We start from the raw sequence: 57,261 nt of genomic DNA, 5'->3' as shown, positions 1-57,261 counted from the left end.
GCGCAGGCATCGCGCAGCAGCTCCGGACGCAGTTGCACCTGCAGGAACTCGTCGGCGCCGCCCTGGTCGACCAGCAGCGGCAGGCGTTCACACGCGGTGCGGACGAGTTCGCATGCATCCCACTGTTTCCAGAGTTCGCGATCCGGGCCGAGATAGGCATCGAATGCCTTCTCGCCCCACGGCACGCGCGACGGTGCGACGATCGGCGAGAACGCCGAGACACTGCGATAACGACCCGGGTTGCGCAACGCGATGACCAGCGCGCCGTGGCCGCCCATCGAATGGCCGCTGATGCCGCGCGCGGTGGTGGTCGGGAAGTGCGCGTCGACCAGCGCCGGCAATTCGCTCACCACGTAATCGTGCATGCGGTAGTGGCGCGCCCATGGCTCGCGGGCGGCGTTGAGGTAGAAGCCCGCACCCTGGCCGAGGTCGTAACCGTCGTCGTCGGCCACGCCGTCGCCACGCGGACTGGTGTCGGGCGCGACCAGGACCAGGCCATGTTCGGCGGCGTAGCGCTGGGCGCCGGCCTTCTGGATGAAGTTCTGCTCGCTGCAGGTCAGGCCGGACAGCCAATACAGCACCGGGCACGGGCCGCGCGCAGCCTGCGACGGCAGGTAGATGGCGAACTTCATCGTGCAGTCGAGCGTGCTCGACGCGTGTTGCCAGACTTCCTGTTGGCCACCGAAGCAGGCGTGTTGTTCGATGCGTTGCATGTCGACCTCGCGCAGATGTTGCTTCTTGTAGGAGCGGCTTCAGCCGCGATCTGAAATCGTGTCGGTTGATCACTCCTGATCGCGGCTGAAGCCGCTCCTACAACCGCCCGATTGTTGTCGGCAGGAGCGTCCTCAGTATCGGATCACGGTCCTGATCGACTTGCCTTCGTGCATCAACTCGAACGCCTCGTTGATCCGCTCCAGCGGGAGCTCATGGGTAATGAACGGGTCGAGGTCGATCTCGCCGCGCATCGCCTGCTCGACCATGCCGGGCAGCTGGCTGCGACCCTTCACTCCGCCGAACGCGCTGCCGCGCCAGACCCGTCCGGTGACCAACTGGAACGGCCGGGTGCGGATCTCCTGGCCCGCACCGGCGACACCGATGATCACCGACTCGCCCCAGCCCTTGTGGCAGCACTCCAGCGCCGCGCGCATGACGTCGACGTTGCCGATGCACTCGAAGCTGAACTCGACGCCGCCGTCGGTCATCTCGACGATCACGTCCTGGATCGGCTTTTCGAAGTCCTTCGGGTTGACGCAATCGGTCGCGCCCATCGACTTCGCCAAGTCGAACTTGCCCGGATTGGTGTCGATCGCGATGATCCGCCCGGCCTTCGCCTGCACCGCGCCCTGGATCACCGCCAGCCCGATCCCGCCAAGGCCGAACACCGCAACCGAGTCGCCGGGCTGCACCTTCGCCGTGTTGTGCACGGCCCCGATCCCGGTGGTGACGCCGCAACCGAGCAGGCACACCTTCTCCAGCGGTGCTTCGGGATTGACCTTGGCGACCGAGACCTCGGCGACCACGGTGTACTCGCTGAAGGTGCTGCAGCCCATGTAGTGGTAGACCGGCTCGCCGTTGTAGGAGAACCGCGTGGTGCCGTCGGGCATCAGGCCGCGGCCCTGGGTCGCGCGTACCGACGAGCACAGGTTGGTCTTGCCCGACTTGCAGAACTTGCACACGCCGCATTCGGCCGTGTACAGCGGGATCACGTGGTCGCCCGGCTTGACGCTGGTGACGCCCTCGCCGACCTCGACCACCACGCCGCCGCCCTCGTGGCCGAGCACGGCCGGGAAGATGCCTTCCGGATCGTCGCCCGACAGGGTGAACGCGTCGGTGTGGCAGACGCCGGTGGCGTCGATGCGGACCAGCACCTCGCCGGCGCGCGGCGGCTCGACGTCGATCTCGACGACCTGCAACGGTTGGCCGGCAGCGAAGGCGACGGCGGCGCGGGATTTCATGGCGGGGACTCCGGAATGCGGGGATGGCTCAATGATAGGCCGACGACACGGGGAGCGCCTTTCCGTACGCGCCGGGCCGCCATTCTGTAGGAGCGGCTTCAGCCGCGATCCGGAGTCGGCGCGGGCGAACGATTTTCCGATCGCGGCTGAAGCCGCTCCTGCAACGGCCCGGATGCCCGCGATGCGCACGGAAGCAGCCGAATGCCCGCACCGCCGTCGATACTTGAATAGGCGCTCGACGTTGCGTGGAACCGCAATCAGCTCAGCCGGTGTTCTGGATGCCCGCGGCGATGCCGTTGACGGTCGCCATCAGCACCTGCAGCAATGCGTCGTCCTCGCGGTCGCCGGCGCGCCAGCGCGCCAGCAGGTCGACCTGCAGCAGGCTGATCGGGTCGATGTACGGGTTGCGCAGGCGGATCGACTGGCCCAGGCGCGGGTCGTGGGCGAGCAATTCGGATTCGTCCTTGATCGCGAGCACGGCGTCGTGAGTGCGCTCGAACTCTCCCTTGATGCCAGGATGCAGGCGCGCATGCAGGTCACCTTCGGGCAGTTGCACGGCAAGCCGGGAATAGCGCTCGAAGATGCCGAGGTCGGATTTCGCCAGCACCATCTCGACATCGTCGACCAGTGTGCCGAAGAACGGCCAGTCGCGCGCCATCTCGGCCAGGACATCGCGGCCGTGGATGTCGAGGGCACGTTGCAGCGCACTGCCGACGCCGTACCACGCGGTCAGGCCGGAGCGGTTCTGCGCCCACGAGAACACCCACGGGATCGCGCGCAACGATTCGACGCCACCCTTGTTGCCGCGCTTGCTTGGCCGCGAGCCGATCCGCAGCCGTTCGATCACGTCGATCGGGGTGGCGGCGCGGAAATAGGCGGGGAAATCCGGATGCTCGTGGATCAGCGCGCGGTAGCTCGCGCGTGCATCGAGCGCGAGCTGCGCGGCGATCTCGCGCCAGTGCGCTTCGCGCGGTTCCGGCGGCCGTGGCCGCAACGTCGCGCGCAGCACCGCCCCGGTGGTCTGTTCGAGGTTGCGCAGCGCCAATGCGCGGATGCCGTACTTGCGGTGGATCACCTCGCCCTGCTCGGTCAGTCGCAGATAGCCGTCGACCGAACCGCGCGGCGCGGCGATCACCGCGCGCTCGGTCTTGCCGCCGCCGCGACTGACCGAGCCGCCGCGGCCATGGAAGAACGCGATCCGCACGCCGCTGTCGCGCGCCAGTTCGGTCAATGCGATCTGGGTGCGTTGCAAGGCCCAGCGCGAGGCGACGATGCCGCCGTCCTTGGCGCTGTCGGAATAGCCGAGCATCACCACCTGGCGGTTGCCGCGCGCCGCCAGGTGCTGGCGGTAGACCGGATCGGCGAACAGCTCGCGCAGGGTGTCGGGCGCGGCGTCGAGGTCGTCGACGGTCTCGAACAGCGGCGCCACGTCGAGCGGCACTTCGCCGTTCTCGATGCACCCGGCGATGCGTGCCAGCGCCAGCACCGCCAGCGCGTCGGCGGCGCTGCGGCTCATGCTGATGATGTAGGGGCCGAACACGCGGTCGCCGTAGCGCGGGCGCAGTTCGGCGACGGTTCGGAACACATCCAGGGTCGACAGCGCGGTTTCGTCGTCGGGGTTGGCGACATTTGCACGACCTTCGATCAAGCCGTGCAGGCGCGCGGCACGGTCACCGGCATCGCGCGACTCCCACTGGGGATCATCGAGCAGCGCCGCGAGCGCGGCATCGTGCACCGCCGAATCCTGGCGCAGGTCGAGGCTGGCGAGGTGGAAGCCGAAACTGCGCGCGCGTCGCTGCAGCCGGCGCACCGCGAAGCCGCCCGCGTGCTCGCCGCGATGCGCGCGCAGGCTGTCGGCGATCAATGCGATGTCGGCCTCGAACGCCGCCGCGTCGGGATAGGCCGCGGGCTCGTCGTGGCGGGTCGCCCACAGCCGCTCGACCATCAGGGTGACCAGGTTTCGGTACGGCATGTCGGCGTGGCGCGGGTGCAGCCGTTCAGCTGCGCGCGGCAGCAGTTCGCGGTACCCGTCGACGCGTGCCAGCACCGCGGCTTCGACCTCGACCCGGGCCTGCGACTGGCTCAGCAGTTCGCCGAGCGCATCGAGGTCGCGCCGGTATGCGTCCAGCACCAGCGCGCGCTGGCCGGCGAGGGTCGCGGCAATGGTGGCCGCACCGACGTTCGGGTTGCCGTCCATGTCGCCGCCGACCCAGCTGCCGAAACCGAGCACGTCGGGCAAGGCCAGCGACGCATCGGGGTAGTGCTCGCGCAACGCCTCGTCGAACGCCTCGTGGAATACCGGCAACACCCGGTACAACACCTCCGACAGGTAGAAGCCGACGTGCTCGAACTCGTCGGCGACGCTGGGCTTGGCGGTCGGCGCCTCGGCGGTCTGCCAGCTCGCGGTCAGTGCCAGGCGGATGCGTTCGCGGTCGGCGCGGCGCTCGGCCGGGGTGCGGCCGCGGTCGATGTCGGCGACCAGCGCGGCGACGATCTGGCGCTCCTTGTGCAGCAGCACCCGGCGCACGGCCTCGGTCGGGTGGGCGGTGAACACCGGCTCGATCCGCAGCCGCGGCAGCAGCGCGGCGAGTTCGTCGGCGGTCACGCCCTGCCGCGCGAGCGTACCGATCACGTCGCGTAGGCCACCGGGTTGGGCACCGTCACCGGCGCGCTCGTGTTCGCGGCGGCGGCGGATGCGATGCACGCGCTCGGCCAGGTTGACCGCCTGGAAGTAGGTCGAAAATGCCCGGACCAGGTCGCTGGCGTGCTGCAGGTCGGTGCCCGCGGCCGAGGCCGCCATCGCGTCGGCCAGCTCGTCGACCGGCGCGGCGTTCTCGCGGCGGCCGATCGCGGCCCGGCGCAGGCGTTCGACCTCGGCGAGGAAGGCCGGGCTGCGTTGCTCGGCGAGGATCTCGCCGACCAGCGTACCGAGCGTCTTGACGTCCTCGCGCAGCAGCGCGTCGGTGGCACCGAACTCGACGGTGCGCAGGGGTTCGTCCAGGGTATCGGGCAGGTTCGTCATGCCGCCTACGGTAACGCAGGGCCGCGTGGAGACAGACAGAACGCCCCGGTCGACGGGGGCCCTTTGTAGGAGCGGCTTCAGCCGCGATCGGATAGCTGGTCGCCCGCGTCGATTTCAGATCGCGGCTGAAGCCGCTCCTACGCCCAGGGAAGTCCCCATGGGGACAAGGCACCCGGACTACGGCACCTAGTACGCGAACTCCTTGAACACCGGGTCGACGCTGCCACCCCACGGGCCGTGGAACAGTTCGAGCTTGCGTTCGGCCGGGGTGATTCCGGCCTCGACCAGTTCCATCAGCGGGCCGAGGAAGATGCTCTCGTCACTGCCGTTCTCGTTGACCCGCGCACGGCGGGCCAGCCCATGTGCGGAGATCTGCACCGCGCGCCGGGCCAGGTCGAGCACGGTGCCGTTGCGGAACGGCAACTTGAACGCCTGCTTCGGCACGCCGTCGCGCAGCGCATGGATCTCGGCGAGGCTGAAATCCTTGACCAGGTCCCACGCCGCGTCGAGCGCGGTGTCGTCGTACAGCAACCCGGTCCAGAACGCCGGCAACGCGCAGATGCGGTTCCACGGGCCGGAATCGGCGCCGCGCATCTCCAGGTACTTCTTGAGCCGCACTTCGGGGAACGCGGTGGTGCTGTGGTCGGCCCAGTCCTGCAGCGTCGGGGTGTGCCCCGGGTACGCGGGCAGCTTGCCCGCCAGATAGTCGCGGAACGACTGCCCGGACGCGTCGATGTAGGCGCCATCGCGGTAGACGAAGTACATCGGCACGTCGAGCAGGTAGTCGACGTAGCGCTCGTAGCCGAAGCCGTCCTCGAACACGAAGTCGAGCAGGCCGGTGCGATCCGGGTCGGTGTCGGTCCAGATCTGCGAGCGGTAGCTGAGGAACCCGTTGGGCTTGCCCTCGGTGAATGGCGAGTCGGCGAACAGCGCGGTCGCGATCGATTGCAACGCCAGCGAGACCCGGAACTTCTTCACCATGTCGGCTTCGGAGGCGACATCGAGGTTGACCTGCACGGTCGAGGTGCGGGTCATCATGTCGAGGCCAAGCGTGCCGACCTTCGGCATGTACTCGCGCATGATCTTGTACCGGCCCTTGGGCATCCACGGCATTTCGTCGCGGCGCCATTTGGGCTGGAACCCCATGCCGAGGAAACCAAGGCCCATCGGCTCGGCCACGCTGCGCACCTCGCGCAGGTGGGTGGCGGCTTCGCGGCAGGTTTCATGCAGGGATTGGAGCGGGGCACCTGACAGCTCCAGCTGGCCGGCCGGCTCCAGCGATACCGAGGCGCCGTCACGGGTCAGCGCGATGACGCGGCCATGCTCCTCGACGGGGGCCCAGCCGAACTGGACCAGGCCCTTGAGCAATGCCTCGATGCCGCGCTCGCCTTCGAACGTGGGCGGACGCAGGTCATCGGTACGGAAACCGAACTTCTCGTGCTCGGTGCCGATCTTCCAGTCGTCGCGGGCGCGCGCGCCGGACACCAGGAAGTCGAGCAGCTGCGCGCGACCTGCGGCTCCGGCTTCGATCGGGACATCCTTGACGTGGCTGGGACCGGACACGTGCACCTCGCTGGACGGGGGAGCCGGCGATGCGGCGTGCTGCCGACATTCGCAGGAATCAGCGCAGTGTAACGAGAGGGATGGCGAGCGAATGTCGCCGAACCGCAACGCTCCAGCCCATCCCCGGGACAATCGCGCTTGTAGGAGCGGCTTCAGCCGCGATCGGACAATCGTTCGTCCGTACCGACTCCGGATCGCGGCTGAAGCCGCTCCTACGCCCCGGAGGAAGTCCCCTTCGGGGTCAGTTGCAGCCAGCCGCCGATCACCGCGCGGGCCTCGTCGACGCCCTGCTTGGACTCGCCCGAGAACAGCTGCACGCTGACCGCGTCGCCGTACTCGGCCTGCATGTCCTTGCGCACCGCCAGCATCGCATTGCCCTGCGCGCCGCGGCCGAGCTTGTCGGCCTTGGTCAGGATCGCGTGCGCCGGCAGCCCGCGGCTGACCGCGTAGCCGAGCATCTGCCGGTCGTAATCCTTCAGCGGATGGCGGATGTCCATCACCACCACCAGTCCCTTCAGCGCCTCGCGGGTACGGAAATAGCGATCGAGGAACGCCTGCCAATGCGCCTGCAGGTCCTTCGGGACCTTGGCGTAACCGTAGCCGGGCAGGTCGACCAGGAAGCGGTCGGTGGTCGGCGGGATGTCGAAGAACACCAGTTGCTGGGTCCGTCCGGGGGTCTTGGAGACCCGTGCCAGCGCGTTCTGCTGGCAGATCGCGTTGAGCGCGCTGGACTTGCCGGCGTTGGAGCGGCCGGCGAACGCGACCTCGAAACCGCCGTCGGGCGGCAGTTGCTGCGGATTGTGCGCCGCCAGCATGTACTGGGCGCGGGCAAGGGGATTGGCCATGCCGCTAGGATCGCACGGCGGGGTCCCGGCGTGGCCGCGGAGCGCTCCGCCGCATCCATCCGGCGTCCTCGCGTTGACCCGCCTGCGCCCCGCGACGATAATTCTGCGGTTCCGACGGCCGTTTGCGGGCCGTCACTTCAGTGTTTTCCGGAGCCAATCCCAATGAGCCACGCCCGCGTCCTCGGCTTTGCCGGCCTTGTTGCCCTTGCGGCAGCCGCCGTTGCCTATGCCCAGACCACGGTCACCCCGATCCCCGATGCCGAGCCGGTGCAGACCGCGCCGCTGGAGGACGTGGCTGCGACGACGACCTGGGGCGATGCCGCCAAGGGCGCGACGCTGGCCGGCACCTGCGCCGCCTGCCACGGCCTCGACGGCAATCCGACGGACCCGCAGTACCCGCGTATCGCCGGCCAGAGCGAGCGCTACATCGCGCACCAGATCGCACTGTTCAAGAGTGGCGAGCGCAACACCGGCATGAGCGCGGTGATGAAGCCGTTCGCCGACATGCTCAGTGCACAGGACGCCCGCGACGTCGGCGCGTACTACGCCACCCAGACCTCCGGCGCCGGCGTGGCCGACGACGCGGTGGTCGCCGACGGTCCCTACAAGGACATGAAATTCTTCGAGATCGGCGAGCAGCTGTTCATGGCCGGCGACGCCGAGCGCGGCATCCCGGCGTGCATGGCGTGCCACGGCCCCGATGGCGCCGGTAACCCCGGCCCGGCCTATCCGCACGTGGCCGGCCAGCAGGCCGCCTACACCCAGCGGCGTCTGGAGGAGTACCGCGCCGGTACCACCACCCAGCGCGAACCGCACCTGTTCAACATCATGGCGACGGTCGCCAGCGAACTGACCGACCAGGAAATCGGCGCGCTGGCAAGCTACCTGCAGGGCCTGCACCCGAGCGCGAACGACGTGGCCATCGCCGGCATGGCGCCGGCGGCGGTGACCTCGAGCGGCCCCGGCACCACGCCTAGCGTGGTTCCAGGCGCGGGCGAGGCCAGCACCGGTGCTGCCGATGCAGTTGCCGCCCCCGTCGACAGTGACAGCCCGGCCGAAGCCGCGACCCCGGCGGCCGTACCGGGTGAAGCCACCGCCGATCCCGAAGGCGAAGGTTGATCCAAACAGGTACGCCGGCCGGGCGTCCTCACGCCTGGCGCAACGGAACTCGCGGCATCTCGCGCGGTCCCAGTCCAGACTCCTGTTGTTCATTGCGCCGACCGTAACCTGCGGTCGGCGTTTTTTATGCCCGCCCCAAAAGGGAGCCCCCCGATGAAACCCGCATTGCCCCGCCTCGCGCTGCACGCCGTCCTGTCGCTGTTTGCGCTGATGCCGCTGTCGGCGCTCGCCGCCTTGCCCGGTCAAGCCCCGGTGGTGGGCACCGACTATGTCGAAATCGTCGATGGCCAGCCCTTCGCGCCACAGCCGGGCAAGATCGAGGTGGTCGAGGTATTCGGCTACACCTGCATCCACTGCGCCCATTTCGAGCCGCTGGTGAGCAAGTGGAAGGCCGGGCTGCCGGCGGACGTTTCGTTCGTGCCGGTGCCGGCGCCGTTCGGTGGCTACTGGATCCCGTATGCGCAGGCATTCCATGCAGCGCAAGCGCAGGGCCTGCTCGGCAAGACCCATGGCGCGATGTTCGACGCGCTGCACCAGACCCACAGCCTGCCGATCAGCAACGCCACGCCGGCCGAGATCGCCGGCTTCTACGCCGCCCATGGGGCCGACACCGAGCAGTTCATCGCCGACATGGCCAGCGAGGCGACCGAGGCCAAGCTGCAGCATGCGCGCGAGTTCTTGCGCCGCAGCGGGGTCCAGGGCACGCCGACCCTGATCGTGGCCGGCAGGTATCGGGTGCTGGGCGACAGTTTCGAGGAGCTGCTGGACACCGCCGCGGCGCTGGTGGAGATGGAACGCACCCGCCTGAAGCGCGCCGCGGCGAAGTGAGCGCGCTGCACATCCGCATGCGGGCACGACCGGTATCCTTGCCGGAGCCGCGGCGTTGCCGCCACCCCGATTCCCTGATGGAGATCCGCCCATGATTCCGCGCCCGGCCATGTTGTACCGCCTCGGCCTGACCCTCGCGGCCGCGCTTGCCCTGGCCGCCTGCTCGCAGGAAGCGCCCGCGCCGGCCAACCCCGGCAGCACGACCGCCCCCGCCAGCAATGCCTCGACGCCAACCAACGCGCCGGCCGCGAGCGGAGCCACGGCCCGCACGCCCGGCGCGGTCGTGCCGCCGGTCGGCGCGGCCCCGGTCGCCGGTACCGATTACGTCGTGATCCCCGGCGGCACCCCGTTCAAGGCCGGCAACGACAAGATCGAGGTGGTCGAAGTGTTCGGCTACACCTGCCCGCACTGCGCCACGTTCGAACCGCTGGTCAGTGCGTGGTCCACCGGGCTGCCGGCCGACGTCGAGTTCGTCCCGATGGCGGCGCCGTTCGGCGGCTACTGGATGCCGTATGCCAAGGCGTTCTTCACGGCGCAGGCGATGGGCGTGGCCGCACAGAGCCACGAGGCGGTGTTCCGCGCGATCCACGTCGACCGCAGCCTGCCGGTGCAGCCGTTGCCGACCGATGAGCAACTGGGCCAGTTCTACGCGCAGTTCGGCGTCGACCCGAAACAGTTCACGAGCACCATGTCGAGCTTCGCGATCAACGCCAAACTCAGCCAGGCACGTCAGTTCATCGAGCGCAGCTTCGTCAATGACACCCCGAGCACGCCGACCCTGATCATCAATGGCAAGTACCGCATCAAGACCGCGGCGTTCGATGAGCAGTTGCGCATTGCCGACCACCTGATCGCGATGGAGCGGGCCGCGATGCCCGCGGATGCCGCACCGGCCGCGGGAGCAGGCGAATGAGCCGTCACGCCGTTCGCCTGCGCGGCATCGGGCTGGCATTCGCAGCCGCCTTCGCACTGGCCGCGTGTGCGCCTGAAGCGCCGGCACCCACCAATACCGCAACGCCAGCGACACCCGCGGCGGGCAACGCGGCCGCACCGGCCGCCACATCGAGCCCCGCGTCACCTTCGGCACCGGCCGCGGCCGCGGCAGCGAACACCCCGGCACCGGAACGCGTGCCCGGTCCGATCGTGCCACCCGTCGGCCCGGCGCCGGTGGCCGGCACGGACTACGTCGCGATCGCAGGTGGCGCGCCGTACCGGTCGAACCCCGGCAGGATCGAAGTCGTCGAAGTATTCGGCTACGTGTGCCCGGCGTGCGCCGCGTTCCAGCCGCTCGCCAACGACTGGAAGGCCAAGCGGCCGGCCGATGTCGACTTCACCTACGTGCCGGCGCCATTCGGACCCGACTGGATTCCGTACGCGAAGGGCTTCTACGTGGCGGAGTCCGAAGGCCTGGTCGAGCAGAGCCACGACGACCTGATCCACGCCATCCACGTGCAGCAGAGCATGCCGGGGGAAGGCGACAGGCCGAAGGAAGCGGACGTCGCCGGGTTCTACGCCGCCTACGGTGCGGACCCGAAGGCGTTCCTCGCCAAGATGAACAGCTTCGCCAACAACGCCCAGGTCAATCGCGGCAAGCAGTTCATGATCCGCAGCGGCGTGCAGTCGACGCCGACCCTGGTGGTCAACGGCAAGTACCGGGTCCAGGGCAAGTCGTTCGAGGACATGCTGCGCATCACCGACCACCTGGTCGCGATGGAGCGCGCGGCGATGGCGCCCGCGCCTGCGGCGACCCCGTCGCCGGGCAACGACGGCGCCGTCGACTGACCGACGACCGATGGATGCCCCCGGCCACGACCGCTCCGGTGCCCAGGCCCCTCCGTCGGGCAGCCAGCGCCTGCGCCTGCTCAGCGCCAACATCCAGGCCGGTTCCAGCACGCGCGGCTACCACGACTACGTCGCGCGCAGCTGGTCGCACGTGCTGCCGGCCGGCAACAAGCGCGGCAGCCTCGACCAGATCGCCCAGCTCGCCGGCGAGTACGACATCGTCGGCCTCAACGAGAGCGACCCGGGCAGCCTGCGCTCGGGCTTCACCAACCAGACCCACTACCTGGCCCAGCGGGGTGGCTTCGACTACTGGAGCCACCAGCCCAACCGCCGCGTCGGCAACGTCGCCTCCAGCGCCAACGGCCTGCTCAGCCGGCTGGAACCGCGCGAGGTCGTCGACCATTCGCTGCCGGGCCGCATCAGTGGCCGCGGGGTGCTGCTGGCGCGGTTCGGCGATGGCGACGACGGCCTTACGGTTGCGATCGTGCACCTTTCGCTGGGCGCCGCCTCGCGGGTGGCGCAACTGGGTTTCATCGCCGAGCTGCTGCACGACCATCCGCACGCGGTGCTGATGGGCGACTTCAACTGCCCGATCGAGCGCCCCGAAATGCAGGCGCTGTTCCGCACCACCCGGCTGCAACCGCCCGACTGCGTGGTCAACACCTTCCCGAGCTGGCGCCCGCAGCGCGCGATCGACCACATCCTGATCGGCGACGGCCTGCGTTGTTCCGGCGCCTGCGCGATGCCGGCGGCACGCTCCGACCACCTGGCGATCTCACTGGAGCTGGACGTGCCGCGCCGCGCTCTTCTGTAAGAGCGGCTTCAGCCGCGATCATGGAGTCGGATGAGCGACCGGGTCTCCGATCGCGGCTGAAGCCGCTCCTACAAAAGCGAACGGCCGGTAATTCCACCGGCCGCTGCTTTCCCGCTTCGGGACTCAGAACCGCAGGTTCGCCCGCACGTAGTAATAGCGCCCGCCCGGGATGTCGTAGGTCGACGCGTCGTAGCCGTTGAGCGAGCACGACAGGCACAGCGGCGGATCCTTGTCGAGCACGTTGTTGACGCCACCGGTCAGCTGCAGGCCCTTGAACCAGTCGAACTCGTAGCCCAGCTGCAGGTCGTGGTAGGTGATCGCGTCGAGCGTGTTGGTGCCGGCCCAGATGTCGTTGCCGTCGTCGTCCTGGCCGACCACCGCGCCGTCGCTGCAGACCGCGAACGAAGCGGCGTCGCCGCAATCCTCGGTCAACTCGCTGATGTGGCGGACCACCCAGGCCGCGCTCCAGTTGCCACGATCCCAGTCGAGCGCCGCGGTCGAGGTCCAGTCCGGGATCGCGCTGTCGGTGACCTCGATCCCCACGGTGCGCGGCTGCACCTGGCCGGCGCCGCCGATCGCCTCGTAGCGGGTCACGAAGGTGTTCTGCCAGCTCAGCTTGAACCGGCCCGCCGCGGTCTCCGGCAGGGTCCAGAACACGTCGGCGTCCCAGCCGTCGGTCTTGATCGAACCCAGGTTCGTCAAGCGGTTGCCGAAGGCGTTGATGCTGCCGACCGAGGTGCGGGTGATGCCGTCGCAGTACAGCGGGTCCAGCGTCTCCACGCACAGGTCGAGTTGGGTCTGGGCGTCGATGGCCTGCACCGCACCCTCGATGCTGTGCCGGTAGAAAGTCAGTTCCAGGTCGAGCCGGTCCGACCACGACGCGTTGGCGCCGAAGCCCGGGCTGTACACCATGCCCGCGGTGAAGCTGTTGGCGGTCTCCGGCTGCAATTGGTCATTGCCGCCGGTGGTGACCGAGATCTGCGAGTTGGTCTGGACCGCGCCCGGCGGCACCCCGAGCGCCGCGCAGTTGGCCGCATCGCCGGTCGCCGGGCTGCCGTCGACGCCGACCAGGCAGGGGTCGTCGATCTGCAGGTCGGCGCGGCTGGCCGAACCGTACAGCTCGCCGATCGACGGCGCACGGAAGCCTTCCGCATACGTCGCGCGCAACAGCAGTTCGTCGGCGACCTGCCAGCGCAGGCCGTACTTCGGGGTGAACTGGCTGCCGAAGGTCGAATAGTCGGAGTAACGTCCAGCCAGGCTGAGATCGAGGCTCTTGCCGAACGCGCCCTGCTCGATCAGCGGCACGTTGAATTCGACATAGGCCTCGTTGACGTCGTACTCGCCCGAGGTCGGAAGCGACGGCACGCCGTTGTAGAAACCGGCGACGGTCAGCGGGTCGGGGTTGTAGGAACCCTCGTACTTGCGGTGCTCGATGCCGGCGGCGGCCGACAACGGACCGGCCCACAAGTCGAACAGGTCGCCGGACACGTTGGCGGTGAACTGGCTTAGTTCCTGTTCGCTGCGGTCGTGCACCACCGGCTGGATCCATGCCAGCATTTCCGGGGTCAGCGTGCCGGGGCCGCCGAACACGTTCAGCGGCACGCAGCCCTGCACCGCGGCGCAGGCATCGGGATCGCCCAGCGCCAGCGCGATGTTGCGGATGTCGTAGCTGCCGAAGTTGGTCTGCTCGGCCTCGTTGCGGCTGTGCGCGAAATTGACGTCCCAGAACCAGGTGCGTGCACCGGCCTCGAAGCTGCCTTCCAACCCGGCACCAAAATACTGGGTGTCGACCACCTGCTCGAATACGCGCGCCCCGCCCTCCACCGGGCGCCGGCCGATCAGGATCAGGTTGGCCTCGTTCTCCGGCGTGGCCGGGTCGTCGATCGACGCCAGGTCGAAACCGAACGGGTTGTACGGGTTGTCGGCCGACACGAACATGCCGTCGGCGAAGGCATTGCCGGTGCCGGCATCGAGGCCGAGGAAAATCGGCTCCGGCGCGGCCTGGTTGACCGATTCGCGGCGGTTGACCAGCGCCTTGGCGTAGGCGTGCACGTTGTCGTTGAAGTAGAAACGGTACTGGCCGAACACGCCGGTACGCGTCGACGGCGTGAGCAGCATGTTGTACTCGGCGAAGTTGAAGCGGTCGGCGGTGGCGAAGCAGTGGTAGCCGTCGGTGCGCTCGCAACCGGTCTGGGCCGGATCGTAGAACGGGTCGTTGTCGCCCTCGTTGGGCGTGATGTCATGGGTCACGCCGGTGTTCGGGTCGGTGATGATGAAGCGCCCGCGCGGCGTGCCCGAACTGCCGAAGGTCAGCCCGGTGCCGGGTACCGGGAAGCGCGACTGCTCGCGGGTGTTGGCCGAGATCGCATCCTGTTCGACCCAGCTCGCACCGAGGAACAGGTTGCTGCGCTCGGTGTTCATGCCCCACGCGACATCGACGCCCCTGGACGTGCCGTCGCCCTCGCCGTACTGGCCGTAGTTGAGCGTGACCTGGCCGCCCTCGAAGTTGCGCCGGGTGATGATGTTGACCACGCCGGCGATCGCGTCGGAGCCGTACAGCGACGAGGCGCCGTCCTCGAGCACGTCGATCCGCTCGACGATCGCCAGCGGAATGGTGTTGAGGTCGGTGGTCGCGCCGACGCCGGACGCCGAGGACTCGTTGACCCAGCGCATGCCGTCGACCAGCACCAGCACGCGTTTGGCGCCGAGGTTGCGCAGATCGACCTGGGCCGAACCCGCGCCGACGCCATCGCCGTTGGGCGAGAAGCCGAAGTTGCCCGACGAGTTGAACTTGGTGTTGAGCGCCGAGCCCGAGCCGGTGAGCTCCTGCAGGATGTCGCCGATCGAGGTCAGGCCGGTGCGCTCGATGTCATCGCGGCTGAGCGTCTGGACCGGGGTCTGGGTCTCGATCTCGGCTTTCTTGATGCGGGTGCCGGTGACCTGGACGGTGTCGAGGGTGGTGGCGCTGGGGGCGGTGTCGGGGTCCTGCGCGGCGGCCAGTAAAGGCGTGGCAAGCATCGGAACCAAAGCCAGCAGCGACAACGAAACGGCTTTCGCCAACGGGTGGCGACGGGGTGCGTTCATCGACTTCTCTCTCCGTAGAAAAACGATTGCGAAATCGCCGCACCCCTGTCTGCGACGTCACCCGTTTGTAAGCATTTTGTGAAACAACCGCAATGGTGTGTATTTACGCCAGATTCAGCAAAATTCGTCAGCCCGCCAGCAAGAGGCTCAGGGCCATCGCGATCAGGAACACCACGAAGACCCGCTTCAGCACATCCCCATGCAGGCGGTGCGCCAAACGCGTGCCCCATGGCGCGGCGAGTACCGACGCCACCGCTACGCCGATCGCCGCCGGCAGGTACACATAGCCGATCGCATGTTCCGGCAACGCCCCGGCCGGCGCGTGCAGCGCGTAGCCGAGCGCGCTGGCCAGGCCGATCGCGACGCCGCAGGCCGACGAGGTGCCCACCGCGCGCACCGGCGCCAGCCCGCGCCACACCAGCAACGGCACGGTCATGCTGCCACCACCGATACCCACCACCGCCGACAACCCTCCGATGCCGACGCCCGCGGCGCTCATCGGCAAGCCCCGCGGGGCCGTCGCCGAACCGTCGCGGTCGGCACGTGGCCGGCTGAAATGCAGCTGCGCCGCCGCCAGCAGGCAATAGCCGGCGACGATGTAGCGCAGCACGTCGTCATCGATCCCGACCGCGATGCCGCTGCCAAGCCAGCCACCGAGCAGCAGCCCGGGCACCATCCACGCGACCGTCGGCCACGACACGCTGCCGCGCCCGGAGTGCGCGCGCGCCGAGGCGGCCGCGGTCAGTACGATGCTCGCCAGCGAACTGGCCAGGGCCGCGTGCATCGCCGCCTCGGGAGGCACGCCGAGCAGCGGCAACAACCACGACAATGCGGCGACCAGCACCAGCCCGCCGCCGACCCCGAGCAGCCCGGCCAGCACCCCGGCAACGATGCCGAGCAATGGAAAAAGCAGCCATTCGATGGGCATTCGGGCTCCAGCAGGTGCGGTTCGTGGCGTGAAAAAATCGGGCGCAGGCGTTCATTCTCGCCCCGTTATAGTCGGCCGATGCTCCCCCGCCCGCTGCCAATCGTACTCGCCGCACTTGCGACGTCGTTCGCGACCATCGCCTGTGCCCAGTCCACGCCGGTACCGCCCGCGCAACAGGTCGCCAGCGCGCCAGTGCAGAAGCCGCGCCCGGGCGCGCCGATCAAGCCGCAGGTCGATCCGCGACAGGCACGCGTCGCCGCCGCGATCCAGGCCGCCGAACTCGGCAACTTCGACGCCACCAGCTACGGCGACCTTGCCGACCATCCGCTGTACCGCTGGGTCGAATACGCCAGCCTGCGTCGCAACATCGATGACGTGACCGAAGCACGCGCAACCGACTTCCTGCAGCGCTACAAGGGCGAGGCGGTGGCCGAGGAATTCCGCGAGTTGTGGTTGGCCGCAAGCGCACGCCGCGAGGATCCCGCCGCCTTCCTCAAGGCCTGGGATGACGAGGTGACCAGCACCAAGCTGCGGTGCGCGCGGCTGGATGCGCAACGCACGCTCGGACGCACCAATGCGCAGTGGACGAGCGATGCACAGGCGATCTGGAACGGCAGCGAGGGCAAATCGTTGCCCGACGACTGCGATCCCGTCTTCAACGCGCTCGCCGAACGCGGCGGCCTGACCGACGCGATGCGCTGGCAGCGGATCGAGGAAGCCGCCAACGAATGGCAACCCGGCGTGATGCGTGCCTCGGCGCGTGGCCTGCCGGCCGATCAACAGGCGCTGGCAGACGATTACGCCGCCTTCATCGACGCACCGCACCCGCGCGCGCTGTCCTGGCCGAAGACCGACCGCAGCCGGCTGGTCGCGTCGCAGGGCCTGGCCAAGCTGGGCAAGGCCGATCCGGACCGTGCCGAGGCGCTGCTGCCACAGTACGCCAGCGCGCTGGGTTTCACCGAGGCCGACCGCGGCCGCGCGATGTACATGATCGCGCTGTGGACGGTGGCCTCGTACCTGCCCGACTCCGAGCGCCGGCTCAACGCCGTGCCCGCCGCCAGTTACGACCCGCGCCTGCACGAGTGGCGCGTGCGCGAAGCGATGTCGCGCTCCGACTGGCCGGCTGCACTCGTCGCGATCCGCAAGATGGGCGACGAGCAGCGCAGCGACTCGACCTATGAATACTTCGAAGGCCGGCTGGCCGAGCTGACCGGCGACAAGGCCACCGCACGGGCGCGCTATGCCGCTGCCGCGCGCGAACCCGAGTTCCACGGCTTCCTCGCCGCCGACCGCATCGACCAGCCGTATGCGCTGTGTCCGTGGGAAGTGCAGGCCGACGCCGCAACGCTCGCCACGGTCGCCAACAACCCCGCCTTGCAGCGCGCGATAGGGCTGCACCTGCTCGGCCGCCATGGCTGGGCGGTGGAGGAATGGGCCGAGGCGACCGAAGGTTTCAGCGACACCCAGCGCCAGCTCGCGGTCAAGATCGCGCAAGCCAACGGCTGGTTCGACCGCGCGGTGTTCGCGCTGGGCAGCGGTCCGCGCGAGCGGCAGCTCTATACGCTGCGTTTCCCGCTGCACCACGACGCGACGATCCGCCGCGAGGCCGAACGCAACGCTATCGATCCGGCCTGGGTCGCGGCCGAGATACGCGCCGAAAGCATCTTCAACCCGAAGGCGCGCTCCGGTGCCAATGCGATGGGCCTGATGCAGGTTTTGCCGGCCACGGGCGCGGCGGTCGCGCGCCGGATCGGACAGCCCTGGGGTGGGACGCAGAGTCTGTACGACGCGGACACCAACATCGTGCTCGGCACGGCGTACCTGCGGCAGATGCTCGACGAATACGGCAACAAGCCCTACTTCGCGATGGCCGGCTATAACGCCGGGCCGACGCCGCTGGCGCGCTGGCAGTCGCAGCGGCCGGGGATGGATCCGGACTTCTGGATCGAGACGATCAGCTATGCCGAGACCCGCGATTACGTAGCGCGGGTGCTGGCTTTCAGTGTGATCTATGACTGGCTGCTGGATGGTGATGCGTTGAGGTTGAGCGATCGCATCGAGGGGCGCACGGACGGACCGCGCAAGCAGTTCGAGTGCCCTGCGGGTAGTTCGTAACTCGCGGGGCTGGCGGCTGGGAGTAATTCCGGGCCTCGGAGTCCGCGCAGGAGGCGCGCGAGGGGGCATTGCTGCGCCCTCCGGACGGCTGTCCTGCCTTTAGTCGGGCCGCCGGCCATCCATGGCCGGCTCTCCGCAATGCCCCCTCGCGCGCCTCCTGCGCTATCTCGCGGATCGGGCATCAGGAGCGGTCGGCAGGCATCATGATTTCCATGAAGACCTTTCTTGTCGGCGGTGCGGTACGCGATCGATTGCTCGGGCTGGAGCCGGGGGATCGCGACTGGGTGGTGGTCGGGGAAACACAGGCATCGATGGAAGCGGCCGGCTTCAAACCGGTCGGGTGGGACTTCCCGGTGTTCCTGCATCCCGACAGCGGCGAGGAATATGCGCTGGCGCGGACGGAGCGCAAGTCGGGCCGTGGTTACCGAGGCTTCGTGGTTGATGCGGATCCTTCGGTGACGCTGGAGCAGGACCTGAGCCGTCGCGACTTCACCATCAATGCGATCGCGCAGGAAGCGGACGGCGGGCTGGTCGATCCGTTCGGCGGCGCGCGCGATATCGAGGCGCGGGTGCTGCGGCATGTCGGCGACGCGTTCGTCGAGGATCCGCTGCGGGTGTTGCGTGCGGCGCGGTTCATGGCGCGGTTCGCGACGCTCGGCTTCCGCGTCGCCGACGAAACGATGGCGTTGATGGGGACGATGGTCGAGTCCGGCGAACTGGCCGAGCTGGTGCCGGAACGCGTGTGGCAGGAGCTGCGCCGTGCGATCGCCAGTGAACGTCCGTCGGCGTTCCTGCGCACGCTGCACGATTGCGGCGCGCTGGCGGTGGTGCTGCCGGAGGTCGATGCGCTGTATGGCGTGCCGCAGCGCGCGGAATACCATCCGGAAGTCGATACCGGTGTGCATGTCGAGCTGGTCTGCGACATGGCCGCCAAGCTTGCGCCCGGTGACGACCTGATCGGCTTTGCCGCGCTGACCCATGACCTCGGCAAGGCGCTGACGCCCGACGATGTGCTGCCGAAGCACATCGGCCACGAGCAGGCCGGCGTCGCTCCGCTGCGGAAACTGTGCGAGCGCCTGAAGATTCCCACCGGGCACCGCCAGCTGGCCGAGATTGCGTGCCGCGAGCACCTCAACGTGCACCGGTTCGACGAATTGCGCGCGAGTACCGCGGTGAAGCTGATCGAACGTTGCGACGGGTTTCGCAAGCCGGAGCGGATCGGACAGCTCGCCACCGTCTGCGAAGCCGACAAACGGGGTCGTGCGGGGCTGCAGGACCAGCCCTACCCACAGGCCGACGCCCTGCGTGCCGCGCATGCCGCCGCGCGCGCGGTGCGTGCGGTCGACCTGCCGGCCGGACTGGAAGGTCCGGCGATCGGGGAGGCGATGCGCAAGGCGCGGATCGTTGCGGTGGCTGCCGCGACCGGGAAGAAGCTGTAATCCCCGTCGACCGAAATTCCCTCCCAGTGTAGGAGCGACGTAAGTCGCGATTTCCTCGACACCCGGGATCGCCGTGCGATCGCGACTTACGTCGCTCCTACACGAGGCATCTCATCGATGGCCGGGCGGCCCGGAAACCACCCGGCCAACGCCATCAGAAACGGTAGTCCATCCGTACATACCAGCTGCCGCCGTTCATGCCGAACGGCATCGTCTCCCAGCCGTACTTGAAACCCATCTGCGGGAACGGCGCGCCGGTCACCGGATCCCACTTGTCCGGGTACTCGTCGAAGATGTTGTTGCCGCCGACACTGAGCTTGAGGCTGTCGCTGACCGCGTAGCGCACGCCGAGATCGAACAGCGCCTTGCCGCCCCAGGTCTGCTTGACGCCCGGCGTGAAGCCTTCACCGCTGACCGAGCCGAAGTAGTTCCCGCGTGCAGTCCACTGCCACGCACCGGTTTCGTACACCGCCTGCAGCACATGGTGCGCGCGCGGTTGGCCCTGTTCGATCAGGGTCACCTGCGGGTCGTCGAACAGTTGCTCCGGCGACAGGATCGGTGACTGCGAGCGGCGCTCCAGCACTTCGGTCTTGTTGAAGTGGACGAGCGCGGTCAGGTCGAGCGTGGCCCCGCCATCGAACGCGGTGTTGTGGTTGGCGACGAAGTCGACGCCGGTGGTGCGGGTGTCGATCGCGTTGGTGAAGAACAGCACCTGGCCGACCCCGATCGGGTCGAGGATCGCGCTGATCGGGCAGTTGCCGTTGTCGGCCGCGCACGGCTGGCCATCGGTGCCGACCGCTTCGGGCTGGATGTTGCTGGAGAAGATGATGCGGTCGTCGATGTCGATCCGGAATACGTCCATCGTCAGCGACAAACGCTCGTTGGGCGTGTAGACGAAACCGAGCGTGCCGCTGGTCGAGGTTTCCTCGCGCAGCGGCTGGATCCCAAACGCGCGGGTGACGTCACTGTCCTGGCGGGCGGTCAGGGTGTCGGTCAGCACGCCCTCGGCATTGAGGTTGGTCGAACGCTGGCTGTAGAACAGTTGCTGCACGCCGGGTGCGCGGAAGCCGGTCGACATGGTGCCGCGCACGGCGAACGCATCGGTCGCATCGAAGCGTGCCGACAGCTTGCCGATGGTGGTGTTGCCGAAGTCCGAGTAGTCCTCGAAGCGGACCGCGCCACCGAGCAGGAGACGCCCGGTCAGGTTGGTCTCGGCATCGAAGTACACCGCCATGCTGTGGCGGCCCTCGTCGACCGCCTCGTCGGGCGAGAAGCCCGGGAAACCCTGCATGCCGGGCTGGGCGACATCGCCGGTTTGCCCGGTGATCACGATGTCGCGGTCGTTGCCGCGGCCGTAGCTGTAGGACACGAAGTCGCCGGCCTCGATCTCGTAGTTGTCCTGCCGCCATTCCACGCCGGTGGCGAGATACAGCAGGTGCTCGTTGACCCCCTCGACGCTGCCGGTGAAGTCGAGGTTGAAGGTGGTCTGGTCGAACCGCAGCGTGCCGGTGTCGGCGGTGGTCGGCGATTCGCCGTAGATCCCGGCGGCGGGATTGGCCGGGTCGATCGGTTCGTACCACCAGCTGACGTTGGCCGAGTTGCCTTCGCTGAAGCCGAACTCGCTGCGTCCGTGGTTGACCGACACATCCATGTCCCAGCTGCTGTCGCCGAGTGGCGCCTTGTAGCCGGCCGCCAGCGAGGCGTCGTCGACCGTGGTCAGGATGGTCGGCAGGAAGCCGTCGGGGTACAGCTCGGGCACCGTGCGGTTGTCGTCGGGGCCGCGGAAGAAGCCCGACGAGTTGCCCTCACGCTGCGACAGGCCGCCGAACGCGTACAGCTCGCCGGCGCCCAGCGGCACCGCGGAGTTCAGCCACAGGTAGGCGTCGGTCGCATCCGAATCGCCCAGGCGCTGGGTCACGCGCGGCGGGTTGACCCGCAGGCTGTCAGGGCCGGCGCGATTGGTCTCGCCACGGTCGCGGTACTCCGCCGACAGGTTGACGAATCCTTCGCCGAGCGCCCAGCCGGTGTTGACCGAGCCGTGGGCGATCTCGCCGTCGCCGGCATAGGCCTGGCCACCCATCAGCGACACATCGGTGTGGTCGGTCTGGCGCTTGAGGATGATGTTGATCACCCCGGCGATCGCGTCGGAGCCGTATTGCGCGGCGGCGCCGTCGCGCAGCACTTCGATGCGCTCGATCGCCGACAGCGGGATCGCGTTGATGTCGGTACCGGCCGAGCCGCGGCCGATGGTCTGCTGCACGTTGACCAGCGCCTGCTGGTGGCGGCGCTGGCCGTTGACGAGCACCAGCACCTGGTCCGGCCCGAGCGCACGCAGGGTCGCCGGTCGCAGGATGTCGGAACCGTCGCTGACGAAGGTGCGCGAGAAGTTGAACGACGGTTCCAGCGTCTGCAGGATCTGGCCGACCTCGAGCGCGCCGGTGGCGTTGAGCTCTTCCTTGCCGATGATGTCGACCGGAGCGGCGGTGTCCTCGGCGGTACGGCCGCGCACGCGCGAGCCGGTGACCTGTACCGCGTCGAGGTTGGTTGCGCTGGGCTCCGCCGGGTCGGCCGGGCTGGATTGCTGGGCGGATGCGACGGGCGCGATGGCATGGGCAGCGAGTATCGCGGCCACGCCCAGCGCCAACCGGGTGTGGTTGATGACGGACATGCTCGGTTCCTTGAGGTGGTTGACGGACTTCCCCTGTTCCGCGGCAAGCCTCCGGCAAGCCGCGCGTGCGCGCAAGCGGCAACGACGGGTGTCACAGTTTTCTGCGGACGGAGCCGACCGCGTGGCGTGGTTATGCGCGCGACCCGAGGCGTGTGTCGAGTCGCTGCAGCCATCGCGCCATCGGCGTGGCCGTGACGCAAAGTCCGGCCAATGCACCCAGCGCGTTGGCCATCGCGTCGGCGCTGTCACCCAGCCGGTCGGCCGTCCACGCCGATTGGGCAAACTCGATCGCGATGCCGAAGACGATCACGCCCAGCGCCGCCAGTGCCTGCGGCCGCATCCGCGCGAACAGCATTACCGCGTACGCCGACAGCAGTGCGTAGCCGAAGAAGTGCTCGACCTTGTCGAAGCCGTTCGACACCGTCGGCAAGTCGCCCGCCGGTAGCAGCGAGCCGACCGCGACCAACAGGAACAACATGCCCCATACGGCCAGCCATGTTGCCGGGCGATGGAACTCGCGCAGCAGCGGTCGCGGCGACTGCGCGGAGCTCACAATCGGTAGCTCAGGTCGCCGGCCAGGAACGCGGCGCCGAACTCGATGTCCTTCTCGAAACCGATGACCTGGAAGCGCTCGCCCATCTCGCTGGGCAGGGTCAGTCGCTTGACCTCGTTGCCGCGTCGCTGGCGCTCGTCTTCGTCGTCGATCTTCTCGATGCGTTGCAGCACCCCGGCCAGGCCGTTGCCGAGAAGGAAGCTGGCCTGGTTGCAATAGCCGGCGAAGTCGAAGCCGGCGGCCACGCCGGCCTCGGCCAGCGCGGTGAAGTCGACCGACGCGGTGATGTCCTGAAGGCCGGGCCACAGCAGTGGTTCGGCGTGCATGCGGTGGCGGTAGTAGGCACGCAGGGTGCCGTCGCTGCGGTCGGGCTGGTAGTACTCGGCGCGTGGATAGCCGTAGTCGACGAACAGCATGGCGCCGCGCTGCAGGCCGCCGGCGACCGCCTGGATCCAGTACGGCAACTGCGGCAGCACTTCGGAACGGTAGCCGTCGGGCAGCGTGCGCTCGAGTTTTCGTTCGACGTGGCGCACTGCGTTGGCCAGGAACGGATCGGCCGGGCGCAGCACGCGGACGCGCTGGCCGGCTTCGATCGCGACGTGCTCCTCGTACACCTCGCCCGCCTCGATCGCGAAACGCGGCGTCGGCAACGCATCGATCACCTCGTTGGCGAACAGCACGCCCTGCCAGTCGTCGGCGAATGGCGCGTCGAGCCACTCGACCAGGTCGAACAGTGGCGGCACCAGGCGCTGCGAAAGGCGCTCGCGCTGGCGCTCGCGCAATTCGGCGCTGGGCTCGAGGATCGCGAACCGGTCGGGCAGCGCATCGAGTTCCAACAGCCGCTTGAGCGCGGTCTCGGCGAAGGCGCCGGTGCCGCCGCCGAGTTCGAGAACGCGCGCCTGTGGCCCGATCTGCTGCAATACCGGGGCGATGCTCTCGGCCACGCAGGCGGCGAACACCGGGCCCAGTTCGGGCGCGGTGACGAAATCGCCGGCCTCGCCGAACTTGCTGGCGCCGGCACTGTAGTAGCCCAGCCCCGGGGCGTACAGGGCCAACTCCATGAAGCGCGAAAAGGGAATCACGGCGCCATCGGCGGCGGCGATCTGGGCGTCGATCAGGGCATCGAGCCGGGCGCTATGGGCGAGTGCGTCGGCATCGGGCGATGGCAGTTGGAAATCGGTCACGTTGGCGTCCATCCGGATACTCGCGCAGGATACCTGCGTAGGAGCGGTTTCAGCCGCGACTTGGAGTCGGTTCGAGTCAACGATTATCCGATCGCGGCTGAAGCCGCTCCTACAAGAGCCCTTTGCGCTGCAACTCCCGAATCCGCGAAAATCCACCATCAACGGAGGCCCAATGCCCGCTCCACCCGTCGCCCTGATCACCGGTTCGGCGCGACGCATCGGCGCGGTGATCGCCCGCACCCTGCACGCTGCCGGTTACGACCTCGCGCTGCACTGCCGCCACTCGCGCGCCGAGCTCGACGCGCTGGCCGTCGAACTGGAAGCCGCCCGCCCGGGCAGCACGCTGCTGCTGCAGGCCGACCTGGCCGAGTTCGACCGGCTGCCGGAACTGCTCGCGCAGACCGTGGGCCGCTTCGGCCGGCTCGACGCGCTGGTCAACAACGCCTCCGGCTTCCAGCCGACCGCGGTCGGCTCCACCACGCCGGCGCAGTGGGAAGCGCTGTTCGCCAGCAACGCGCGCGCGCCGTTCTTCCTGGCCCAGGCCGCGGCGCCACACCTGCAGGCCAGCGGCGGTTCGATCGTCAACCTGGTCGACATCTACGCCGAGCGGCCACTGCGCCAGCACACGGTCTACTGCATGGCCAAGGCGGCGCTGCTGATGATGACGAAATCGCTGGCGCTGGAACTGGGGCCGCATGTCCGGGTCAACGCGGTGTCACCCGGTGCGATCCTGTGGCCGGAGGGCGACGGCAACGGCGCCGCGCAGGACGCGATGCTGGCGCGCACGCCGCTGGGCCGTACGGGTACGCCGGAGGAAGTCGCCGAGGCGGTGCGCTGGTTGCTGCAGGATGCGACGTACAGCACCGGGCAGGTGTTGCACCTGGATGGCGGGCGGCTGTTGTAGGAGCGGCTTCAGCCGCGATCTGGAGTCGGTTCGAGCCAACGACTATCCGATCGCGGCTGAAGCCGCTCCTACAACACCCCGGGAAGTCCGGTCGGAGCCGCTCCCCACCCGCGAAGTTACAGCGACACGACCTCAAACGCCGTATCGCGCTCGGCATGCACCGCCCACAGCTGCGCCAGCGTTCGCCCGTCGCCGGGCACCATCACCCCGGCGGCGATGTCGACCAGCGGCTTGAGCACGAAGGCGTGCTGCAATTCCGGCCGCGGGATCCGCAGGTTGCCGGGCCCCGACAGCACCCGGTCGTCGAACAGCACGATGTCGATGTCGAGCGTGCGATCGCCGTGTCGCGGTCCGCTGCGGTCGCGCCCGTGCGAATCTTCCAGCGCATGCAGCCAGTCGTTGAGCGCGGTGGGCTCAAGCCCGGTCTCGATCACCGCCGCGGCGTTGAGAAAATCATTGCCATCGAAACCGACCGCACGGGTACGGTAGACCGGCGACAGCACCACGGTGCCGAAGCGCCGGTGCAGCACGTCGATCGCGCTGCGCAGGTTGGCCTGCGGTTCGAGGTTGCTGCCGAGGCTGAGGTAGGCGCGGCTCATGCAGTCGCGGGCGATCCCGGGGGTGGTGGCGCATTGTCCGCCGGTGCATCGGTGCCGTCACCCATGGCGGCGGCGTCCTCTCCGACGCCGCCCAGCCGCGCCAGCGCAGCCGCCACGTCGGCGCCGCCGGGCGCCTGGTACAGCTTCAAGCCGAACTCCGGCAGCACCGCCAGCAGGTGGTCGAAGATGTCGCCGGCCAGATTCTCGTAAGCCACCCAGCCGACGTCGGCCGAGAAGCAGTAGATCTCCATCGGCAAGCCGGTCGGCCCGGGCGCTAGCTGGCGCACCATCAGCGTCATGTCCTGGTTGACCCCGGGGTGCGCGCGCAGGTACGCGGTGATGTAGGCGCGGAAGGTTCCGAGGTTGGTCGCGCGGCGGTTGTTGACCGGATCCTTGCCGGCCGCCTCCAGCTTGGCGTTGTATTCCTCAAGCTCCGCGCGCTGGTCGTCGAGGTAGCCGTCGATCAGCGCGATCCGGCGCAGGTGGTCGCGTTCGGCCTTGTCGAGGAAGCGCACCGAGTTCTGGTCGATCAGCAACGAGCGCTTGATCCGCCGGCCGCCCGACTCCTGCATGCCGCGCCAGTTGCGAAAACTCTCGCTGATCAGCCGGTGGGTCGGGATGGTGCTGATGGTCTTGTCCCAGTTCTGCACCTTGACCGTGTGCAGGCTGATGTCGATCACGTCGCCGTCGGCGCCCTGGCTGGGCATCTCGATCCAGTCGTCGACCCGCAGCATGTCGTTGCTCGACAGCTGCACCGACGCCACCAGCGACAGGATGGTGTCCTTGAACACCAGCATCACCACCGCGGTCATCGCACCCAGGCCGGTCAGCAACACCAGTGGCGACCGATTGATCAGGGCGGCGACCATCAGCACCGCGGCAATGACGTAGACGATCAGCTTGACCAGTTGCAGGTAGCCCTTGATCGGCCGCTCGCGGGCACGCTTGCCGTCCTTCTCGTAGATGTCGTTGAGTGCGTTGAGCAGGTTGCCGATCGCCATCGCGATGGTCAGCGCGACGTAGGCTTGGGCGACGTTGCGCACCACGATGACCAGCAGTTCCGGCAAACCCGGCACCGCGCCGATGCCGGCGAGGATGATCAGCGCCGGCACCACGTTGGCCAGCCGCGCCAGCACGCGGCGCGACATCAACGCATCGTCCCAGTGCGTCGGCGAGGCCTGCGCCAGGCGGCCGACCACGCGCAGCAGCACCTGCCGGGTCAGCCAGTTGGCGATCCAGGCGCCGAGCAACAGGGCGAGGAGACCGAGCGCGGCCAGGGCGTGGGGATAGCCGGCCAGCGGCTGCAGCAACGCGTTGTTGAGATCGAAGGAATTTTCCATCGCTACAGGGTAGCGGCCGAACGCTCGATCATCACCCCGACCGCGCGCGCACCGCGTACCGCACCGGGCTTGCTCAGCTTGAGCGTGACGTGCTGCACGTCGAATTCATCGAGGATGATCGCCGCAACGCGCTCGGCCAGGGTCTCGACCAGTCCGAACTCGGACGCCGATACGTATTCGATCACCCGCTTGCTGACCGCCTTGTAGTTGAGCGTGTCATCGATCGCGTCGCTGGCGGCCGGGACGCGGTTGTCGAACGCCATCTCGATGTCGAACACCAGCGGCTGGCGGATGCGCCGCTCCCAGTCGTAGATGCCTATCAGCGCGTCGATCTGCAGGCCTTCGATGAATACCTTGTCCATTGCGATTTCCATAGCTGGTTGATGCATGCCGGAGCTCTTGTAGGAGCGGCTTCAGCCGCGATCTGAAGTCGGCGCGGGCGAACGACTATCCGATCGCGGCTGAAGCCGCTCCTACAACGCCCGGACCCCGCGTGAAACGTGCTCACACCGCCGGCAGCGTCGCCATGTCCCAGCGCGGCGTCACCATCACCGACGCGTTCTCATGCTGGCCGGCCTGCAGCCGCAGCGCGCCGGCAAACGCGATCATCGCGCCGTTGTCGGTGCAGAACTCCGCTCGCGGGAAGCACACCCGGCCGCCGCGGCGCGCGGCGATCTGCTCCAGCTTCGCCCGCAGGCTGCGATTGGCGCCGACCCCGCCGGCCACCACCAGGGTCTCGCAACCGGCTTCGTCCAGCGCGCGCTCGCACTTGATCGCGAGGGTGTCGACCACCGCCTCCTCGAACGCGCGGGCGATGTCGGCGCGAACCTGCTCCGACTGGTCGCTGTCGCGCCACGCCAGCAGCACCTGCGTCTTGAGCCCGCTGAAGCTGAAGTCGAGCCCCGGCCGGTTGGTCATCGGTCTCGGAAACTTGAACGCACCGGCCATGCCCTGCCCCGTCAGCGCGGCCAGTTGCGGGCCGCCGGGATACGGCAGGCCCATGAGCTTGGCGGTCTTGTCGAATGCCTCGCCGGCGGCATCGTCGAGGGTCTCGCCGAGCAGCCGGTAGCGACCGATCGCCTCGACCCCGACCAGTTGGGTATGGCCGCCTGACACCAGCAGCGCCACGAACGGCGGCTGCGGGCGGCTGGACGGATCACCTTCCATCAGCGGCGCCAGCAGGTGTCCTTCCATGTGGTGGACCGCGACCGCCGGCTTGTCCAGCGCCCATGCCAGCGACCGCGCGACCCCGGCGCCGACCAGCAGCGCGCCGACCAGCCCCGGCCCCGCGGTGTAGGCGACGCCATCGATGTCCTCGACCGCCATCCTCGCCTCGGCCAGGGTCTGGCGCACCAGCGGCAGCAGCTTGCGCACGTGGTCGCGGCTGGCCAGTTCCGGCACCACCCCGCCATACTCGGCGTGCAGCGCGATCTGGCTGTACAGCGCATGCGCGCGCAGGCCGGCGTCGGTGTCGTACACCGCCACGCCGGTTTCGTCGCAACTGGTTTCGATGCCAAGGACTCTCATCGGGTGGATATGGGGGCGGCGGGGTGTAAAGGGTAGCCCGGCCGGGGGCGGGGGTGCTCTACGGTGACCTTTGGCGAGGATCAAAAGCGGCTTCGGGAAATCGTGGCGCAGGAGGCGGCCGGTGGGGGTATTGCTCCAGCCCTTCGTCAGGCCAGTCCTGCCCTGAGGCGGGCCGCGGCGCGGCGTCCTGTCGGGGTGTTGCGTAGAGCACGCCATGGATGGCGTGCGTTCCCCGGCTCGGGCCATGGATGGCCCGACGGAGGGGACGGAGACAACACCCCGGCAGGGCGTCGCCCACCCCGAAGCCGAGACCCCACCCGCTCCCGCCGTTGCCGTTGCCGTTGCCGTTGCCGTTGCCGTCAGCTTGCACACCGCCAACCAGCGCCGGTACAATACGCGGCTCTCCCGGGCTGCCCGGGCTGTTCACCCCGAACCGAGATACCGTATGCCAAGCGTCAAAGTCCGCGAAAACGAGCCTTTCGAGTTTGCCCTGCGTCGCTTCAAGCGCACCTGCGAGAAGGCCGGCGTCCTCGCCGAGACCCGCAAGCGCGAGTACTACGAGAAGCCGACCCAGGAACGCAAGCGCAAGGCCGCCGCCGCGGTGAAGCGCCAGTCCCGCCGCGCCTCGCGCGACGTGACCAAGCGCCAGCGCCTGTACTGATCGCGCGCATCCTGCGCAGGAACCCGGCCACCGAGGCCGGATTCTTCACAGGAAAGCCAAAGCCGGCCGCGCCGAGAGCGCCGCCGGCTTTTTGCGTTCCGCCGCCATCGACGCACCGCACTTCCATCACTACCGCCCCCAATACTGCAAGGACCCCGCCATGAGCCTCAAGCAACGCCTCACCGACGACATGAAGGCCGCGATGAAGAGCGGCGACAAGCACAGCCTCGGCGTGATCCGGCTGGCCAATGCCGCGATCAAGCAGAAGGAAGTCGACGAGCGCATCGAGCTCGACGACGCCCAGGTACTGGCCGTGCTGGAGAAGATGGTCAAGCAGCGCCGCGATTCGGTCAGCCAGTACGAAGCCGCCGGTCGCGAAGACCTGGCCGCGGTCGAGCGCGACGAGATCGTGGTGGTCGAACGCTACCTGCCGGCCAAGCTCGACGAAGCTTCGATCCTCGCCGCGATCGACGCCGCGATCGCCGAGACCGGCGCCGCCTCGCCAGCCGACATCGGCAAGCTGATGGGCGTGCTCAAGCCGAAGCTGGCCGGCCAGGCCGACATGGGCCTGGTGTCGAAGCTGGTCAAGCAGCGCCTAAGCGCGTAACCCCGTCCCGCTAACGACCTGCCGGCCACCGGCCACCGAAACCACGCGACGCTAACCCGCGTCGCCCGATACTGGCTGCGACGCAACCGCGCCGATCACGAGGGCCGCATGTCGAGAGCCGACGAAGACAACGCCCGCGCCGCGCCGGCGCAGGCCGCCGACATCGACGCCCATCCTGACGACCAGGGCCTGCGGGACCGCGTCGTCGCGCTGCAGGCACGGCTGCAACAGAGCTGGCCGGGCAAGTTCGTCCAGCGCTTCTTCGACTACGACATCCTCGCCCTCGCCGCGGCACTGTCGTTCTACACCCTGCTATCGCTGGCGCCGCTGGTGCTGATGCTGCTCTGGCTGACCACCACGCTGTACCCGACGGCGCAGGACGAGTTCTTCCGCCAGATCGGATTGCTGGTCGGTCCGCAGGTCGAGGACACCGCGCGCCTGATCGTCGCCAACGCCGAGCAGCAACCCGGCACCGGTTCGCTGGCGGCGCTGCTTGGCGCCGGTGCGTTGCTTGTCGGCGCCTCGATCGTGTTCGGCCAGTTGCAGGCCGCGCTCAACCGCGTATTCCGCTCCGACGCCAACCGGCTCGGCGGCCTGCTGGCGTGGCTGCGCAAGCGCCTGCTGTCGTTCGGCATGGCGATCGCGGTCGGCTTCCTGCTGGTGGTGTCGATGGCGGTGCAGGCGGCGCTGGCGATGCTGATGACATGGCTGCCGGACCTGTTGCCGGTGTTCGCCACGGCGTTCTCGTTCCTGCTCTACGCCGCGGTGTTCGCGGCGATGTACCGGCTGCTGCCGGACCGGCCGGTGAGTCGCCGCCGCGCGCTGTTCGGCGGGGCGTTGACCGCCAGCCTGTTCATGCTCGGGCGCTGGGCGATCGGGCTGTACCTCGGCCAGGCCAGCCTCGGCAGCGCCTACGGCCCGGCCGGCGGGCTGGTGGTGATGCTGGTGTGGATGTACTACTGCGCGGTGGTGTTCCTGGTCGGCGCGTTGATCACCGCAATGCTGGACGAATACGCGCGGGTCAAGCGGCGACTGGCGCAGGAGCTCGCCGAACGACAGCGGGCGGGCGCCGCGGCCGGATCCACCCTCCCACCGACCTGATCGATGCGCACACTGCCCGCGGCGATGGCATCCTAGCGATCCGCGTAGCGAGAAACCCCGCTGCGGGTTTTGGAACCAACACCCAGACGCATGGCACGCATCCCCGACGCCTTCATCGACGACCTGCTCGCGCGCGCCGACATCGTCGAGCTGATCGGCGCGCGCGTGCCGTTGAAGCGGCAGGGCAAGGAGTATTCCGCGCGTTGTCCGTTCCATGACGAACGTTCGCCCAGCTTCACGGTGTCGCCGACCAAGCAGTTCTACCACTGCTTCGGTTGCGGCGCGCACGGCACCGCGATCAAGTTCCTGATGGAGTACGACCGCCTGGAGTTCCTCGATGCAGTCGAGGAACTGGCGCGGCAGACCGGGATGGAGGTGCCGCGCGATACCCGCCAGCGCAACGCAAACCCGGACAGCCAGGACCTCTACGCCCTCGTCGACGCGGCGGCGCAGTTCTTCCGCAAGCAGTTGGCGACAAGTTCGAAGGCGCAGGCCTACCTGGACGGCCGGCAAGTCGATGCCGACACCCGCGCGCGTTTCTCGATCGGCTACGCGCCGGACGGCTTCAACGCACTGCGCGACGCGCTCGGTACCGACGAGCGGCGGATGAAACTGCTCGAACGCGCCGGGCTGTTCTCGCGCAACGACAGCGGCCGGGTCTACGACAAGTTCCGCGACCGGGTGATGTTCCCGATCCACGACCGCCGCGGCCGCACGATCGCGTTCGGCGGCCGCGTCCTCGATAAAGACGCCAGCCCCAAGTACCTCAACTCGCCCGAGACCGAACTGTTCCACAAGGGCCGCGAACTCTACGGCCTGTGGCAGGTGCGTCAGGCGCACAAGCAGATCCCGCGGCTGATCGTGGTCGAGGGCTACATGGACGTGGTCGCCCTCGCCCAGCACGGCGTCGACACCGCGGTCGCCACCCTCGGCACCGCCACCACCGCCGACCATGCCGAGCTGCTGTTCCGCAACGCGCCCGACGTGTACTTCTGCTTCGACGGCGACCGCGCCGGCCGCGCCGCGGCGTGGAAGGCGGTCGAGTCGGTGCTGCCGCGGATGAAGGACGGCCGCCAGGCGTTCTTCCTGTTCCTGCCCGAGGGCGAGGATCCCGATTCGATCGTGCGCAAGGAAGGCGCCGAGGGTTTCGATGCGCGCCTGCGCGACGCCACCGCACTGTCACAGTTCCTGTTCGATTCGCTCGGGACCGACGTCAACCTGGGCACGCTGGAGGGCAAGGGCCGGCTGGCCGAGCGCGCCAAGCCGCTGCTCGCGCAGATCCCCGATGGCGCCTTTGCCGACCTAATGCAGCAGCGCCTGACCGAGCTGACCGGCGTCGGCGCGCGCGCCAGTGCGCCCGACACCCACGTGCCGGTGCAGCGCGCGCGCAGCGGCCGGGGCACACCCGCACCGAAACGCAGCCTGGTGCGCGCGGCGATCGCGTTCCTGCTGCAGCAGCCGTCGCTGGCGCTGGAACTGGAACCGCCGTTCCGCTTCGCCGCGCTGCAGCAGCCGGGCATTCCGCTGCTGGTCGACCTGCTGCAACTGATCTACCAGCGACCCGACATCAGCACCGGTTCGCTGATCGAGCATTTCAGCGGTCGCGCCGAGCACGAGGCGCTGCAGAAGCTGGCCTCGCAATCGCTGCCGGGTGACGAAGCCAAGTGGCGCAACGAACTGCTCGACGCGATCGGCCAGCTCGACCGGCAGATGCTGATGCAGCGAGTCGACGAGTTGCAGGCCATCGTCCACGAGGGCGGTTTCGCCGCGTTGTCGGCGCAGGAGAAGGCCGAGTTGCGCGAACTGCAGGACAGCACACGCAAGCGTTGACGCCGCGCTCACCGGCATTGACCCGTTGACGACAACCCGTCGCCTAGGCTGCAGGGGATCCCGCTGCGAGGACCCGCTGCATGCGCAAATCCGACGGCGTTGCCCGCATCCGCCTGCTCGAGGCCGGCTTGCTCGCGCTGGCGGCATGCCTGTTGCCGGTCGTGCTGGCGGGCTGCGAAGGCGGGCCGGCATTTGACCTGCCGGCGCATGAGATCGGCGGAAACGGCATGCAATCGTCCGCGTCGGCCGGCATCGCGCTGCCGTTGCCGGAACCGGAGGTCACCCCGGCCCAGCAACGTGATGCCGCGTTGTCGGCGTTCCTGGAAAGCCGGCAGGTCAGCGAAACCCCCGGCTATCGCGATGCCCGTGCCGATCTCGACGGCGATGGCGTCGACGACCTGCTTCTGTTGCTGGATGGTCCGAGCTGGTGCGGCAGCGGCGGGTGCACGCTGCTGGTGTTCCACAACGGCGGCGAGGACGGCTACCGGCTGGTCACCCAGACCAGCGTGACCCACGCCCCGATCGCAGTCGGTCCGCAGCGCCACAACGGCTGGCACGACCTGCTGGTCGGCGTCGGCGGCGGCGGCACCCAGGGCGGCACCGTCGCGTTGCAGTTCAACGGCGAGGCCTATCCGAGCAATCCGACCCTGCTGGCGTTACTGGCCAACGGAGGCATGGCGCGGGCACAGGTCCTGATCGAGTAGATCGCTAGTTGGTTGCTTCCGTAGGAGCGGCTTCAGCCGCGATCGAAGCCATCGTCCGCTCGCACCGGTTCCAGATCGCGGCTATCTCACACAGACCGCCTGCCGGCGGCGCGACGCCGCAGGCTCTCGCGGATGCGGATGTGGCGCCCGGCCTGGTGCGCTTCCTTGAGCCGACGCGCGTGCGCCGACAGCAGGTCGCCGCGGGTCAGTATCCCGACCAGCGGGTGCGGTGCCTCGGCGCCGACCACCACCAGCCGGCCGATGTCCTGGTCGACCATGTGGTCGGCGGCTTCGCGCAGCGAATGGCTTTCCTGCACCACCACCGGTGCGCGCGTGAGCATGTCGCCGATCCGGCGGATGTTGGGATGCGACGGATCGAGCAGGTCGCGACGGGTGATCACTCCACGTACCTGACCGTTGTCGTCGATGACCGGGAAACCCTGATGCTGCGCCTCCGGACGACCGGACGCCATCCAGTGGCGGATCGTGCCGAGGTCGTCACTGGTTTTCAGCGACACCACCTCGCGCGAACACGCCTCGCCTACCGTCACCAGTTGCAGGTGGTCGGCGGCGTACTCGCTGGGCACGCGCACACCGCGGCGCGCGATCTTCTCGGTCATGATCGTGTTGCGCATGATCAGCGCCGAGACCAGGTAGGCGGCGACGCACCCGCCGAGCAACGGCAACAGCCCGGCCGCCTGCTGGGTGGTCTCGAACGCGAACACCACCGAGGTCAGCAGCGCGCGCGATGAACCGGCGAAGATCGCCGCCATCCCGACCAGTCCGGCGATGCGCGGGTCGACCCCGAGCTGCGGGGCTACCGCGACCAGGCCAAACCCGCACAAGGCACCGAACGCGCCGCCGATCGTGAACAACGGCGCCAGCGTGCCGCCCGACGTCCCGCTGCCCAGCGCGATCGCCCACGAACCGAACTTGGCCACGCACAACAGGGCCAGCGCGCCGACCGCGAAATGGCCGGAGACGATGTCCTCGATGTTGCTGTAGCCGACGCCGAGCGTCAGCGGCGCGTAGTAACCGATCACGCCAACCGCGAGGCCGCCGATCGCAGGCCACCACATCCAGTGCACCGGCAGCTTCTCGAACGCATCCTCGATGCCGTACACGACCCGGGTCACACCGACACTCACCAGTCCTACCAGCGCGCCGAGCACGACGTAGCTCAGCAACGCGAGGCCGCCGGGCTGGTCGATGTCGGGCATCGCGAACACCGGCTCGGTACCGACCATCGCGTAGCGCACGCCGGTGGCGACCACCGCGGCCAGCGCCACCGGGATCAGCGAGCGCGGTCGCAGCTCGAACAGCAGCAGTTCCACCGCGAGGATCACCGCCGAGATCGGCGACCCGAAGATCGCCGCCATGCCGCCGGCCGCGCCGGCCGCGAGCAGCACCTTGCGCTCGCCGCCGGTGACATGCAGCAACTGGCCGAGGAACGACCCCAGCGCGCCACCGGTGGCGATGATCGGACCCTCGGCACCAAACGGCCCGCCGGTGCCGATCGCCACGGCCGACGACACCGGCTTGAGGAAGGTGATGCGCGGCGGGATCTTCGACTCGTTGAGCAGCACCTGCTCCATCGCCTCGGGGATGCCGTGGCCACGGATCGCGGCCGAGCCCCAGCGCGCCATCAGCCCGACGATCAGTCCACCGATCACCGGCACCAAGATCACCCATGCACCCATCTGGTGGGTCGCCGGCGAGACCTCCTGCAGCGACCAGCGACCGTGGAACGCGAGGTTGGTGACCACCGCGATCAGCGCCACCAGCAATTGCGCGACCAGTGCGGCGGCCACGCCCAGCGCGATCGCCAACGCGGCGATGAACAGGATCCGGGGCTCCACCAGCGTCGAGCGCCGCGGCATCCGCGCGGCATCCAGGCTCACGCCCAGCGCGGGAGCGACCGGCAGCGCATCGGTGCTGGCGTTGTCGCGCAGGTGCGGCGCGGCATCGCCCTGTGGCGTGGTTTCCCGCTCGCTCATCCGCCCAGTCGCTGCAGCGCGAGCCCGGCATCCCCCGGCTGCAGGTACGGCAGCAGCCAATGGTCGACCAGCAGGAACGCGAACAGCGCCATCAGGTACACGATCGAGTAATTGAACACCTTCATCGCATACAGCTCGTCCGGCGGATCCATCAGTTTCCACGCGTGCCAGATGAACACCAGCCCGAGGATCAGCGCGCCGCCGAGGTAGAAGTTGCCGCTCATGCCGATGATCCACGGCAGCACCGTCACGATCACCAGCAGCACGGTGTAGAACAGGATCTGCCAGCGGGTGTACTCGACGCCGTGGGTGACCGGCAGCATCGGCACCATCGCGCGCGCGTAGTCGGCGCGGCGGAAGATCGCCAGCGCCCAGAAGTGCGGCGGGGTCCAGACGAAGATGATCAGCACCAGCAGCAGCGCATGCGCCCAGTCCCACTGCCCGGTCATGCCGGTCACCGCGGACCAGCCCAGCAGCGGCGGCGCGGCACCGGCGATGCCACCGATCACGATGTTCTGCGGCGTCGCGCGCTTGAGGAACACCGTGTAGACCACCGCGTATCCGATCAGCGAGGCGAACGTCAGTACCGCGGTCAGCACGTTGACCCAGACCAGCAGCACCAGCATCGACAGCGCCGCCAGCAGCAGAGCGAACACCAGCGCCTGCCGCGGACTGACCTGGCCGGCCACGATCGGCCGCCACGAAGTGCGCGCCATCTGCGCGTCGATGCGCGCATCGAGCAACTGGTTGATCGCCGCCGCCGAGGACGCGGCCAGCCAGATGCCGAGGAAGCCGAGCACCGATTCCTTCGCCGGCGGCAGCCCCGGCACGGCGAGGAACATGCCGATCGCCGCGGTGAACACGATCAACGCGACCACCCGCGGCTTGGTCAGGTCCCAGTACTGCCGGGCGGCCTGTCGCGCGGTGCTGCTCATCACGCCTCCGGCGAGCGCAGGCGCGCCAGCAACGACACGAGCACGAACAGCAGCAGCGTCGCGCCCGCGTTGTGGCCGACCGCGGTCCACAGCGGCAATGCCAGCTTGACGTTGGCGATGCCGAGGCCGACCTGGGCCAGCGTCAACAGGCCGAGCAGGCTCGCCCAGCCGCGCATTCCCGGCGTGCGCAACAGCTTCGCCGCCAGCCCGAGCAGGTACACGAACACCACGAGCGCCATGATCCGGTGGGTCATCTGGATCGCTATCCGCGCCGCCCCGCCAAGCAGCCCGCCTTCATAATCGGCGCCGATGCCGTGCCACAACACGAAGCCCTCGGAGAAGTCGGTCGGTGGCCACCACTGGCCCACGCACTTGGGAAAATCGGTGGCGCAGGCCAGCGCCGCATAGTTCGCACTGGTCCAGCCGCCGAGCGCGATCTGGATGCCCAGCAGCACCAGCCCGAGGACCACCAGTTGCCGGACCCGGGTCGCCTCGGCCAGCCGTATCGGCACGTTGGTCGCGCGCCATGCCATCCACACCAGCAGCGAGAACGTCAGCAGCCCCCCCAGCAGGTGGCCCATCACCACCACCGGCTTCAGCAGCCAGGTCACCGTCCACATCCCGAGCAGGGCCTGGAAGATGATCACCGCCAGCGTGAGCGTGGCGACCCGCGCGAGATCGGTGTTGCTCCAGCGCCATGCCGCGAACAGCAGGGTCGCCTCTGCCAGTATCGCCAGCACCGAGGCCGCGACGTGTTGTTCGTGCATGTACAACGGGATGCCGATGGCGACCAGCGCCGAAGCCGCGAGCACCTGCGCGGCCCCGTGCGGACGCTTGCGCGCGGCCAGCAACGCCAGCGCAAGCACCAGCACGCCGAGCGCACCGGCGATCATCCGGTGCAACTGCTCGCGCCAGGCCTTGCTGGTATCGACCGGCCGGATCGCGGTGGCGGCGTGGTCGCCGACCTGGTCGACTGCGGTCGGCCACGCGGCCTGGCCATAGCAGGTCGGCCAGTCGGGGCAGCTGAGCCCGGCGTCGGACAGGCGCACGAAGGCCCCGAACACGATGACCCCGAGTGCCAATGCCACGGCCAGCCACGCAAGGCGATGGAAATGGCGGGCCGGTCGGGTCACGCGTGCGGTGGTGGCGGCCGTGGCGGGCCGGCCTGGTTCATTGGGAGCGACGCTCATTCGGATCTCGTGGGGCTCAAATCAGTTTCAGCAACTTGGCCATGTCCGCGCGCAGGCCGACGGGATCGAAGCCCGGAGCGTAACGCAGAATGACAAAGCCATTCGGGTCGATCACGTACACCGGGACTGCGCCGGGGGTCGCGGGGTCGACGGCCGATCCGTCGCCGGGCGGCAGCGCCGAGAGCAGGCGCGGGTCGGGTTGCAGCAGGTGCAGCGTGCGGGGCCGCGGCGCGCCGTCGGGCGGCATGCAGCCGGCGGTGCCGCATACCCACAACAGGTGGACGCGGTCGGCATCCTTGCCGAACAGACGCCAGACAGTGTCGAGCTGTTCGGCCAGGGTCGCGCACGCCGCTCCGCAATCGGCGGGCGGCGCCACCGCGATGCGCCAGGTCCTCGCGTCCGGGTTCCAGTGGTATTCGCCACCATCGGCGAGGCTCGGCACCACCGAGCGCAGGTCGGCCGGCGGGTCGAGCAGCACGCCGTGGTTCTTGCGGCCTTCGGGGGTCCAGCCAGAGAAGCGCAGGATCCCGGCCACCAGCATGCTGCCGAAGAACAGCGCGACGATCGCGATCAGCATGCCACGGTTGCGGTTGCGCGCGGTGGGGGCGATGGGCGGCGTGTCTGTGGTCATGGTCGGCCTTGTCGATGGCGTGCGCGACGGCTGCGCAGCGAGCGGAACGTGAGGAGGATCGCGGTGGCCAGCACGGTCAGTGCCAGCCCGAACCACTGCACCGCGTAGCCGCGATGCTTGTCCGGGGTGAGGGTATTGGCGAGCAGCTCGAGGTCACGTTCGTAACCGAGTTGCATCGTCGGGTCCAGCCGCAGCACGCGCGGCGCCAGCGGCACCGACAGGCCGGTCTCGCGGGCAATCGCATCCATGTCGATGCGGGTCAGCAGCCAGTTCTCGCCCTCGCGCATCAGGCCGGGGCCGAGCGCGATGCCGGTCGAGGGCGGTGGCGCGAGCAGGCCGCGCAGCTCGATCGTTCCTTGCGGGCGCGGAACCGTCGGCAGCGCGCGGTCGCCGGACAGTGGCAGCCAACCCAGGTCGACCAGCAACAGGCCTCCACGATCGGGCTGGAAGATGCGGTAGGCGTGCACGCCGACCCGGCCGTCGCGTTGCTGGTTGTCGAGCAGCAGCGCCGGGCGGCCATCGAAGCTGCCGCGGCCGACCGCCCAGTCGTAGGCCTCGGCACGCGAGGCATCGGACGCAGCCGACAGCGGGTGTACTTCGCGGTTGTCCAACACCCGTGCGGCGGTATCGAGCATCGCCTGCTTCTCGACGGCGCGGTCCAGTTGCCAGAAGCCCAGGCGGGCGAACAGCGCGATCGTCGCCACCGCCAACGCCCACAGCAGCATGAAGCTGGCGTTGCGGCTCATGCGGGCATCGCGGCCGGCTGCGATAATCCGGGCAGGCGCGCAATTGGCGTGTCGTACTGGGCGCCGTCGCGTCGGAGCATGTTGATGAAGACCCTGTTGATCGTCGCCTTCCTGATTCTCATCTTGTGGAACCTCGGGGCCGGCCTGTACTACATGCTGGTCGACAAGGGCGAGAGCAAGCGCACGGTCAACGCGCTGACGCGTCGCGTCGTGCTGTCCATTGCACTGATCCTGCTGATCGTCCTCGCCCACAAGATGGGCTGGATCGAGTTCCACGGCGTCACCGCCTAGGCGGATCCCGGAAACACCGCAACCGCGCCGAGCGCGGTTGCCGATGGCCGCCTGTTTGGCGGGCCCCCCGGATTCGACCCGGACCGGGGCCCGTCGGCGCCTTGCGCCGGATCAGAGCACGTAGACGAACAGGAACAGCCCGAGCCAGACCACGTCGACGAAGTGCCAGTACCAGGCCACCGCCTCGAACGCGAAGTGGTTGTCCTTGTCGAAATGACCCTTCAGGCAGCGGAACCAGATGATCGCCAGCATGATGGTGCCGAGGGTCACGTGCAGGCCGTGGAAGCCGGTCAGCATGAAGAACGTCGAACCGTAGATGCCCGAGCCGAGGGTCAGGTTCAGTTCGCTGTAGGCGTGGATGTATTCCTCGGCCTGGAAGAACAGGAAGACGCAACCCAGCAGCACGGTGGCGCCAAGCCACACCAGCAACGACTTGCGGTGGCCGGCCTTGAGCGCGTGGTGCGCCGCGGTGACGGTCGCGCCCGAGGTCAGCAGGATCAGGGTGTTGAGCAGCGGCAGGCCCCACGCCGGGATGGTCTGGAACTGGCCCCCGACATTGCCCGGGCCATTGGTCGGCCAGGCGCTGGTGAACCCTTCCCACAGCAGGTTGTTGGTGGCCATGCCGTCACCGGCGCCGCCGAGCCACGCCAGGCCGTACTGGCGGGTGTAGAACAGCGCACCGAAGAACGCGGCGAAGAACATCACCTCGGAGAAGATGAACCACACCATCCCCATCCGGAACGAGACGTCGACCTGGCGGTTGTAGTGGCCGCGGACCGACTCGCGGATGACGTCGCCGAACCAGAAGAACAACACGGCGATCATGCCGGCGATGCCGATGAAGAACGTCGTCTGGCCCCAGCCGCTCTCGTTGAGCCAGCCGCCGAAACCGACCATGGTCACGAACAGCGCGATCGAGCCGAGGAACGGCCAGCGGCTGCTGTGCGGCACGAAGTAGACATTGGCGTCTGGCGTATGGGCTTGGGCCATGGCGGTGCTTCCGTTATTCAATGGAGTCAGTGGTGCTTACGGCGCGGAGGCCGGGGTCGCGCCCACCGCGTGGACGCCTGCGGCCCGCGCGGTGAGTTCGGTGTTCTTGAAGAAGGTGTACGACAGGGTGACCGTGCTGACGTCTTCCGGCAAATCCGGATCGATGATGAAGCGCACCGGCATGTCGCGGGCCTCGCCGGCCCGCAGGGTCTGCGCGGTGAAGCAGAAGCACTCGGTCTTGCTGAAATAACCCGATGCACGTGCCGGGGCGACCGAGGGCACCGCGCTGCCGACGATCGTGCGATCGCTGGTGTTGCGCGCGTAGTAGGTGGTCTCGTACAGCTCGCCCGGATGCACCTGCATGGTCAGCTGGTTGGGATTGAACTCCCACGGCAGCTTGGAATTGACCCCGCCGTCGAACTGCACGGTGACCATCCGGTTCGCATTGACCGCACCCTGCCCGACATCCACCGCGGCCGCACCTTCCAGGCGCACGCCGAGCAGCTTCTCGCAGGCGATCCGGTACAGCGGCACCAGCGAGAACGCGAACCCGAACGCGAGCACCGCCACCACCAGCATCTTGGCGAGGCCGGCGCTGGGCTTGGGCGTCGGACGCGGTCCGGTCTTGTCGGGGAGCTGCGGCGCGCTCATTGCCCCAGCACCCCGCTGAGGATGAAGGCGACGTAGATCCCGACCGCGATCAACCCGATCCACAGCGCGGTGCGACGCACGGCCTTGCGGCGTGCGGCGTCATCCTGGCGTGGGGCGGGGGTCGGGGTCATGGCCGGGCTCGAACGCTCAGTGGCTGATGTCGCCGTGGGCGAGGTCGCCGTCACGGATCACCGGCGGCGTGGTGAAGGTGTGGTGCGGCGCGGGGCTCGGGACCGTCCACTCCAGGCCGAGGGCACCTTCCCACGCACGCGCCTCGGCCCTGGCGCCGGTCTTCAGCGAGCGCCACAGGATGAACGCCATCAGGAACGGCGTGATGAACATGCCGAACGCGCCGATCGAGCTGACGAAGTTCCAGTCGGCGAACACCACGTTGTAGTCCGGGATGCGGCGCGGCATGCCGGCCAGGCCGAGGAAGTGCTGCGGGAAGAACAGCAGGTTGACGAACACCATGGTCCACCAGAAGTGGAACTTGGCCAGGCCCTCGTTGTACATGCGGCCGGTCCACTTCGGCCACCAGTAGTACACCGCGCCGATGATGCCGAACAGCGCGCCGGTCACCAGCACGTAGTGGAAGTGCGCGACCACGAAGTAGGTGTCGTGGTACTGGAAGTCGGCCGGCACGATCGCCAGCATCAGGCCGGAGAAGCCGCCGATGGTGAACAGGATCACGAACGCGATCGCCCACAGCATCGGCGATTCGAACGTGATCGAGCCGCGCCACATGGTGGTGACCCAGTTGAACACCTTCACGCCGGTCGGGATCGAGATCAGCATCGTCGCGAACATGAAGTAGATCTCGCCACCGAGCGGCATGCCGACGGTGAACATGTGGTGGGCCCACACGATGAACGAGAGGAACGCGATCGCGGCGGTCGCGTAGACCATCGCCTGGTAACCGAACAGCGGCTTGCGGCTGAAGGTCGGGATGATCTCGCTGACGATGCCGAACGCCGGCAGGATCATGATGTAGACCTCGGGATGCCCGAAGAACCAGAAGATGTGCTGGTACATCACCGGGTCGCCGCCGCCGGCCGCGTTGAAGAACGAGGTGGCGAAGAACTTGTCGGTCAGCAGCATGGTGACCGCGCCGGCAAGCACCGGCATGACCGCGATCAGCAGGAACGCGGTGATCAGCCAGGTCCAGGTGAAGATCGGCATCTTCAACAGGTCCATGCCCGGCGCGCGCATGTTGAGCACGGTGGCGATGATGTTGATCGCGCCCATGATCGAGCTGATGCCCATCATGTGGATGGCGAAGATCACGAAGGCGACGTTGGAACCGCCCTGCAGCGACAACGGCGGGTACAGCGTCCAGCCGCCGGCCGGCGCGCCGCCCGGCAGGAACAGCGTCATCAGCAGCATCGTGAAGGCGAACGGCAGGATCCAGAACGACCAGTTGTTCATGCGCGGCAGCGCCATGTCCGGCGCGCCGATCTGCAGCGGGATCATCCAGTTACCGAGGCCGACGAAGGCCGGCATGATGCCGCCGAAGATCATCACCAGCGCATGCATGGTGGTCATCTGGTTGAAGAAGTACGGCTCGATGTGCTGCAGGCCGGGCTGCAGCAGCTCGGTGCGGATCATCACCGAGAACGCCGCGCCGACGATGAACATCAGGAAGCTGAAGACCAGGTACAGCGTGCCGATGTCCTTGTGGTTGGTCGAGAAGAACCAACGTTCGATGAAGCCCTGCTTGTGGGCATGGTCATCGTGGTGGTCGGCGGTGGCGGCGTGCGTGGTGGCCATGGGCTACCTCAAATGGGATTCTGGACTGCGGAAGTGCGTGCGATCAGCCGGCGACCGCGACTGCGGTGGCGCTGTCGGTGGCGTCGGTGTCGGATTCGGGCTGCGGCTCGACCGGTGCGGGCTCGGCCGGGGTTGCAGGCGCCGGCGCGGCCACGGGGGCCTTCTGCGCGGCGAGCCACTGCTCGAACTCGGCCGGCGGCACCGCCTTGACCACGATCGGCATGAAGCCATGGTCCTTGCCGCACAGCTCGGCGCACTGGCCGCGGTAGATGCCAGGGGTGGAGATGTCGGTCCAGGCCTCGTTGACGATGCCCGGGATCGCGTCCTGCTTCCAGCCCAGCGCCGGCACCCACCACGCGTGGATCACGTCGTCGGCGGTGATCACGAAACGGATCTTGGTGTCGGTCGGCAGCACCAGCATGTTGTCGACGTCGAGCAGGTAGTTCGGGTTGGCGGCCATCGTCGGCTGCACGCCGCTCTGGCGCACCGCGTCGCTCTCGCGCGCCAGGCGGCTGGTGAACTCGACGTCCTGGCCCAGGTATTCGTACTTCCACATCCACTGGTAGCCGGTGACCTTGACGGTCATCTCGGAGGCGCGGGTGTCGTACATGTCGATCAGCTTGCTGGTCGCCGGCGCCGCCATCAGGACCAGCAGGACCACCGGAATCACGGTCCAGAAGATCTCCAGTTTGGTGCTGTGGACGAAGTCCCGGTCAGCCACCGCGCCCTTTGACTTGCGGAACCGGAACATCGCGACCGCCATCGCACCGAACACCAGCAGGCCGATCGCGACGCAGATCCACAGCGCCATCATGTGCGCCTCGTAGGCGTTGTTCGACAGATGGGTGACGCCACGCCCCATGTTGAGCTGCCAGCGCTCCGGGTCGGCACTCTGTGCGAACGCAACGAACGGCGAAGCGATCATCGCCACACCCGCTGCCCACTGTTTGATACGACCGGCTTTCATTGGTTCGAGCCCCAGGATCAGCTTGATAATCAATTGGTTAGGTTTTCATTTTCCGCAAGCCGCCACTCCCGCCGCCGCGCGCCTTGCCGGCGCAGGATGGTCAATGGAGAGGTGGCTGCGAGCCCGAGCGGGACTCGCCACACCCGGGACAAAGCGCCCATTGGTGCGATGGATAGCCGGTAAATGGTAGCCGCCGGGCCGGTTTGCAGCAAGCCGTGGCAGGCCCGGCGACCGCGCGCCGACAGCACCGGGAAGCCCTGGACGCGGCCTCCGGCATGCGCCTTTTCGACACCGGTCGCAGTTCACGGATGCCGTCACGCGAGCCGCCGTTCCACGCACACGCGCGAAGGGTGCCGCAAGCCCTAGACTATGCGCCTTTCCACGGTTTCCTGCGGGTCCCATGTCCACCGATTCCACCCTCCACCAAGGCCCGCCCGCCAACCCGCGGACGCGGGTGCTGATCAGCCCCGAATTGCCGGCCCCGCCGATCGGCCCGCGCGCGGCGATCACCGCCGCCTGGGTCCGTGACGAGACCGCGCACGTCCACAGCCTGGTCGAGCAGGCCCGCCTGCCCGAGGCCGAGCGCACCGCCGCCCAGGCGGTCGCGGCCGACCTGGTCACCCGGGTCCGCGCGCGCGCGCAGGACCAGGACGCGATCGAGGCCTTCATGCGCCAGTACGACCTCGGCAGCGAGGAAGGCGTGCTGCTGATGTGCGTGGCCGAGGCGCTGCTGCGCATCCCCGACGAGGAAACCACCGACAAGCTCATCCGCGACAAGCTCGGCGAAGCCGACTGGAAGCGCCACATGGGCAAGTCCGACTCGGTGCTGGTCAACGCGTCGACCTGGGGCCTGATGCTGACCGGCCACCTGGTCGACCTGGCCGACGACACCAAGCGCGATGTCCACAACGCGTTCAAGCGGCTGGTCGGCCGCGTCGGCGAACCGGTGATCCGGCTGGCGGTGCGCCAGGCGATGAAGATCATGGGCCACCAGTTCGTGATGGGCCAGACCATCGCCGACGCGCTCGCGCGCTCGACCAAGGGTCGCAACGCGCAGTACCGCTACTCCTACGACATGCTCGGCGAGGCCGCGCTGACCGAAGCCGATGCGCTGCGCTACATGGAGGCCTACCGGCGGGCGATCCACGCGATCGGCGCCAGCGGCGACTTCCATGGCAGGGAAATTTTCGGCACGCCAAGCATTTCGGTGAAGCTGTCGGCCCTGCATCCGCGCTACGAGCACGCCAAGCGCGCCCGGGTGCTGGCCGAGCTGACCCCGCGCGTGCTGGAACTGGCGCAACTGGCCAAGTCGCACGGCATTGGCTTCACCGTCGACGCCGAGGAAGCCGACCGCCTGGAACTGTCGCTCGACGTATTTGCCGGCGCCTATGCCGATGCGTCACTGGAAGGCTGGGAAGGCTGCGGCCTGGCGATCCAGGCGTACCAGAAGCGCGCGCTGGAGGTGATCGATTTCATCGCCGACCTCGCCCGCCGGACCGGCCGCCGGATCCCGGTGCGCCTGGTCAAGGGCGCCTACTGGGACAGCGAGATCAAGCGCGCCCAGGTCGATTGCCACCCCGGCTACCCGGTGTTCACGCGCAAGCCCAACACCGATGTGTCCTACCTCGCCGGCGCACGGCGAATGCTGGACGCGACCGACGCGATCTACCCGATGTTCGCCACCCACAACGCCCACACCATCGCCACCGTGCACCGGATGGCGAACCTGGGCGGACGCAAGCTGGCGTTCGAGTTCCAGAAGCTGCACGGCATGGGCGACGACCTCTACGCCGAGGTGATCCCGGCCGACCGGCTTGACGTTCCCTGCCGTGTGTACGCCCCGGTCGGCAGCCATGAAGACCTGCTGCCATACCTGGTGCGGCGCCTGCTGGAGAACGGCGCCAACTCCAGCTTCGTCAACTCCATCACCGACGAGAACGTCCCGATCGAGGACCTGATCCGCGACCCGGTGCAGGCGGTCTGCGCGTTCGAGACCATCCCGCACCCCCGCATCGCGCTGCCGGTCGACCTGTACCGCAGCCACGCCAACTCAATGAAATACTGCGACCGGAGCAACTCCATGGGCGTCAACCTCGCCAACGACGACAAACTGCGCACGCTCGCCGAGCAGGTCAACGCCGCGGTGCGCGACGACTGGTTCGCCGAACCGCTGGTGCCGGGCGCGAAGCCGGCCGGCGAGCGCTTGCCGGTGACCAACCCGGCCGACCGCCGCGAAGTCGTCGGCCAGTGGCTGCCGGCCGACGCCGAGACGGTCGAGAAGGCATTGCAGAACGCCGTGGCTGCGCAGCCGAAGTGGGACACGACCCCGGCCGCGAGCCGCGCGGCGATCCTCGAGCACGCCGCCAACCTGCTCGAGTCGCGCATGGCCGAGTTCATCGCGATGTGCACCAAGGACGCCGGCAAGACCATCCCCGACGGCGTCGGCGAAGTCCGCGAAGCAGTCGACTTCCTGCGCTATTACGCCTGCCAGGCGCGCAAGATGTTCACCCCTGAGGCGCTGCCCGGCCCGACCGGCGAGACCAATACGCTGCAGCTGTCCGGCCGCGGCGTGTTCGTCTGCATCAGCCCGTGGAACTTCCCGCTGGCGATCTACATCGGCCAGGTCGCGGCGGCGCTGGCGACCGGCAACAGCGTGATCGCCAAGCCGGCCGAGCAGACCAACCTGGTCGGCTACTACGCCACCCGTTTGCTGCACGAGGCCGGCGTGCCGGAGGACGTGCTGCAGTTCGTGCCCGGCGACGGCATGACGGTCGGTGCCGGGCTGACCAAGGACGTGCGCATCGCCGGCGTCGCCTTCACCGGCTCCAACGACACCGCCAACGCGATCAACCGCGCGCTGGCCTCGCGCGATGGTGCGATCGGCGTGCTGATCGCCGAGACCGGCGGCCAGAACGCGTTGATCGCCGACTCTTCCGCATTGCCGGAGCAGTTGATCAAGGACGCGATGAGCTCGGCGTTCACCTCGGCCGGCCAGCGTTGCTCGGCCGCGCGCGTGCTGTTCGTGCAGGACGACATCGCCGACAAGGTCACCACCATGCTGGCCGGTGCGATGGCCGAGCTCAGCGTCGGCGACCCCGGACTGCTGTCGACCGACGTCGGCCCGGTGATCGACGAGGATGCACTGGAGATGCTGCAGGCGCACGCCGAGCGGATGGACCGCGAGGCGACCCCGATCGCGACCGTGGCGATGGACGACAGCACCGCGCATGGCAGCTTCTTCGCCCCGCGCGCGTATGCGCTGAAGTCACTCGACCAGCTCGACAAGGAAGTGTTCGGCCCGGTGCTGCACGTGATCCGCTGGAAGGCCGGGGAACTGGACAAGGTGATCGAAGCGATCAACGGCACCGGCTACGGCCTGACCCTGGGCGTGCACTCGCGGATCGACGCGACCGTCGAGAAGATCGCGGCGAAGATCAACGTCGGCAACTGCTACGTCAACCGCAACCAGATCGGCGCGGTGGTCGGGGTGCAGCCGTTCGGTGGCCATGGCCTGTCGGGCACCGGTCCGAAGGCCGGCGGCCCGCACTACCTGCCGCGCTTCACCAACGAGAAGACGGTGACCATCAACACCACCGCCGCCGGCGGCAATGCGTCACTGCTGACCCTGGGCGAGTAGCTGTTTCGCCCTGCAACGAAAAAGCCCCGCCGGAGCGGGGCTTTTTTTTCGGCGTGACGCGTGATCAGAACTTGTAGCGCGCCGAAATACCGAACAGGTCGGCATGGCCGTTGAACTCGCCGACCAGGCGCGAGCTGCTCGAGGACAGCACGTCGACCGACGGATCGTCGATCTGGATGTTCATGTAGGCCGCGTCGATGGTCAGGTTGTCCGACACGTTCCAGCCCAGGCCGATCGAGTACAGCATGCGGTCGTTGTCGGGCAGGCGCGGGGTGCGGGCCTCGTCGTTGGTCGGCGACTCGTCGGCCGAGACGCCGGCGCGCAGGGTCAGCGTCTCGCTGATGTCGTACTCGCCACCCACCGCGAACATCGAGGTGTCCTGCCAGTTGAACGGCTCCTGGCCGATCGGGGTACCGTTGGCGCGGTAGATGTCCACCGACTCCAGCGAGCTCCAGTTGGTGCGCTGGTAGTCGGCCATCATGCGGAAACGATCGTTGAAGTCGTACTGCACGCTCGCGGTGTGCACGGCCGGGTTGGTCAGCGGGGCGTAGATCGCGCCATCGTCGTAGGTGTGGATGCCGAACGCATTGAAGAAGCCCGCGGCGCTGGCCGGCACGGTGAAGTCGGCGTTGCCCTCGAGATCATGCTCGATCTCGGAGCGGTGCGAGTAGCCGAACGCGAGCTGGTCGTTGACGCGGTACTGCAGGCCGAAGACGTAACCGATGCCGTTGTTGTCACCGGTGAACGCGACCTGGCCGTCCGCCGAACCCGGCGCGAAGCCCGGCACGCCCTGGGCGGCCAGGCCGGTACCGAAGTCGATGCCGTTGGACAGGGTGACCTCGGCGCGCTCGTAGATCAGGCCGGCACCGATCGACAGGTGCTCGTCGAGCTGCAGGGCGGCCGAGAAGGTCAGGTCGATGGTCTTGAGGTCGGAGGTGATGGCGTTGTAGCGACCGACCCAGTCGGCGTCGTATTCGGTCTTCAGGCCGAACGGCGCGTTGATGCTGGCGCCGACGGTCAGGCCTTCGAATGCGCCGCTCAACGGCACCACCACGGCCATCGCCGGCACCGCGGTCGGCTCGCCCGGATCCCCGCCGTCGCCACCCGACACCGGGGTGCCGAAGGCGCTGGTGGCCGAGCCGTTGAACTCGGCGGTCAGGTCGATCACGGTGAGGTCGACCTGCACGGTGGTGCGGTCGAGGTTGGTCATCGCGGCCGGGTTGTTGGAGACGACGGATGCATCATCCTGGGCAACGGTGGTGCCCGCATTGGCGCGGCCGAGGTTCTGGACGCTGTTTTCGCGGATCTGGAAACCGGTCGCGTGGACCTGGCCCAGCGCCAGGGCACCGGTGATGCCCAGCGCGAGCGCCGACAGGCGGGAAATGCGGTGTGCGTGCTGCATGCTTGTAGTCTCCAATTGGCGTGTCATGTTGGGCGTTCTGTTTTTTATGGCCTGCCTGCAACGCCGACGGTGCCGGTCGCCGGCGGGCGTCGGGGCTGCCGCCATACGGCGCCGTCTGCACTATAGCGTTTAACCCCGCGCTAACAACCCCGCCTGTGCGACCCCGATCGCGGGCATGATGTCCAAGCGGATCAACTGCTGCCTATTCATGTTCATAGCGATCCCTTCCCGCCATAAGTCCTCGCTGCGCTGGGCCACCCCGCTGCTGTTCGCGGGACTGTGGGGTTGCTTCACCTGGCTGACCCTGCTGCCCGATGCCGAGCAGCGCGCGTTGCTGCTCGACTGGGGCGCGTTGTCGGGTGGCTTGGGCACTCCGACCGGCTGGCGACAGGCGTTCCAGGACGACAGCCTGCTGCGGCTCGTCAGCGCGCTGTTCCTGCATGCCGACTGGGCGCACCTGCTCGGCAACCTGGTGTTCCTGCTGATCTTCGGCTTGCCGGCCGAACGGGCGATGGGCTCGTGGCGGTTCGCGTTGCTGTTCCTGCTCGGCGGGGCAGTCGCCAACCTCGCCGCGGTGATCGCGATCGCAACCCCGGACCGGCTGATCATCGGTGCCAGCGGCGCGGTGTCGGCACTGATCGGCGCCTACCTGGCGCTGTTCCCCGGGGCGCGACTCGGGGTCGTGGTGCCGCTGGGGCTGTTCCTGCAGTTCGTCAAGGTACCGGCGGCGCTGCTGATCGGCGTGTGGGCGCTGCTGCAGGTGGTTTTCACCTTCATCGGCCCGGCGTTTGGCGCGATCGCGTGGTCGGCGCATCTGGCCGGCTTCGCGTTCGGCGGTGGGTTCGCGCTGCTCGCACGGGCCGGGATCGCGCGGCGGATGCGGCGCACGCGCGGCTATTGAGCCGGGGATTCCGGACGGATCCGGCGGCGCGGCTCAGCCCTTCGGAACAGGCTTCGCGGTCGCGACCTGCTTCTTCAGTTCGGCCAGCGCCGCGGTGATATAGGTGTCGCCTTCGAGCACGTCACCGGCGTTGACGCCCGGCTGGTCCTCGCCGTCACCGCTGAGATGGCCGGGCAGGTCGGCTTCGGAATACGGCGCCGGACCGCCGTTCTCCGTGTCGCCGTTCGCGTGCAGCACCACGTCGGGCACGATGCCCAGCGCCTGGATCGACTTGCCGCTGGGCGTGTAATACCGCGCCGTGGTGAGCTTGACCGAGTCGCCGTTGTCGAGCGGCAACAGGGTCTGGACCGAGCCCTTGCCGAAGGTGCGGCTGCCGACCACGCGGGCGCGGCCGTTGTCGCTGAGTGCGCCGGCCAGAACCTCCGACGCGCTGGCCGATCCGGCATCGACCAGCACCACCACTGGCGCGCCATTCATGCGATCGCCCGGGGTGGCGCTGAATACCGCGTCACTGACCGCGATCCGGCCGCGGGTACTGACGATGCCGCCATCCTCGAGCAGGGAATCGGCGATCTGCACCGCGGCGGTCAGCAGCCCGCCGGGATTGCTGCGCAGGTCCATCACCAGCCCGCGCAGCTGGCCCCCGGCCTGTTCCGACAGTTGCGCCAGCTGGCGTTCGAAGTCGGCGGCGGTATCGGCCTGGAAGGCGCTGATCCGGACATAGCCATAACCCGGCTCAAGCATCCGGCTGCGCACGCTTGCGATGCGGATGGTCTGGCGCTCGACGGTGAGTTGCAGCGGTTCATCGACGCCATCGCGGACGATGGTCAGCTCGACCGAGGTCCCGGGTTCGCCGCGCAATGGCGCTGACTCGTCGTCGTCACCGCCGGTCAGGCGCTTGCCGTCGATCTCCACGATCAGGTCGCCGGCCTTGACCCCTGCCCGCTTGGCCGGGGTGTCGTCGATCGGCGCGATCACGCGCAGGGTGCCATCGGGCTGGCGGAAGATTTCCACGCCGATGCCGTCGTAGTTGCCGCGCGACTGCTCCTCGAAGTTCTCCGCCGCGTCGCCTTCGAGGTAGGCGCTGTGCGGGTCGAGGTCGAGCAGCAGGCCGCGGATCGCCGAATGCATCAGCTGCTCGTCGTCGACCGGCTCGACATAGGCGGCCTTGACCGCGCTGTAGACGGCGACGTAACGGCGGATCTCGTCGAGCGGGATCTTCGATCCGCCGTCGGCCGCGCTTTCCCCGGCAGCGATGGCGGCACGCGCATCGGCGGGGGCGGTCTGCGTCGGCTCGACCGGCTCGGCCGGGGCCGCGTCCTGCGCGAGAGCGGGAGCGATGGCACACAGCAACGCAATGGCAAGGGCGGACGGGATGAGGTGGCGCAGGGGCATGGAGTGACTCCGGAAGCGATGGAGCTCGGACCGCACGCGGCCCGGGTTCGTTCCGACCGGTGCTGTTGCGGGCCGGAGCGACGGTTCAGTCCCGATCCTGGCGGGCGGGAACGGAAAGTTTCGTAAAAGCCGATGCATCCACGCAATCAACGATCCAGCCACGTACCCGGATTGACCGGCTCGCCATTGCGGCGCAGCTCGAAATACAGCGCCGGACGGCCGTGGCCGCCGGAACTGCCGACGGTGGAGACCGCATCGCCGCGGCTGACCGTATCGCCGGCATCGTGCAGCAGCGCGTCGTTGTGGGCGTACAGGCTCATATAGCCGTTGCCGTGGTCGACGATCAGGATCAGTCCGAAGCCGCTCATCCATTCGGCGTAGACCACCGTGCCGTCAGCGACCGCCTTGACCGTGTTGCCGGCATTGGCGCCTATCAGCAGGCCTTCGCTCTTGCGACCGTCCGGCAGCTTGGCGCCGTAGCCGGCGAGCAGGGTGCCGGCGAGTGGCCAGCCGGCACCGCCGACCGCGGGGCCGGTGGCGACGACGGGCTTGCGGGATGGCGAAGGGGCCGGCTGGCCGGCGCGGCGGGCGGCTTCGCGGGCCTCGCGGGCTTCGCGCTCGGCCTTCTCGGCAGCGGCGCGGCGCTGGGCTTCGGCGCGGGCAGCGGCGGCGCGCAATTGCTTCAGCACTTTCTCAAGTCCCTTGGCATCACGGCCCAGCGCCTGCTCGCGGCCGCGTTTGTCCTGGTAGCGCTGGTCGAGCGTGGCGACCAGTTTCTTCCGCGACTCGCGGTCGCGCTCGAGCTTGGCGAGTTGCTCGCGCTGGCGTTCACGGATGGCCTCGAGCTCGGCGCGATGGGCTGCGATCTCGCGTTCGATTGCATCGAGTTCGGCCAGCTCGCCGGTCAATGTCCGGATCCGCTCGGCACGGTCCTGCTGTACGTACCGGTGGTAGGTCAGCAGGCGATTGGCATCGGCGACGCGGTCCTGCGCCAGCAGCAGCTTCAACGGTGCCGCGTCGCCCTGGGCGTAGGCGGCGCGCAGCAGGCCCGCGAGTTCGTCGCGGCGGTTGCCGAGCGTCCCCTCGAGCGCGGTGCGGCGTTGCTGCAATTCAGCGAGTTTTTCCTCGTTGCTGGCCAGTTGCTGCTGGACGGCGCGCAGCTCGCGGTTCGAGGCGGCGACCTGTTCGTCGGCGGCCCGAAGTTCGCGGGTGGCGGCGCCTCGTTTGGATTCGATTTCGCGGCGTTCGGCGGCGACCGACTTAAGTTCCTTCTTGACCGTCTGCAGCTTTTTCTCGGTTTCGCGGCTGCTCTGGGCGACCGCAGGCGTCGCCGCCAGGCAGGCGACAAGTACGGCGACAGCGGCGACGATCCGCGCCATCAGCCGGCCGACCGGTCCGCGTCACGGTCCAGCAGCAGGCTCTGGCCGGTCATCTCGGCCGGCTGCGGCAGGCCCAGCAGGTCGAGCAGGGTCGGGGCGACATCACGCAGGGCGCCGCCACTACGCAGGTCGGCTGCGCGCGGCCCGAGGTACGCGAGCGGCACCGGGCCGACGGTGTGCGAGGTGTGCGGTTGGCCCGAGACCGGATCGCGCATCATCTCGACATTGCCGTGGTCGGCGGTCAGCAGCAGCGCGCCGCCGGTGTCGCGCACGGCCGCCACCACCGCACCGATCGCGACATCGACCGCCTCGACCGCCTGTACCGCCGCCGCGAGGTTGCCGCTGTGGCCGACCATGTCGGGATTGGCGATGTTGCAGATGGCGACGTCGATGTCGCCCGAGCGGATCGCCGCGGCAAGGCGTGCGGTGACTTCCGGGCAGCTCATTTCCGGCTGCAGGTCGTAGGTCGCGACCTTCGGGCTTGGCACCAGGATCCGGCTCTCGCCTGCGTAAGGGTCCTCGCGACCGCCGCTGAAGAAGAAGGTGACGTGGGCGTATTTCTCGGTTTCGGCGATGCGCAGTTGCCTGATACCGTGGTCGGCCAGCACCTCGCCGAGCGTGTTGCGCAGGTCGTCCGGCGCGAACGCCAGCGGCGCCGGCAGCTTGGCGTCGTACTCGGTCAGGCAGGTGAATCGCGACAGCGCGGGGCGGCGTGCCTGGAAGCCGTCGAAGCCCGGGGACACGAACGCCGCGGCCAGCTGGCGGGCGCGGTCGGCGCGGAAGTTCATGTACACCACCGCGTCGCCATCGGCCATCGGTGCCGGCGCGCCGATCACGGTGGCGGCGACGAACTCGTCGTTCTCGCCGCGCGCATAGGCCGTGTCGAGCGCGCTCAGCGCATCATCGGCGTGCTGTTCCGCGACACCTTCGACGATCGCGTCCCAGGCCAGGCGTTGGCGATCCCAGCGCTGGTCGCGGTCCATCGCGAAGTAGCGCCCGCAGATGCTGGCGATGCGGGCGTTGCCGGCGCGGTCACAGGCGGCCTGCAACTTCTCCAGGCTCGGCCGTGCCGAGCGCGGCGGCGTGTCGCGGCCATCGAGGAAGGCGTGCACGGCGACCTTCGGCACGCCTTCCCGGCGGGCCAGGTCGATCATCGCGAAGATGTGGTCCTCGTGGCTGTGCACACCGCCCGGCGACAGCAGGCCGAGCAGGTGCAGGGTCGCATCGCCAGCCCTGGCGGCGGCGCAGGCGGCCCGCAACTCGGTGTTGGCGAAGAAGCTGCCGTCCTCGATCGCCGCGTCGACCCGGGTCAGGTCCTGGTAGACGATGCGGCCGGCGCCGAGGTTCATGTGGCCGACCTCGGAGTTGCCCATCTGCCCGTCCGGCAAGCCGACATGGCGGCCTTCGGTGTGGATCAGGGTGTTGGGTGCGGCGGCCAGCAGCGCGTCCCAGTTCGGCAGCCGGGCCTGGGCCAGCGCATTGTCGGCGGTCTCTTCGCGGTGTCCCCAACCATCGAGGATCAGCAGCACGACGGGACGAATGGCAGGCGCCGGCGGGGCGGACACGGGGGATGCTGGCACGGTGGGGCTTCCGGTTGTTCGGGCAGGCCCCCGATTGTAGCGAAGCCGAACCTGCGGGCCGCCGGGTAAACCCTTTCCCCGCTGCGCGCATCCCAGACCATACATTCACCGACCCGGGACCGACTCCTCATGACCGTCCAACGCCTCGCCCTCGCCCTTTCGCTGGCCCTGCTCACCACCGCCCCGGTGGCGCTCGCCTCCGACGACCACAGCAAGGTCAACGGCTCCATCGACATCGCCGCCGCCGAAGTTGCCGGCGACGTCGACACCGTCAACGGCAGCATCGGGATCGGAGCCGGCGCGCGGATCGAGGACGCCGAGACCGTCAATGGCGGAATCGAGGTCGGCAACGACGTCCACGCAAGCAGCCTGTCGACCGTCAATGGCGGCATCCAGGTCGGTACCGGGCTGCAACTCGAAGGGGACATCGAAAGCGTCAATGGCGGCATCTTCGTAGACCGCGGGAGCAAGATCGGCGGCGGAATCGAAACCGTCAACGGATCGATCGGCCTGGTCGGGACCGAGGTCATCGGCGACATCGAGACCGTCACCGCCGACCTCACCGTCGGCGCGGATTCGCATGTGCACGGCGGCATCCACTACGAGAAGCCGCAGCAGTCGTGGATCAGCTTCCGCAAGCGTGATCCGCGGGTAATCATCGGTCCGAATGCGCGGGTCGACGGGGCGCTGGTGTTCGAACGCGAGGTCGAACTGTACGTGCACGAGAGCGCGAAGATCGGCCCCGTCACCGGCGCCACCGCCGTGCCTTACGAAGGAGACCGGGCGCCGAACGGGAACTAGGGCCCCACGCGCTGGCGGGCCGCTGCGACGCTGCTACCATCGGGCGTCCAGTTGCCTCCGGAGGCTCCATGTCCCGTATCCCGCCCCTGTCCGCCATGGCGACTGCCATGGCCGCCGCATTCGTACTCTCAGCCTGCAACAAGCCGGCCGAGGCACCGGTCGAATCGACGAGCGCGGAGCCGGCCGCCGCGCAACCCGACCACACATTCGACCCGGCCATCACCGCCGGCGATTTCGCCGCGCACGTGCAGATGCTGTCGTCCGATGCGTTCGCCGGCCGCGCGCCGGGCAGCATCGGCGAGGAAAAGACCGTCGCCTACCTGGTCGACCAGTTCAAGCGTCTGGGGCTGCAGCCGGGTAACGGCGACAGCTATTTGCAGACGGTGCCGATGGTCGAGACCACCGCCGACCCGTCGACCGTGCTCACCGTGACCGTCGACGGCAAGCCGCGCGAACTCGCATACGGCACCCAGATGATGGTCGGCACCCGCAGCGGCAAGCCGCAGGTCCAGATCGACGGCAGCGAGCTGGTGTTCGTGGGCTACGGCGTCAACGCGCCTGAGCTGGGCTGGAACGATTACGCCGGGATCGACGTCAAGGGCAAGACGGTCGTCATGTTCGTCAACGATCCGGGCTTCCATACGCAAGACGCCGGGTTGTTCGAGGGTAACCGGATGACCTATTACGGCCGCTGGACCTACAAGTACGAGGAGGCCGCGCGCCAGGGCGCCGCCGCCGCGCTGATCATCCACGACACCGAGGGCGCGTCCTACGGCTGGGACGTGGTCGAGAACTCCTGGTCCGGCCCGCAGTTCGACCTTCCGGCCGCGGACGACCCCGAACCACGCCTGCCAGCGCAGGGCTGGATCACCGGCGACACCGCACGCACGCTGCTAGGCGATCTCGGCCACGACCTGGACGATCTGTACAAGGCCGCCAACACGCCGGGCTTCAAGCCCATTGCTCTCGACGCCACGCTGTCACTCGACCTCGAGAGCACCACCACCGAGAAGTCCTCGCAGAACGTGCTGGCACGGCTGCCGGGTAGCGAGCGACCGGACGAAGCGGTGATCTACATGGGCCATTGGGACCACCTCGGCGACCACGGCCACGAGGGCGAGGCGGCGGCTGGCGACGACAGCATCTACAACGGTGCGATCGACAACGCGACCGGCATTGCCGGCATCCTCGAGATAGCCGAAGCCTTCGTCGCGCAGGAGCCGGCGCCGGAACGTTCGGTGCTGTTCCTGGCGGTGACGCTGGAGGAGTCCGGCCTGCTCGGGTCGAAGTACTACGTCGCCCACCCGAGCGTGCCGCTGGACAAGACCGTCGCGGTGATAAACCTCGACGCGATGCCGGTGATCGGCCCCACCCGCGACATGACCGTGGTCGGGCTGGGCAACTCCGAATTGGAGGACGTGCTCAAGCAGGTCGCCGACGGGCAGGGCCGCGTGCTGCACGCCGAGGCCACGCCCGAGAGCGGCTTCTACTTCCGCTCCGACCATTTCAACTTCGCCAAGGCCGGGGTGCCGGCGCTGTACGCCAAGGGTGGCGAGGAACTGGTGGACGGCGGCGTTGACGCGGGCCAGGCCGCGCACCTCGACTATCGGGACAACCGGTACCACAAGCCTGCCGACGAGTTCGATCCAGCCTGGAACATGGATGGCGTGGTCGAGGACCTGCAGGCGCTCTACGGCGTAGGCGAGGTCCTTGCCGGTGGCGAGCAGTGGCCGAACTGGTACGAGGGCAATGCATTCCGCGCCGCCCGCGACGGGATGATGGCGCCGGAACCGGCGGCGGAGTAGTGGTCTTCCGGTGTGTTTTGACGACGGCGCCAGAAGGCGCCGTCGTCGTTTTCGGATAATCTTTCCTTCTTCCCTGTGCGGGCTTTTCCATGAACCTCGAAGTTGCCTGCTGGTGCCTGCAGTTCGTCGCGGCACCGCCGCGCAATGGTGGGTGGATGCGCGCCTCGGATGGAAGTAGCGCGTGAGCGAACTTCCGGCCCATACAGCGCAATCACTCGAAGCCGCTGTCCGGGATGACGGCTTTGCCTTCGTCGGCCACGCCGCGACCCGCACGCTGCTTGAAGGATTCGGCGGACTCCATGACTGGGACGGATTTGTCGCCAGTTGGAACGGGCTCGGCGTCGACACCTACCTCGCTGCCACCGGACGCCAGCGTCGCCGCCGCCATTGCGTGTTTTCTGCCTCGCCAGGCGCCCCGGTGAGACCGGAGCCGCATCAGCCGCACTACCAGAGCGTGGATTACAACCGGTTGCAGGGAGGCATCGAGCGATGGTTCGAGCCGGTACTGCCGGAGGTGGCCGCGCACCCATGCCTGTCCACGATCATCGATTTCAGTCGTGCGGTGTTCGAACATATCGAAGCTACGCCACCACCTGCCTGGAAAATCGAGGTCCACCAGTTCCGGATCGAAGCCGATGCCGGGAATCCGGGCCAGCCAACCCCTGAAGGCATGCATCGGGATGGGGTCGACTACGTACTGGTGCTGCTCATCGACCGCGAGAACATTGCGAGCGGGACCACAACGATCCATGCCGGCGACGGCCGTGAACTGGGAAGCTTCACCCTGACCCGGGCGCTGGACGCCGCGCTGGTCGACGACGCCCGGGTCTTTCATGGCGTGACTGCGGTGACGCCATTGGACCCGACCGTCCCCTCGCACCGGGATGTCCTGGTGGTGACCTTCCGCGCAAAGCCCCTCGCACCTGCTCCTGGTGTCCTGCTTCGGTAGGAGCGGCTTCAACCGCGACCTGAAGTCGGCGCAGGCGAACGATGCCCCGATCGCGGCTGAAGCCGCTCCTACAAG

Annotated in this window: 46 protein-coding genes and 1 pseudogene (1 of these 47 only partly in view); 19 read left to right on the top strand and 28 right to left on the bottom strand. The window is 68.4% G+C overall.

The genetic code is table 11. The features are described from left to right. The 5 genes from fghA to yihA form a co-directional block, all read right to left on the bottom strand. Window positions 1-713, bottom strand: partial view of an S-formylglutathione hydrolase gene (gene fghA / locus ACT9F5_RS10410; RefSeq protein ID WP_445119884.1) — the 5' portion only. Its footprint begins 118 nt before the window's first position; only the first 713 of its 831 coding nucleotides appear in the window; its start codon is at window positions 711-713; the stop codon falls past the left edge of the window. A 132-nt stretch (window positions 714-845) separates the two neighbouring features. After that, window positions 846-1,955, bottom strand: coding sequence for an S-(hydroxymethyl)glutathione dehydrogenase/class III alcohol dehydrogenase (locus ACT9F5_RS10405; protein ID WP_445119883.1), 1,110 nt, complete (start codon window positions 1,953-1,955; stop codon window positions 846-848). A gap of 262 nt (window positions 1,956-2,217) precedes the next feature. Beyond that, the gene (gene ppc / locus ACT9F5_RS10400) at window positions 2,218-4,956 is read right to left on the bottom strand and encodes a phosphoenolpyruvate carboxylase (RefSeq protein ID WP_445120103.1); all 2,739 of its coding nucleotides are present in this window, start codon (window positions 4,954-4,956) and stop codon (window positions 2,218-2,220) included. Between the two features lie 207 nt (window positions 4,957-5,163). Next, window positions 5,164-6,540: a glutamate--cysteine ligase gene (locus ACT9F5_RS10395; RefSeq protein WP_445119882.1), complete on the bottom strand. Its 1,377-nt coding sequence runs from the start codon at window positions 6,538-6,540 to the stop codon at window positions 5,164-5,166. A 212-nt stretch (window positions 6,541-6,752) separates the two neighbouring features. After that, window positions 6,753-7,385: a ribosome biogenesis GTP-binding protein YihA/YsxC gene (gene yihA, locus ACT9F5_RS10390; protein ID WP_445119881.1), complete on the bottom strand. Its 633-nt coding sequence runs from the start codon at window positions 7,383-7,385 to the stop codon at window positions 6,753-6,755. A gap of 162 nt (window positions 7,386-7,547) precedes the next feature. Here yihA and ACT9F5_RS10385 point away from each other — a divergent pair. From ACT9F5_RS10385 to ACT9F5_RS10365, 5 genes and pseudogenes are all read left to right on the top strand, one after another. After that, window positions 7,548-8,327: pseudogene (locus ACT9F5_RS10385) on the top strand (c-type cytochrome); the annotation flags it as partial. Between the two features lie 330 nt (window positions 8,328-8,657). Then, window positions 8,658-9,332: a DsbA family protein gene (locus ACT9F5_RS10380; RefSeq protein WP_445119880.1), complete on the top strand. Its 675-nt coding sequence runs from the start codon at window positions 8,658-8,660 to the stop codon at window positions 9,330-9,332. A gap of 109 nt (window positions 9,333-9,441) precedes the next feature. After that, window positions 9,442-10,245 (top strand): thioredoxin domain-containing protein, encoded by an 804-nt coding sequence (locus tag ACT9F5_RS10375; protein WP_445120102.1) that lies wholly within the window; start codon window positions 9,442-9,444, stop codon window positions 10,243-10,245. Then, a complete protein-coding gene (locus ACT9F5_RS10370; protein WP_445119879.1) occupies window positions 10,242-11,114 on the top strand; it encodes a thioredoxin domain-containing protein in 873 nt (290 codons plus the stop codon). The genes ACT9F5_RS10375 and ACT9F5_RS10370 overlap by 4 nt, the downstream gene beginning before the upstream one ends. Window positions 11,115-11,190: 76 nt before the next feature. Further along, complete coding sequence (locus ACT9F5_RS10365; protein ID WP_445120101.1) at window positions 11,191-11,928, top strand: endonuclease/exonuclease/phosphatase family protein; 738 nt, start codon at window positions 11,191-11,193, stop codon at window positions 11,926-11,928. A 123-nt stretch (window positions 11,929-12,051) separates the two neighbouring features. Here ACT9F5_RS10365 and ACT9F5_RS10360 read toward each other — a convergent pair whose 3' ends face one another. Together ACT9F5_RS10360 and ACT9F5_RS10355 are read right to left on the bottom strand one after the other, a co-directional pair. Next, entirely contained in the window at window positions 12,052-15,012 is a 2,961-nt protein-coding gene (locus ACT9F5_RS10360) for a TonB-dependent receptor domain-containing protein (RefSeq protein ID WP_445119878.1), read from the bottom strand. Window positions 15,013-15,139: 127 nt separating this feature from the next. Next, entirely contained in the window at window positions 15,140-15,940 is an 801-nt protein-coding gene (locus ACT9F5_RS10355; protein ID WP_445119877.1) for a TSUP family transporter, read from the bottom strand. A 78-nt stretch (window positions 15,941-16,018) separates the two neighbouring features. Between ACT9F5_RS10355 and ACT9F5_RS10350 the strand changes: the two genes are divergently transcribed. Both ACT9F5_RS10350 and ACT9F5_RS10345 read left to right on the top strand, forming a co-directional pair. Then, a complete protein-coding gene (locus tag ACT9F5_RS10350; protein ID WP_445119876.1) occupies window positions 16,019-18,055 on the top strand; it encodes a transglycosylase SLT domain-containing protein in 2,037 nt (678 codons plus the stop codon). 212 nt (window positions 18,056-18,267) lie between these two features. Then, the gene (locus ACT9F5_RS10345) at window positions 18,268-19,494 is read left to right on the top strand and encodes a multifunctional CCA addition/repair protein (RefSeq protein ID WP_445119875.1); all 1,227 of its coding nucleotides are present in this window, start codon (window positions 18,268-18,270) and stop codon (window positions 19,492-19,494) included. Between the two features lie 154 nt (window positions 19,495-19,648). On the opposite strand, the gene ACT9F5_RS10340 is transcribed toward ACT9F5_RS10345, so the two are convergent. From ACT9F5_RS10340 to ACT9F5_RS10330, 3 genes are all read right to left on the bottom strand, one after another. Next, entirely contained in the window at window positions 19,649-22,162 is a 2,514-nt protein-coding gene (locus ACT9F5_RS10340) for a TonB-dependent receptor domain-containing protein (RefSeq protein WP_445119874.1), read from the bottom strand. A gap of 130 nt (window positions 22,163-22,292) precedes the next feature. After that, window positions 22,293-22,715, bottom strand: a complete 423-nt coding sequence (locus ACT9F5_RS10335) for a VanZ family protein (protein ID WP_445119873.1) — start codon at window positions 22,713-22,715, stop codon at window positions 22,293-22,295. Further along, window positions 22,712-23,911 (bottom strand): SAM-dependent methyltransferase, encoded by a 1,200-nt coding sequence (locus tag ACT9F5_RS10330; protein WP_445119872.1) that lies wholly within the window; start codon window positions 23,909-23,911, stop codon window positions 22,712-22,714. The genes ACT9F5_RS10335 and ACT9F5_RS10330 overlap by 4 nt, the downstream gene beginning before the upstream one ends. A 160-nt stretch (window positions 23,912-24,071) precedes the next feature. Here ACT9F5_RS10330 and ACT9F5_RS10325 point away from each other — a divergent pair, with 160 nt between their 5' ends. Next, window positions 24,072-24,803: a pteridine reductase gene (locus ACT9F5_RS10325; RefSeq protein WP_445119871.1), complete on the top strand. Its 732-nt coding sequence runs from the start codon at window positions 24,072-24,074 to the stop codon at window positions 24,801-24,803. Window positions 24,804-24,919: 116 nt separating this feature from the next. On the opposite strand, the gene folK is transcribed toward ACT9F5_RS10325, so the two are convergent. The 4 genes from folK to tsaD all read right to left on the bottom strand — a co-directional run bounded on the left by folK (window position 24,920) and on the right by tsaD (window position 28,269). After that, window positions 24,920-25,402 (bottom strand): 2-amino-4-hydroxy-6-hydroxymethyldihydropteridine diphosphokinase, encoded by a 483-nt coding sequence (gene folK, locus ACT9F5_RS10320; protein ID WP_445119870.1) that lies wholly within the window; start codon window positions 25,400-25,402, stop codon window positions 24,920-24,922. Further along, complete coding sequence (locus ACT9F5_RS10315; RefSeq protein WP_445119869.1) at window positions 25,399-26,742, bottom strand: mechanosensitive ion channel domain-containing protein; 1,344 nt, start codon at window positions 26,740-26,742, stop codon at window positions 25,399-25,401. The genes folK and ACT9F5_RS10315 overlap by 4 nt, the downstream gene beginning before the upstream one ends. Before the next feature lie 2 nt (window positions 26,743-26,744). Beyond that, window positions 26,745-27,104 (bottom strand): dihydroneopterin aldolase, encoded by a 360-nt coding sequence (gene folB / locus ACT9F5_RS10310; protein WP_445119868.1) that lies wholly within the window; start codon window positions 27,102-27,104, stop codon window positions 26,745-26,747. A gap of 142 nt (window positions 27,105-27,246) precedes the next feature. Beyond that, window positions 27,247-28,269: a tRNA (adenosine(37)-N6)-threonylcarbamoyltransferase complex transferase subunit TsaD gene (gene tsaD, locus ACT9F5_RS10305; RefSeq protein WP_445119867.1), complete on the bottom strand. Its 1,023-nt coding sequence runs from the start codon at window positions 28,267-28,269 to the stop codon at window positions 27,247-27,249. A 445-nt stretch (window positions 28,270-28,714) separates the two neighbouring features. Between tsaD and rpsU the strand changes: the two genes are divergently transcribed. The 5 genes from rpsU to ACT9F5_RS10280 all read left to right on the top strand — a co-directional run bounded on the left by rpsU (window position 28,715) and on the right by ACT9F5_RS10280 (window position 33,172). Then, on the top strand, window positions 28,715-28,930 hold the full coding sequence (rpsU, locus tag ACT9F5_RS10300; protein ID WP_078758802.1) for a 30S ribosomal protein S21: 216 nt from the start codon (window positions 28,715-28,717) through the stop codon (window positions 28,928-28,930). Window positions 28,931-29,090: 160 nt separating this feature from the next. Further along, window positions 29,091-29,537: a GatB/YqeY domain-containing protein gene (locus ACT9F5_RS10295; RefSeq protein WP_445119866.1), complete on the top strand. Its 447-nt coding sequence runs from the start codon at window positions 29,091-29,093 to the stop codon at window positions 29,535-29,537. 108 nt (window positions 29,538-29,645) lie between these two features. Next, window positions 29,646-30,638: a YhjD/YihY/BrkB family envelope integrity protein gene (locus tag ACT9F5_RS10290; protein WP_445119865.1), complete on the top strand. Its 993-nt coding sequence runs from the start codon at window positions 29,646-29,648 to the stop codon at window positions 30,636-30,638. A gap of 90 nt (window positions 30,639-30,728) precedes the next feature. Further along, the gene (gene dnaG / locus ACT9F5_RS10285; protein ID WP_445119864.1) at window positions 30,729-32,468 is read left to right on the top strand and encodes a DNA primase; all 1,740 of its coding nucleotides are present in this window, start codon (window positions 30,729-30,731) and stop codon (window positions 32,466-32,468) included. 80 nt (window positions 32,469-32,548) lie between these two features. Next, a complete protein-coding gene (locus tag ACT9F5_RS10280; protein WP_445119863.1) occupies window positions 32,549-33,172 on the top strand; it encodes a hypothetical protein in 624 nt (207 codons plus the stop codon). 86 nt (window positions 33,173-33,258) lie between these two features. On the opposite strand, the gene ACT9F5_RS10275 is transcribed toward ACT9F5_RS10280, so the two are convergent. Genes ACT9F5_RS10275 through ACT9F5_RS10255 form a run of 5 tightly spaced genes read right to left on the bottom strand, consistent with a single transcriptional unit; the run spans window position 33,259 to window position 38,671 of the window. Next, a complete protein-coding gene (locus tag ACT9F5_RS10275) occupies window positions 33,259-35,169 on the bottom strand; it encodes a chloride channel protein (protein ID WP_445119862.1) in 1,911 nt (636 codons plus the stop codon). Further along, window positions 35,166-36,104 (bottom strand): heme o synthase, encoded by a 939-nt coding sequence (locus ACT9F5_RS10270; protein WP_445119861.1) that lies wholly within the window; start codon window positions 36,102-36,104, stop codon window positions 35,166-35,168. Before ACT9F5_RS10270 ends, ACT9F5_RS10275 begins: the two co-directional genes overlap by 4 nt. Continuing rightward, window positions 36,104-37,294, bottom strand: a complete 1,191-nt coding sequence (locus ACT9F5_RS10265; protein ID WP_445119860.1) for a COX15/CtaA family protein — start codon at window positions 37,292-37,294, stop codon at window positions 36,104-36,106. The genes ACT9F5_RS10270 and ACT9F5_RS10265 overlap by 1 nt, the downstream gene beginning before the upstream one ends. Window positions 37,295-37,310: 16 nt before the next feature. Continuing rightward, complete coding sequence (locus ACT9F5_RS10260; protein WP_445119859.1) at window positions 37,311-37,925, bottom strand: hypothetical protein; 615 nt, start codon at window positions 37,923-37,925, stop codon at window positions 37,311-37,313. Beyond that, window positions 37,922-38,671 carry an SURF1 family cytochrome oxidase biogenesis protein gene (locus tag ACT9F5_RS10255; RefSeq protein WP_445119858.1) on the bottom strand — a complete coding sequence of 250 codons (750 nt, stop codon included), beginning with the start codon at window positions 38,669-38,671 and terminating at the stop codon, window positions 37,922-37,924. Before ACT9F5_RS10255 ends, ACT9F5_RS10260 begins: the two co-directional genes overlap by 4 nt. Window positions 38,672-38,755: 84 nt before the next feature. Between ACT9F5_RS10255 and ACT9F5_RS10250 the strand changes: the two genes are divergently transcribed. Then, window positions 38,756-38,962 (top strand): twin transmembrane helix small protein, encoded by a 207-nt coding sequence (locus ACT9F5_RS10250; protein WP_445119857.1) that lies wholly within the window; start codon window positions 38,756-38,758, stop codon window positions 38,960-38,962. A gap of 111 nt (window positions 38,963-39,073) precedes the next feature. Here the strand turns inward: ACT9F5_RS10250 and ACT9F5_RS10245 are convergent, their stop codons facing one another. The 5 genes from ACT9F5_RS10245 to coxB are packed head-to-tail and all read right to left on the bottom strand — an operon-like array spanning window position 39,074 to window position 43,337. Beyond that, window positions 39,074-39,952, bottom strand: coding sequence for a cytochrome c oxidase subunit 3 (locus ACT9F5_RS10245; RefSeq protein WP_445119856.1), 879 nt, complete (start codon window positions 39,950-39,952; stop codon window positions 39,074-39,076). Between the two features lie 36 nt (window positions 39,953-39,988). Further along, window positions 39,989-40,603 (bottom strand): cytochrome c oxidase assembly protein, encoded by a 615-nt coding sequence (locus ACT9F5_RS10240; protein WP_445119855.1) that lies wholly within the window; start codon window positions 40,601-40,603, stop codon window positions 39,989-39,991. Then, complete coding sequence (locus ACT9F5_RS10235) at window positions 40,600-40,734, bottom strand: hypothetical protein (protein ID WP_445098985.1); 135 nt, start codon at window positions 40,732-40,734, stop codon at window positions 40,600-40,602. The genes ACT9F5_RS10240 and ACT9F5_RS10235 overlap by 4 nt, the downstream gene beginning before the upstream one ends. Window positions 40,735-40,750: 16 nt before the next feature. Then, complete coding sequence (ctaD, locus tag ACT9F5_RS10230; RefSeq protein ID WP_445119854.1) at window positions 40,751-42,370, bottom strand: cytochrome c oxidase subunit I; 1,620 nt, start codon at window positions 42,368-42,370, stop codon at window positions 40,751-40,753. Window positions 42,371-42,413: 43 nt separating this feature from the next. Next, entirely contained in the window at window positions 42,414-43,337 is a 924-nt protein-coding gene (coxB, locus tag ACT9F5_RS10225) for a cytochrome c oxidase subunit II (protein WP_445119853.1), read from the bottom strand. 400 nt (window positions 43,338-43,737) lie between these two features. On the opposite strand from coxB, the gene putA reads away from it, so the two are divergent. Then, on the top strand, window positions 43,738-46,974 hold the full coding sequence (gene putA, locus ACT9F5_RS10220) for a bifunctional proline dehydrogenase/L-glutamate gamma-semialdehyde dehydrogenase PutA (protein ID WP_445119852.1): 3,237 nt from the start codon (window positions 43,738-43,740) through the stop codon (window positions 46,972-46,974). 64 nt (window positions 46,975-47,038) lie between these two features. Here putA and ACT9F5_RS10215 read toward each other — a convergent pair whose 3' ends face one another. Next, on the bottom strand, window positions 47,039-48,376 hold the full coding sequence (locus ACT9F5_RS10215) for an outer membrane protein transport protein (protein ID WP_445119851.1): 1,338 nt from the start codon (window positions 48,374-48,376) through the stop codon (window positions 47,039-47,041). 208 nt (window positions 48,377-48,584) lie between these two features. Here ACT9F5_RS10215 and ACT9F5_RS10210 point away from each other — a divergent pair, with 208 nt between their 5' ends. After that, a complete protein-coding gene (locus tag ACT9F5_RS10210; RefSeq protein ID WP_445119850.1) occupies window positions 48,585-49,277 on the top strand; it encodes a rhomboid family intramembrane serine protease in 693 nt (230 codons plus the stop codon). Between the two features lie 33 nt (window positions 49,278-49,310). On the opposite strand, the gene ACT9F5_RS10205 is transcribed toward ACT9F5_RS10210, so the two are convergent. From ACT9F5_RS10205 to gpmI, 3 genes are all read right to left on the bottom strand, one after another. Beyond that, window positions 49,311-50,672 (bottom strand): S41 family peptidase, encoded by a 1,362-nt coding sequence (locus tag ACT9F5_RS10205; protein ID WP_445119849.1) that lies wholly within the window; start codon window positions 50,670-50,672, stop codon window positions 49,311-49,313. A 146-nt stretch (window positions 50,673-50,818) separates the two neighbouring features. Then, a complete protein-coding gene (locus tag ACT9F5_RS10200; RefSeq protein WP_445119848.1) occupies window positions 50,819-52,051 on the bottom strand; it encodes a peptidoglycan DD-metalloendopeptidase family protein in 1,233 nt (410 codons plus the stop codon). Continuing rightward, window positions 52,051-53,631, bottom strand: a complete 1,581-nt coding sequence (gene gpmI, locus ACT9F5_RS10195) for a 2,3-bisphosphoglycerate-independent phosphoglycerate mutase (protein WP_445119847.1) — start codon at window positions 53,629-53,631, stop codon at window positions 52,051-52,053. Before gpmI ends, ACT9F5_RS10200 begins: the two co-directional genes overlap by 1 nt. Before the next feature lie 129 nt (window positions 53,632-53,760). Here gpmI and ACT9F5_RS10190 point away from each other — a divergent pair, with 129 nt between their 5' ends. From ACT9F5_RS10190 to ACT9F5_RS10180, 3 genes are all read left to right on the top strand, one after another. Continuing rightward, entirely contained in the window at window positions 53,761-54,432 is a 672-nt protein-coding gene (locus tag ACT9F5_RS10190) for a hypothetical protein (protein WP_445119846.1), read from the top strand. 68 nt (window positions 54,433-54,500) lie between these two features. Then, on the top strand, window positions 54,501-56,237 hold the full coding sequence (locus ACT9F5_RS10185; RefSeq protein WP_445119845.1) for a M28 family peptidase: 1,737 nt from the start codon (window positions 54,501-54,503) through the stop codon (window positions 56,235-56,237). Between the two features lie 181 nt (window positions 56,238-56,418). After that, on the top strand, window positions 56,419-57,186 hold the full coding sequence (locus tag ACT9F5_RS10180; protein ID WP_445119844.1) for a 2OG-Fe dioxygenase family protein: 768 nt from the start codon (window positions 56,419-56,421) through the stop codon (window positions 57,184-57,186). Window positions 57,187-57,261 lie beyond the last annotated feature (75 nt).

The sequence above is a fragment of the Lysobacter sp. F6437 genome, from assembly GCF_052547215.1.
The sequence above is the reverse complement of the archived record's forward strand: the minus strand, read 5'-3'. Positions and strand labels throughout refer to the sequence as shown.

Coding starts and splice junctions, on each gene's coding strand:
- ACT9F5_RS10360 (WP_445119878.1), bottom strand. CDS start 15,012: ATGAACGCACCCCGTCGCCACCCGTTGGCGAAAGCCGTTTCGTTGTCG.
- ACT9F5_RS10345 (WP_445119875.1), top strand. CDS start 18,268: ATGAAGACCTTTCTTGTCGGCGGTGCGGTACGCGATCGATTGCTCGGG.
- yihA (WP_445119881.1), bottom strand. CDS start 7,385: ATGGCCAATCCCCTTGCCCGCGCCCAGTACATGCTGGCGGCGCACAAT.
- putA (WP_445119852.1), top strand. CDS start 43,738: ATGTCCACCGATTCCACCCTCCACCAAGGCCCGCCCGCCAACCCGCGG.
- ACT9F5_RS10405 (WP_445119883.1), bottom strand. CDS start 1,955: ATGAAATCCCGCGCCGCCGTCGCCTTCGCTGCCGGCCAACCGTTGCAG.
- ACT9F5_RS10340 (WP_445119874.1), bottom strand. CDS start 22,162: ATGTCCGTCATCAACCACACCCGGTTGGCGCTGGGCGTGGCCGCGATA.
- ACT9F5_RS10260 (WP_445119859.1), bottom strand. CDS start 37,925: ATGACCACAGACACGCCGCCCATCGCCCCCACCGCGCGCAACCGCAAC.
- ACT9F5_RS10185 (WP_445119845.1), top strand. CDS start 54,501: ATGTCCCGTATCCCGCCCCTGTCCGCCATGGCGACTGCCATGGCCGCC.
- ACT9F5_RS10370 (WP_445119879.1), top strand. CDS start 10,242: ATGAGCCGTCACGCCGTTCGCCTGCGCGGCATCGGGCTGGCATTCGCA.
- ACT9F5_RS10215 (WP_445119851.1), bottom strand. CDS start 48,376: ATGCAGCACGCACACCGCATTTCCCGCCTGTCGGCGCTCGCGCTGGGC.
- rpsU (WP_078758802.1), top strand. CDS start 28,715: ATGCCAAGCGTCAAAGTCCGCGAAAACGAGCCTTTCGAGTTTGCCCTG.
- tsaD (WP_445119867.1), bottom strand. CDS start 28,269: ATGAGAGTCCTTGGCATCGAAACCAGTTGCGACGAAACCGGCGTGGCG.
- ACT9F5_RS10250 (WP_445119857.1), top strand. CDS start 38,756: ATGAAGACCCTGTTGATCGTCGCCTTCCTGATTCTCATCTTGTGGAAC.
- ACT9F5_RS10355 (WP_445119877.1), bottom strand. CDS start 15,940: ATGCCCATCGAATGGCTGCTTTTTCCATTGCTCGGCATCGTTGCCGGG.
- ACT9F5_RS10375 (WP_445120102.1), top strand. CDS start 9,442: ATGTTGTACCGCCTCGGCCTGACCCTCGCGGCCGCGCTTGCCCTGGCC.
- ACT9F5_RS10275 (WP_445119862.1), bottom strand. CDS start 35,169: ATGAGCGAGCGGGAAACCACGCCACAGGGCGATGCCGCGCCGCACCTG.
- ACT9F5_RS10255 (WP_445119858.1), bottom strand. CDS start 38,671: ATGAGCCGCAACGCCAGCTTCATGCTGCTGTGGGCGTTGGCGGTGGCG.
- ctaD (WP_445119854.1), bottom strand. CDS start 42,370: ATGGCCACCACGCACGCCGCCACCGCCGACCACCACGATGACCATGCC.
- ACT9F5_RS10315 (WP_445119869.1), bottom strand. CDS start 26,742: ATGGAAAATTCCTTCGATCTCAACAACGCGTTGCTGCAGCCGCTGGCC.
- ACT9F5_RS10295 (WP_445119866.1), top strand. CDS start 29,091: ATGAGCCTCAAGCAACGCCTCACCGACGACATGAAGGCCGCGATGAAG.
- ACT9F5_RS10325 (WP_445119871.1), top strand. CDS start 24,072: ATGCCCGCTCCACCCGTCGCCCTGATCACCGGTTCGGCGCGACGCATC.
- folB (WP_445119868.1), bottom strand. CDS start 27,104: ATGGACAAGGTATTCATCGAAGGCCTGCAGATCGACGCGCTGATAGGC.
- ACT9F5_RS10235 (WP_445098985.1), bottom strand. CDS start 40,734: ATGACCCCGACCCCCGCCCCACGCCAGGATGACGCCGCACGCCGCAAG.
- ACT9F5_RS10240 (WP_445119855.1), bottom strand. CDS start 40,603: ATGAGCGCGCCGCAGCTCCCCGACAAGACCGGACCGCGTCCGACGCCC.
- ACT9F5_RS10210 (WP_445119850.1), top strand. CDS start 48,585: ATGTTCATAGCGATCCCTTCCCGCCATAAGTCCTCGCTGCGCTGGGCC.
- ACT9F5_RS10205 (WP_445119849.1), bottom strand. CDS start 50,672: ATGCCCCTGCGCCACCTCATCCCGTCCGCCCTTGCCATTGCGTTGCTG.
- ACT9F5_RS10280 (WP_445119863.1), top strand. CDS start 32,549: ATGCGCAAATCCGACGGCGTTGCCCGCATCCGCCTGCTCGAGGCCGGC.
- coxB (WP_445119853.1), bottom strand. CDS start 43,337: ATGAAAGCCGGTCGTATCAAACAGTGGGCAGCGGGTGTGGCGATGATC.
- ACT9F5_RS10290 (WP_445119865.1), top strand. CDS start 29,646: ATGTCGAGAGCCGACGAAGACAACGCCCGCGCCGCGCCGGCGCAGGCC.
- ACT9F5_RS10350 (WP_445119876.1), top strand. CDS start 16,019: ATGCTCCCCCGCCCGCTGCCAATCGTACTCGCCGCACTTGCGACGTCG.
- ACT9F5_RS10245 (WP_445119856.1), bottom strand. CDS start 39,952: ATGGCCCAAGCCCATACGCCAGACGCCAATGTCTACTTCGTGCCGCAC.
- dnaG (WP_445119864.1), top strand. CDS start 30,729: ATGGCACGCATCCCCGACGCCTTCATCGACGACCTGCTCGCGCGCGCC.
- ACT9F5_RS10270 (WP_445119861.1), bottom strand. CDS start 36,104: ATGAGCAGCACCGCGCGACAGGCCGCCCGGCAGTACTGGGACCTGACC.
- ACT9F5_RS10200 (WP_445119848.1), bottom strand. CDS start 52,051: ATGGCGCGGATCGTCGCCGCTGTCGCCGTACTTGTCGCCTGCCTGGCG.
- ACT9F5_RS10330 (WP_445119872.1), bottom strand. CDS start 23,911: ATGGACGCCAACGTGACCGATTTCCAACTGCCATCGCCCGATGCCGAC.
- ACT9F5_RS10265 (WP_445119860.1), bottom strand. CDS start 37,294: ATGAGCGTCGCTCCCAATGAACCAGGCCGGCCCGCCACGGCCGCCACC.
- ACT9F5_RS10190 (WP_445119846.1), top strand. CDS start 53,761: ATGACCGTCCAACGCCTCGCCCTCGCCCTTTCGCTGGCCCTGCTCACC.
- ACT9F5_RS10380 (WP_445119880.1), top strand. CDS start 8,658: ATGAAACCCGCATTGCCCCGCCTCGCGCTGCACGCCGTCCTGTCGCTG.
- folK (WP_445119870.1), bottom strand. CDS start 25,402: ATGAGCCGCGCCTACCTCAGCCTCGGCAGCAACCTCGAACCGCAGGCC.